Origin of the sequence: Pseudomonas fluorescens, assembly GCF_000967965.1 — a bacterium.
Classification (GTDB): domain Bacteria; phylum Pseudomonadota; class Gammaproteobacteria; order Pseudomonadales; family Pseudomonadaceae; genus Aquipseudomonas; species Aquipseudomonas grandcourensis.
Genome location: NZ_LACC01000022.1, coordinates 1 through 56,431, shown reverse-complemented (window position 1 = coordinate 56,431; position 56,431 = coordinate 1). Strand labels below are relative to the sequence as shown.

The window sequence follows — 56,431 nt, the reverse complement described above, 5'->3', positions numbered from 1 at the left end:
ACAAGGCCTGACCCCGCAGGCCCAGGGGCACCGGTTCGTCTTTTTCGCTGTAGGCCGTGGCACGGGAGCCGTCGAACACGCGATAGCTGGAAGGTTGCAGCAGGACGATGTTGTGGTGCTGGCACAGTTCCGCCAGACGCTCGATCGCGCGCTCCTGGCCGGCCAGGCGCGATTCGCTCACTGCCTCGGCCTGAAACCAGTCGAAGTAGTAGGCAAGGTTGATCAATGCATCGGGACGAGTGTCGTCGAGCAATTGTGTCAGGCTCGCGGCATCCCAGCCGTCTTGCGGCGGGCGGGGGGCGAGGAAACCGATGTCTTCCTCCGCACCGAGGCGAATCAGCGCCTGCCCAAGGGCATTTCCGCCGCCCAGTAACATAAGGCGCATTCGCATAGAGTCAGCAGGCCCAGTCTGATTGAAACAATGGCGTTATCGACACCGCGCCCTGGCGATGTCGTTGATAATTGCCGGAATCGTTGCATTTTGCGGGTTTAGTGCGCAACCGTCACCCGTAAAGTGTAGATGCCTGAGTTTTGCAGTGCTGCCACTGGCCCCTGTGGCGAGGGGGCTTGCCCCCGTACGGCTGCGCAGCAGTCGCAAAATTGTTGAAGGCGGTTTGCCTGTTACACCGCGTTTGCGGATTTTGGGGCCGCTTCGCGACCCAACGGGGGCAAGCCCCCTCGCCACAGGTTTACCGATCAACCAGTGGTACTTGCATCTTGAGCCCCCCACCCGCATAAATTGCTGCATGAACCTGCCCATCCCCGCAGACAGTGCCCTGAGCGGCTTCCACCCTGCCGTCAGCGCCTGGTTCAGCCACACATTCCCGGCGGTCACCGCCGCCCAGGCCCGGGCGTGGCCGTTGATCCGCCAGCGCCGCTCGACCCTGGTCGCCGCGCCCACCGGTTCCGGCAAGACCCTCACCGCCTTTCTCGCCGTCATCGACGACCTGGTGCACCGCGGCCTGGAAAGCCCCGAAGGCTTGCCCGACGCCACCCTGGTGGTCTACGTCTCGCCCCTCAAGGCGCTGTCCAACGACATCCAGATCAACCTGCAAAACCCGCTGGCCGGCATTACCGAGCAATTGCGCGTGATGGGCCTGCCGCAATTGCTGATCACCACCGCCGTGCGCACCGGCGATACACCGCAAAAAGACCGTTCGGCGATGCGCAAAACGGCGCCGCACATTCTGGTGACCACGCCGGAATCCCTGTATGTGCTGCTCGGTTCCGATTCCGGCCGGCAGATGCTCGGCACGGCACGAACGGTGATCGTCGACGAGATCCACGCCATGGCCGCCAGCAAACGCGGCAGCCACCTGGCACTGAGCCTTGAACGCCTGCAAGCACTCTGCCCGGAGCCGCTGCTGCGCATCGGTCTGTCGGCCACGCAAAAGCCCATCGAAGCCGTTTCGCGCTTCCTGGTCGGTCGCGACCGTCCGTGCGAGATCGTCGACATCGGCCACGCCCGCCCCCGCGACCTGGATATCGAAGTGCCGCCCGTGCCGCTGTCGGCCGTGATGGCCAACGATGTCTGGGAACTGGTCTACGACCGCCTCGCCGCCCTCGCCCGGGAGCACCGGACCACGTTGATTTTCGTCAACACCCGGCGATTGGCCGAACGTTTGAGCCGGCACCTGAGCGAGCGCCTGGGCAAGGCTGCCGTGGCGGCCCACCACGGCAGCCTGGCCAAGGAATTTCGCCTCGATGCCGAGCAGCGACTCAAGCGCGGCGACCTGCAAGTGCTGATCGCCACGGCATCGCTGGAACTGGGGATCGACATCGGCGACGTCGACCTGGTGTGCCAGATCGCCTCGCCGCGTTCGATTGCCGGGTTTCTGCAACGGGTCGGCCGCTCCGGGCACCAGGTCGGCGGCACTCCCAAAGGCCGATTGTTCGCCACCACCCGTGACGACCTTATCGAATGCGCCGCGCTGCTCGACTGCGTACGCCAGGGCGAACTCGATACCTTGCTGATCCCGCAAGCGCCGCTTGACGTGCTGGCGCAGCAGATCATCGCCGAGGTCAGTTGTCAGGAGTGGTCGGAGCAAGCGCTGCTGGAGATGCTGCGCCGCGCCTCGCCCTACGCCGCACTCGACGACAAACACTATCAGGCGCTGCTGCACATGCTCGCCGAGGGTTACAACGGCCGTCAGGGCATCCGTAGCGCCTACCTGCATCGCGATGCCGTGAGCCGCACCCTGCGCGGCCGCCGGGGCGCGAAACTGACGGCTGTGACCAGTGGCGGGACCATTCCTGACAACGCCGACTACAGCGTGCTGCTGGAGCCTCAAGGGCTGAACATCGGCACCATCAACGAAGACTTTGCGGTGGAAAGCATTGCTGGGGATGTCTTCCAGTTGGGCAATACGTCCTATCGGATCCTGCGGGTGGAAACCGGCAAAGTCCGGGTCGAGGATGCCCAGGGCCAGCCGCCGACCATTCCGTTCTGGCTCGGTGAAGCGCCGGGGCGCAGCGCCGAGTTGTCCTCGGCGGTGGCGCGCTTGCAGGCGCAACTCGACGACCTGCTGGGTACTGCGCCAGGCAACTTGCAACCAGCGCTCGACTGGCTGACCGAGACCCTGGGACTGAACCTCGCCAGCGCAGAACAATTGGTGGACTATCTGGCCCGCGCGCGACAAGCGCTGGGAGCCCTGCCATCCCAAGACACGCTGCTGATGGAACGTTTTTTCGACGAGTCCGGCGGCACCCAACTGGTCATTCACACGCCATTCGGCAGCCGCATCAACCGCGCCTGGGGCCTGGCCCTGCGCAAGCGTTTCTGTCGCACCTTCAACTTCGAATTGCAGGCCGCTGCCAGCGAAGACGCCATCGTGCTGTCGCTGTCCACCAGCCACAGTTTTGAACTGGACGACGTCTGGCGCTACCTGCACAGCAACAGCGCCGAGCACATCTTGATTCAAGCCGTGCTCGACGCGCCGCTGTTCGGCGTGCGCTGGCGCTGGAATGCCGGTGTAGCCCTGGCCCTGCCGCGCTACAGCGGCGGGCGCAAAGTGCCGCCGCAGATCCAGCGGATGAAAAGCGAAGACCTGATCGCCAGCGTGTTTCCCGATCAGATCGCCTGCGTGGAAAACCTCGCCGGCGAACGGGAGATTCCCGACCATCCGCTGGTGGAACAGACCCTCGACGATTGCCTGCACGACGCCATGGACAGCGAGGGCTGGCTGGCCTTGTTGCGGCGCATGGAACGCGGCGACATTTGCCTGATCAGCCGCGACTTGCCGGCGCCTTCGCCGCTGGCGGCGGAGATTCTCAGTGCCCGGCCCTATACCTTTCTCGACGATGCACCGCTGGAGGAACGCCGCACTCAAGCGGTGCTCAACCGCCGCTGGAGCGACCCGCAATCCACCGACGATCTCGGTGCCCTGGACGCAGAGGCGATTGCCGCCGTGCGCGACGAGGCCTGGCCGACGCCCTCCGCTGTCGATGAAATGCACGAGGCCTTGATGAGCCTGGCGTGCATCACCGACGCCGAAGCCGGAGCCAATCCGCAGTGGCTCGACTGGCTCACGACCCTGGCCGACAGCGGACGCGCGAGCCGTTTGCAGATCAACGCCAGGCAATCGCTGTGGCTGGCACTGGAACGCCTGACCTGCCTGCGGGCGATTTATCCACAGGCCGAATTGACGCCATCGCTGCAAGCGCTGCCGGACTTCGACGAGGCCTGGGAACCCGACGACGCCATCCTAGAACTGATCCGCGCACGGCTCAGCGCCTTCGGGCCGCTGGCGCTCGATCGTATTGCCGAACCACTCGGATTGCCCGCTGCGCAGGTCAACCAGGCCCTGGCGCAACTGGAACGCGAAGGCTACGTGCTGCGCGGTCGCTTCACCCCGGGCACCGCCCAGGAAGAATGGTGCGAGCGGCATTTGCTGGCGCGGATTCACCGCTATACGGTCAAGCGCCTGCGCCGGGAAATCGAACCAGTGGCGTTGCAGGATTTCATGCGATTCCTGTTCGATTGGCAGCATGTGTCGAGCGCAAGCCAGGGTCAGGGTGCGGCGGTACTGACTGTCGTCGTCGCGCAATTCGAAGGCTACCCTGCCGCCGCGTCAGCCTGGGACAGCGACATCCTGCCTGCACGGATCAAGGACTACTCGGCGACCTGGCTGGATGAGTTGTGCCGCAGTGGCAGACTGGTGTGGACGCGCCTGACTGCACACAACAAAAGCGCCAGCACCGCGCTGCGCAGCACGCCGATTGTGTTGCTGCCGCGCAACCGGGTCGGCCTCTGGAGCGGCTTGACCGAACAGACGCCGGTCAGCGAACTGTCGCCGAAAACGCAAAAGGTCCACGCCGCCCTCAGCCAGCATGGCGCGCTGTTTTTCGACGAGCTGATCCATGAGGCCCACCTGCTGCGTTCAGAGCTGGAAATCGCCCTGCAGGAACTGGTGGGCGCCGGACTGGTGAATGCCGACAGCTTCGCCGGATTGCGCGCACTGATCACCCCGGCCAGCAAGCGCCAGCCTCGCAACAGTCGGCGTGGACGCGGGGCATTCATCGGTGGCATGGACGACGCCGGGCGCTGGACCCTGTTGCGACGCGCGCCTGCCGCGCCGGTGGTGCAAAACCAGCGGACGCCTGCCGAAACCCTTGAACACATCGCCATGACCTTGCTGCGCCGTTACGGCGTGGTGTTCTGGCGCTTGCTGGAACGTGAGGCGGACTGGCTGCCGAGCTGGCGCGAACTGCTGCGCACTTTCCATCGCCTGGAGGCACGCGGCGAGATTCGCGGCGGGCGGTTTGTCAGCGGCCTGGCGGGCGAGCAATTCGCCCTGCCCGAGGCGATTCCCTTGTTGCGGGAGGTGCGGCGTCGGCCCCATGACGGCAGCCTGGTCGCAGTGTGCGGGGTCGATCCGCTGAACCTCGCCGGCACGCTATTGCCCGGCGCGAAAGTTCCGGCGCTGGCGAGCAATCGGCTGGTCTATCGCGACGGCTTGCCGGTTGCTGCCGAGATTGCCGGCAAGCAGCAGTTCTGGGGGGAGCTGGATCAGCAAGTCAGTGCCGAGGTGCGCGGCAAATTGATCCGGCATTGACGGTGTCTGGTCTGGCGCCTTCGCGAGCAGGCTCGCGAAGGCGCCAGCACGGCCAAAAAAACTATTGAGACCGCGGCCGATCCGGCATCAGCACCGCCGAATGATCCGGCTCATGCCCTGCCTCGGCTGGCGGCTCGACCGGATGCCTCGGCACCAGCGCCTGCTGTGGATAAGTCTGCGCGAAGTTCACCCACGGGCAGTTATCCACAAGCTTTTTCAAACGCTGGTTGAAAGCCCGGCTCACCGCGTATTGACCACCGGACACCGTGCGGAATTGCGCGGTCAGCACCACTCCGTTGAGGTCCATCTTGTCGACGCCAAACACATCCAGCGGTCCTTGCAGGTTGTAGCGCAGGAACGGGTCGTTGCTGATGGAATGCCCGGCCTCGCGGATCAATTCGATTGCCTTGTCGACATCGGTGTCGTAGGTGAATTGAACCGAGAAAAACGCATAGGCGAATTGCCGCGATTGGTTGGTCACGGCCTTGATCTGCCCGAACGGCACCGAGTGCACGAAGCCCTTGCCGTCGCGCAGGCGCAAGGTACGGATGGTCAGGCCTTCGACGGTGCCTGCGTGACCGGAATCGAGCACCACCCAGTCACCGATGGACAAGGTGTCTTCGATGATGATGAACAGCCCGGTGATCACGTCCTGCACCAGTTGCTGGGAACCGAAACCGATCGCCAGGCCGATGACCCCGGCACCGGCCAGGAACGGTGCGACGTTGATCCCCAGGTTGGCCATGGTGGTGATCGCGCAAATCACCACCAGGATGATTTTGATCGCGTTGCGCAACAGCGGCAGGATGGTTTTCACCCGCGTACTCGGCTGGTGCGCCGAGCGCTTGTTGGTCGGTGGTTTCAGGGCTTCCTGAATCGCCGTGTCGAGCACCACCCACACCATCCAGGTCACCAGCAGAATGAAACCGATGTGGCTAAGGGAATCACTGATCGCCCGGCCCACGGCGTTGGTCACTGCGAATTCGAACAGCGACACGCCCCAGATCCGCCCGAGGATATCGATGAACACGATGGCCATGCCGATGCGTAGCAAGGCGTGGGACAGATTGAGAAAGCGCTCCTTGTAGGCGCTGCTGCGGCGCAGGTCCGCCTCGCTGCGCGCCTTGAACAGATGATGTAGCGTGGTACTGAGAAACACCGTCGCAATCAGCAACACCGTGGTGAACAAGGCGCTGCGCAGCACTCTCTGGTTGTCGGCCCCGGCACCGATCAGATTGATGATCGAAACCAGTACCATCAACAGAATCGGCCAATACCAGAGCCCGGAAAATATCCGCAGGGTTTCACGCAACGCCGGCTGCTTGAGGCGCTGGGCCAGCGGCAAGATACGGATCACATGGGCGACCGGGCGACGCATGCGGATCACCAGCAAGCCAAAGGAAATCGACGCTGCCAACCCGGTGAACACGGCGATGCTGCTGGTGAGATTGTTGCCCAATTGATGGGCGATCTGCGGGCTGGTCAGGGCGTCGCTCAATGCCACCAGAAAGCCGATAACGAACAACGGTCGGGGACTGCTCTCGCGGATGATCTGCACCGCCCGCCGCTTGTGCCCGGCATTGAACACCACCACCAGCGACAGCACCAATGACGCGGAAAATATCCCCGCGCTAGTGGCATAAGCCAGACACAGCGCCAGCGCCCGTCCCGCCGATATCGGCAAAAACTGACTGGCATAAATCGTCAGGGGCAGGCTGACCACCGCTGGAAGGGTGTAGGGCAGCACGTAGCCGAGCAACGCCTGGCCCCGCTCACGACTGAGCAGCAGACGATGCTCGCACAGACGCCTGGCGGCCATCCGCCCAAGCAGCCAAAGACAGGCAAACACGGCCGCCCACACGCAGGTCAGCAGCAGGAAATCGCCGGCGACGCTCCAGGGCGAACGGGCCGAAGGCTGATTGACCAACTGATCCACTTCATCGGCCGCGCGGTCGGCACGCAGGCGCCAGACGTCGACGAGGTTTTCGTTGAGATCGAGTTTGGTCTGGACCTCGTCGATGCTTGAACTGATGGCCCCCAGTAATCCGCCTTGCACCAGCGGTTCGGGGTGGACCGGCGGCGTCGCGGCGGTCGCGGTGGCCGGCAGCCCCGGTATCGCGGCGGCTTCCAGTTGCTCGCTGCCCACAAACAGCAACGCTCCCAGCAGTATCGCGGTCTTGAGCCTGATCAAAACACCCGCTCCTTTGGCTGTGTCGGTAAGGAACTGATTGAGAAATGCCGGGCAAGTTCGGATATTGCCTCTGGATAGCCGGATGGCGATTGCCCATGTGGCGAGGGAGCTTGCTCCCGCTGGGGTGCGAAGCGCCCCCAAGACCTTTCAGTCAAATTCATCAGATTCACCGCGTTCGACGAGCTTGCGACTGCTACGCAGCCGAGCGGGAGCAAGCTCCCTCGCCACAGACTAACATCCGCGCTCGCGATCTTTGCGCTCAAGGCAAATATCAAATGTCCATCCCTGTATTTTTCTGAACGAGCCAAATCCCGACACTGCGCTCCATCGAATCAACCTCCGGAGTTGCAGCCATGCCCATTGCCTTGCTCGCGCTGACCCTCAGCGCCTTTGCCATCGGGACGACCGAGTTCGTCATCGTTGGCCTGTTACCCACCATCGGCGCCGACCTCGGCGTCAGCCTGCCGTCCGCCGGCCTGCTGGTCAGCCTGTATGCCCTTGGCGTTGCCGTCGGCGCCCCGGTGCTGACCGCCCTCACCGGCAAGGTTCCGCGCAAATTGCTGCTGCTGTCGCTGATGGTGCTGTTCACCCTCGGCAATTTGCTGGCGTGGCAAGCACCGAGCTACGAGTCGTTGATCCTCGCACGGATCGTCACCGGCCTGGCCCACGGGGTGTTTTTCTCGATCGGCTCGACTATCGCCACCAGTCTAGTGCCGAAGGAAAAAGCCGCCAGCGCGATTGCCATCATGTTCACCGGCCTGACCGTTGCGCTGGTCACCGGCGTGCCGCTGGGGACATTCATCGGCCAGCATTTCGGCTGGCGTGAAACCTTCCTCGCCGTTTCGGCCCTGGGCGTGATCGCCTTCATCGGCAGCCTGATCTACGTGCCGAAAAATATCGCCCACAGCAAACCCGCATCGCTGTTGCAGCAATTGCAGGTACTCAAGCAACCGCGCCTGCTGCTGGTGTATGCCATGACGGCCGTCGGCTACGGCGGCTCGTTCATTGCCTTTACCTTCCTCGCGCCGATTCTTCAGGACCTCTCCGGCTTCAGCGCCAGCACCGTCAGCCTGGTGTTGCTGGTCTACGGCATCTCCGTGGCGGTCGGCAACATCTGGGGTGGCAAACTGGCGGACAAGCGCGGCCCGATCAGCGCCCTGAAAATCATCTTTGCCCTGCTCGCCGCCGTGTTGTTCATGCTGACCTTCACCGCCGGCAATCCGTGGCTCGCGCTGGCCACCGTGCTGGTCTGGGGCGCTGTGGCGTTCGGCAACGTGCCGGGGTTGCAGGTGTATGTGGTGCGTCAGGCCGAGCATCACACCCCGCAGGCGGTGGACGTGGCGTCCGGCCTGAACATCGCAGCGTTCAACCTCGGCATTGCCGGTGGCGCCTGGGGCGGTGGCTTGATCGTGGCCCACATGGGCTTGATTCACACCGCGTGGATCGGTGGTCTGGTGGTGTTGGTGGCGCTGGCGTTGACCGCGTGGAGTGGACGCCTTGATCGCCTCGGCCCGGTGTATGCCGAACCGGCTGAGGGCTCTACCCGCATTATCACGGGCCACTGATAAACCCTGTGGGAGCGAGCAGACTCGCTCCCACATTGAGTCTGTTGTGATGTGTTAACTGTGTACCGTCCGTAGCCCCATCGAAACTTTCGCCGTCGCCCCAGAGTCATCCAATGACAGGAGCCGTCAGGCGGGAGGCGACATGGCAGCGAATCACACCGATGTTCCCGCACACTCAAACGCAACCGACATGCGGGTAAAAGATTCGTCCGTCACTTGTCGTTTCACGGTGCTGACGGTCAACACCCATAAAGGTTTCACCGCGCTCAACCGACGTTTCATCCTGCCGGAACTGCGTGAAGCGGTGCGCAGTGTGTCTGCCGATGTGGTGTTTTTGCAGGAAGTCCACGGTACCCACGAGCAGCATCCCAGGCGCTATACCAACTGGCCGGCGATGCCGCAATACGAATTCCTTGCCGACAGTCTGTGGCCGCAGTTCGCCTATGGCCGCAATGCGGTATATCCGGCGGGCGATCACGGTAATGCGCTGTTGTCGAAGTTCCAGATCATCCGCCACGACAACCTCGACGTGTCCATCAGCGGCCACGAGAACCGCGGGCTCTTGCATTGTGTGTTGCGCTTGCCCGGCGACGGCCAGGAAGTGCATGCCATTTGCGTGCACCTGGGGCTGCGCGAAACCCATCGCACCGCGCAACTGAAGCTGCTCGCCCAGCGCCTGGACGCCCTGCCCGGAGACGCCCCGGTGATTGTCGCCGGGGACTTCAACGATTGGCGCCAGCGCGCCGATGCATTGCTCAAACCCAGCGGCTTGCGCGAAGTCTTCGCCGCGCACCATGGCAAACCGGCGCGCAGTTTCCCTGCGCGCTTGCCGGCATTGCGCCTGGACCGCATCTACGTGCGCAACCTCAAGGCCAGCCATCCGCAAGTGCTGACCTCCCGGCCCTGGTCGCACCTTTCCGACCACGTCCCGCTGTCGGTGGAGATCGAGCTATGAGCAGCCAGTCGATGGAAAAAACCACCCTGGAACATATCCCTGCTCCGCCGACCCGCGAGCCGACAGCAGTCGATGTCGAATACGGCTGGCAAGGCAGCAATCGGGTCGAATTGCTGGAAAACGGCGAGGCGTATTTTCCCCGGGTGTTTGAAGCCCTGCGCCGGGCGCAAAATGAAATCCTGCTGGAAACCTTCATTCTGTTCGAGGACAAGGTCGGCAATGAGCTGCAGCAGATCCTGATCGAAGCCGCTCAACGTGGCGTGCGCACTACCGTCAGCCTCGACGGCTTTGGCTGCGGCGAACTGAGTACCGGGTTCCTCACCGCCCTGACCGCCGCCGGCGTGCACCTGCAAATGTTCGACCCGGCGCCGAAACGCCTGGGCATCCGCACCAACTGGTTCCGGCGTCTGCACCGCAAGATTGTGGTGGTCGATGGCACCGTCGCGTTCGTCGGCGGGATCAACTTTTCCGCCGATCATCTGGCCGACTTCGGCCCCGAGGCCAAACAGGATTATTCCGTAGAAGTGCAAGGCCCGGCCGTGGCCGATATCCATCACTTTGCCCTGCTGCAATGCGGTCGCCCGGTGCACGCCAAATACTGGTGGCAACGCCGTCGGCAGCGGCGTTCGGAACTGGCCTTCAGTGATCACGATGGCCAGGTGCGGCTGGTGTACCGCGACAACGGAGAGCACCAGACCGACATCGAGGAGGTTTACCGCCAGGTATTGTGCCAGGCGCAGCGCCGGGTGGTGATCGCCAACGCCTACTTCTTTCCCGGTTTCCGCTTGCTGCGCGAGATCCGCAACGCGGCCCGCCGTGGCGTGGATGTGCGGCTGATCCTGCAGGGCCAGCCAGACATGCGGGTGGCCAGGCTTGCGGCGCGCATGACCTACGAGTACTTGCTCAAGTCCGGAGTGAAGATCTACGAATATTGCGACCGCCCGCTGCACGGCAAGGTCGCGCTGGTGGATGAAGACTGGAGCACCGTAGGCTCGAGCAACCTCGACCCCTTGAGCCTGTCGATGAATCTGGAAGCCAACGTGCTGATCCGCGACCGTTGCTTCAATCGAGTTCTGTTCGATCGCCTGGAAGACCTCAGCGACAACCATTGCAAGGCCATGTCTCACGACATCGCGCCACGCGGGCGTGTCTGGCACATGACCATCGGTTTTCTGGTGTTTCACTTCCTGCGGCATTTCCCGGCGTGGGCCGGTTGGTTGCCGGCGCACAAACCTCGCCTTAAACCCTTCCCTGTTCCGACCGGGAGCGCTGACCATGAACCGCGCTGAACCCCACACGACAACTCACGCCAAAAGCCCTGGCAAGCCGCACTGGAGCCGCTGGAAACGACCGCTGACGATGCTGTTTTTCCTGATGCTGATCGTGCTGTTCACGATGCTTGCCCAGCGCCTCGAATGGAACGAGGTGTTCGATAACCTGGCGGATTTCAAGGTGCGCACGCTGATCATTGCGTCGGGGCTGACCCTGGTGAGTTTTCTGGTGTACGCCTGCTTCGACCTGATCGGCCGCACCTACATCCGTCAGAACCTGACCTGGAAGCAGATCCTGCCGGTGGGGATCATCAGCTACGCCTTCAACCTGAACCTGAGCGCCTGGGTCGGCGGCATTGCCATGCGTTACCGGCTGTATTCGCGGCTCGGGGTCAGCAAGAGCAACATCGCGAAAATCCTCGGCCTGAGCCTGGCAACCAACTGGTTTGGGTACATGGTGATTGCCGGTGCCGTGTTCAGCAGCGGGCTGGTGCGCATGCCGCCGGGCTGGAAGCTCAGCAGTAGCGCGCTGCAAGGCGTGGGGGTTTTACTGTTGCTGCTGAGCGCCGGGTACCTGGCGGCGTGCCGGTTTGCCAAGCGTCGGGAGTGGGCGATTCGAGGCATCGAGATTGACCTGCCTTCGCTGCACATGGCGGTGCTGCAACTGGCCCTCGGTGCCCTGAACTGGTCGCTGATGGCGGCGGTGATTTTCACCTTGCTGCCGAGCAAACTGGATTATCCACTGGTGCTGGGTGTGTTGCTGATCAGTGCCATCTCCGGAGTCATCACTCACATCCCGGCCGGGCTCGGCGTGCTGGAAGCTGTGTTCGTGGCGTTGCTGCAACACGAGGTTTCGCGAGGCAGCCTGGTGGCGGGGCTGCTGGCCTATCGGGCGATTTATTTCATCCTGCCGCTGTTGATTGCCCTGGTGATGTATTTGCTGGTGGAGGCCAAGGCCAAGGCGTTGCGGATCGAGAAAAAACCAAAGTGATGGGGTGGTTGTGAGGACGCCATCGCGAGCAGGACCAGCGCAAATCTCAGGATGATTGAATAATGCTCAACCGCTCCCCCACCACCATCTCGGTAATCCACCCGACGAGGATCGAGGTGTAGGCCTGCTGCGAAACCGGATCGCTCAGCGCGTGGTCGGCGCCATCGATGATGCGATGGGTCAACGAGTGAGTCTGCTGGCACGCCGCGCGGTAACTCATGATCGTCGAATGGGGCACGTAGTCGTCGGTCTCCGACTGCACCAGCAGGACATCCCCGGTGAATTGCGAGCAGGCATGCAACGCCCGGTTGCTGTCGGCACGCACCAGGGTGCTTCGGTAATCACGCAGATCCAGCTTGTCCAGGTCGCGTTTCGGCGCGTGCCATTGCTCGTCGCGATACAGCGCTGGCACTCGCAGCGCCAGCCAACGCACCGGCCTGAGCGAGGTCAGGATCGAGGCCAGATACCCCCCGTAACTGGTGCCGACTACGGCAATTGCCGAGGTATCGAGGGCCGGATGCGCGAGCAAGCGGTCATAGGCCGCCAGCAGGTCACGCAAATTGTCTTCCCGGGTTACCCGGGTCAATGGGATACCGGTACCACCGGTGTGCCCGCGCAGGTCGAAGGTCAGGCACACGCACCCCAACCCGGCGATACCTTTGGCGCGCTCCAGATCCCGCTCCTGACTGCCGCCCCAACCGTGCACGAAGAGCACGCCGGGGACTTTCGATTTGGGGCTCAGGAAGGTCCCGCTCATCTGTTCGTCGTCGATGTCGATCTGAATGGATTCGCTTCTAGCCGTCATAGGATTTAACCGTCACGTACTTGAGGAGAAAGTCACTGGTCTGGGCCGGCCCGCGGTACACCTCGATGGCGTCCGCCGGCAGCGGCTGATCGATGTAGGTTTCCACCGAAGACACACGAATCGCGCGCATCCCCGGATCGTTGATGAAACTCTGCAAGGCCGCCACCTCAGCACTGCTGGCTCCGCCCATGCGCCAGGACTGTTCGAGCACGCCACTGCGCGGCTGGCCGTTGCTGCCCAGACCCTGGGCGATGTCGTAATTGCGCCGCGAGGCATAGAACCCCGGATAGGCTTCATCCGCCGCGTTGTCGAACACCTGTGCCTGATGGATCGCCAGTTGCACGTCTTCCGGCAGATCCAGCTTCAGCAATTGGTCATAGTCACCCGGCACCACCGACAGGTTGGACCCGCCATACACCTGCTCACCCTGAGCGTCCTCGGTCAAGTATTGATCACCGCAGTAACTGAGTACCTTGCCGCTGATAAAACTCTGGCCGACGCTGTGGGTGATCACCTGGTTCAGATCCTGTTCGAGCACCACGCCTTCGCAGAACGTGGCCTCAGCCTCTGGCCTGGCCAGCACTTCATCGAACTCGTCGAGGCTTTTGATCACTTCCTGACCACGCCCGGCGCAGGCATGAATCGGCTTCAGACGGATCGGCCCGGTGGACAACAGATGCTCCGCCGCCGGGCGCGCATCCTTCAGGGAGAACACGCTGAAACCGTCGAGCACCACGCTGCGCACCCGCTCGGAAAACAACGGCGCCCAGCCTGGCGGCGCGTGGGCGTGGTGGTTGAGCAACCCGTGGCTGATGGCCTTGGTGCAGATGAAGTCGTGGTCGACATAACCGCCCCACAAGTCCTCCGGCCCTTTGACCCCCAGTTGCCGGGCAGCCGCCGCGCCCACCAGGGTCTGGGTCGGCAAAAGGTAGAGGTCTCGCCCGTCATGCAACTGCGGGTCATAGCTGCCGCCGTACTTGAGCCCCAAAATCTGCGCCAGCCAGCGGGCCAGTGCACGGTTGGTTTCAACTTCGTGCAGTGGGGCGTCGGCGAGCACCGAATGGGCGACCACCAGTTTCCTGCGGTTTGTTGGGGTCATGCATCCCCCTTCAATCGACGCTTGATGAATGTAGATGAAGGGGTGCAGAGATCAGGCCAAGGCCTGTTGAGGGAAAAGGGGGTTTAAATCAGCTCGTTGCACAGGAAGTGATGGCATGTGGCCTGTTTTATTCTGCACGACGCCCTTTGATATTCCGGCATTTTGCACGATTCAATACTGGCACAGAACCAATGTGGGATTTGTTGTTAATGGCCTACCGTGCCGCAGCAGCCGGCGTCACTCCAAACCGCGTCCGATAATCACTCGGCGCCAACCCAGTGATTTTCCTGAACGTCGCACGAAACGCCCCGGGGTCCTGATAACCCACGGTCCAGGCGATGTGGTCGATGGTGCCGTTGGTGAACTCAAGCATTTCCCGGGCCTTGCCGACTCGCAGATGCTGGCAGTATTCCGTGGGTTTGAGCCCGGTGGCCGCGCGGAAACGGCGCAGGAAGGTGCGTTCTTCCAGCCCTGCCTTTTCGGCCATTGCCGCCAGCGACACATCGGTCGCCCCGGTGCTTTGCAGCCAGTGCTGCACCTTGAGTATCGCCGCATCGCCGTGGCTGAGGATCGGCGCAAAGTTGCTGCCGCACTCACTGGCGCTGTCGCTGTGTTCCACCACCAGAAAACGTGCGGTGTTGGTGGCGATGCTCGGCCCCAGCAGCCGGTTGACCAGGCGCAGACCCAGTTCCGACCAGGCCATCAGCCCGGCAGTGGTAATCAGATCGCCGTCATCGACAATCGGCGTATCGGCCTTGAGCCTGATCGCCGGATAACGTTCGGCGAAGGCTTTGGCCGAGGTCCAGTGAGTGGTGGCGCTGCGACCATCGAGCAGACCGCTTTCGGCCAACAGGATAGAACCCACGCAAACACCGCCCAGCGTCGCGCCGCTGGCATGTTGTTCACGTAACCAGCGGATCAATCCCTGTGGCGCCTGGCCCTCGGAAAAACCGCCGATCGAAGGCGGAATCAACACGGCCACCAAGGCGGGCTCCGGGCCTGGATGGCTGTCGAAGACCCGAACCGGCGGCTGATCGCCTTCGACCTGCCAATGGCTGACCCGCAACAGTGGCAACTGCGCAGACTGATGCTCGGCAGCGATCCGATTGGCCACCCCGAACAAGTCCGTCAAGCCATGCACCGCCGCCATCTGCGCACCGGGATAGATCAGCACGCCGAGTTCAGCGATTGCCCTTTCTGCGTCCATTGTCAGTTTTCCCCCTTCTATTGTCGGTGCGGCCAATCCCCGGATCACCTGCCAGAGCCAATACTTCATTCCACACCAACACACACTTCGAGGAAACAGTCATGGCCAAGCAAGCGCTCATCGTAGTCGATATCCAGAACGACTACTTCCCCCAAGGCAAGTGGCCGCTGGTCGGTGCCGACGCCGCCGCAGACAACGCCGTCCGCCTGATCAAGGCCTTCCGCGACGCGGGGGATTCAGTGGTACACATCCGCCACGAATTCACCTCCGAAGAAGCGCCGTTTTTCACTCCGAACTCCGAGGGGGCGAAGTTGCACCCGAAAGTGCTCAACCACGCCGACGAACCGGTGGTACTCAAGCACTTCGTCAACTCGTTCCGCGAAACCGAGCTGAAATCGATCCTCGACGAGCAAGGCATCAAGGAACTGGTGGTCGTGGGCAGCATGAGCCACATGTGCGTCGACGGCATCACCCGTGCGGCGGCGGATTTTGGCTATACGGTCACCGTGATCCACGACGCCTGCGCCACCCGTGACCTGGAGTTCAATGGCGTAGCGGTTCCGGCGGCGCAGGTTCATGCGGCGTTCATGGCGTCCTTGGCGTTTGCCTATGCCAGCGTGGTGTCGACCAACGAGTTCCTCGCGGCCTGAGTCTGCAACCAAATTCCACCGCCCATAAAAAACCCGCACTTCAGACCGAAGTGCGGGTTTTGTATTTCAGCTTGCCGCTTGTAGCTTGAGGCTGGCAGCTGCTTTAGAACGGAATATCGTCATCAAAGCTGTCGAAATCCGGAGCCGGCTGAGGTGCAGCCTGCTGTGGAGCCGGGCGCGACTGTTGCGGCGCCGACTGCTGTGGACGCGGAGCCTGCTGGCGTGGCGCGGACTGCTGGTAGTTGTTACCGCCGCCCTGGCCCTGCTGGTCGCCCTGTGGACGGCCGCCCAGCAGTTGCATGGTGCCTTGCATGTCGACCACGATTTCGGTGGTGTAACGCTTGATACCGTCTTTTTCCCACTCGCGGGTCTGCAGCTTGCCTTCGATGTAGACCTGCGAACCTTTACGCAGGTATTCGCCAGCGATTTCTGCAACCTTGCCGAACATCGACACACGGTGCCATTCGGTCTTTTCGACTTTCTGACCGGTTTGCTTGTCGGTCCACTGTTCGCTGGTCGCCAGACTCAGGTTGGTCACGGCGTTACCGTTAGGCAAGTAGCGAACTTCGGGATCCTGGCCGCAAGTGCCGACCAATATGACTTTGTTAACCCCACGGGCCATAACGTTCTCCTAGGCTACGCACGCTGCCCCGGCCGGGTTGTTCACCAGGCACTCAAGGGTGGTGCGATCCAATAGTTCGGTGTCCAGTTTGATGTAAATCGCCGCCTCTTCCGCGACGATGACTGCATCTGTTACCCCTACGACCGCCTTCAGGCGCTCGACCAGACCCGCTTCGCGGATCGCCTCAGGCGACAACGGCAAGCGCAGGCTCGTGACGTAGGGAGGTTCGCGCATGGTAACAGCAAAGGCCAGCCAGAGGGCAGCCAGACCGGCGCATCCGAGGAACACAACCGACAGACCGCCATGCTGGAACAGCCAGCCACCGAGGATTCCCCCCAGTGCCGAGCCGAGGAACTGGCTGGTGGAGTAAACCCCCATCGCCGTACCCTTGCCTCCGGCCGGTGAAACCTTGCTGATCAACGACGGCAACGAAGCTTCCAGCAGATTGAACGCGGTGAAGAACACCACCGTACCGATCACCAGAGCCCGCAAGCTGTCGCCGAACTGCCAGAAGAATAGCTCAGTGAGCATCAGCGTCACGACGGAGCCGAGTAAAACTCGTTTCATTTTGCGTTTCTTCTCGCCGTAGATAATGAACGGGATCATGGCGAAGAAAGAAATCAGCAGCGCGGTCAGGTACACCCACCAGTGCTGCTCTTTGGGCAGCCCGGCTTTCTCGACCAGCGCCAGCGGCAAGGCGACGAAACTGGACATCAACATCGCGTGCAACACAAAAATGCCCAGGTCCAGGCGCAGCAGGTCCGGATGCTTGAGGGTCGGGATCAGCGCCTGGCGCGCGACACGGGACTCACGGTGCTGCAACGGGCCGGTGGAGCGCGGCACCATGAACATCACGATCACGATGCCGAACAGCGCCATGCCTCCGGTAGCAAGAAACAATCCGGACAGTCCGAAGGCGCGGGTCAGCAGCGGGCCGACCACCATGGCCACCGCAAACGACAGGCCAATGGTCATGCCGATCATGGCCATGGCCTTGGTCCGGTGCTGCTCGCGGGTCAGGTCGGACAACAGCGCCATGACCGCCGCGGAAATCGCCCCCGCGCCCTGCAGGACCCGGCCGGCGATCACGCCCCAGATCGAGTCGGCATTGGCTGCCAGCAGACTGCCGAGCGCAAAGACGATCAGGCCCAGGTAAATCACCGGGCGGCGACCGATGCGGTCGGAAATGAAACCGAAAGGAATCTGGAACACTGCCTGGGTCAGGCCATAAGCGCCAATCGCCAGACCGATCAGGGCCGGCGTGGCTCCGGCCAGATCCATCCCATAGGTCGCCAGTACCGGCAACACCATGAACATGCCAAGCATACGGAAGGCGAACACCAGGGCCAGACCGCTTGCTGCGCGGGTCTCGCTGCCACTCATGCGCTCGCTGTGGGGATCGTGCATGGAAAAACCTCATGTGAACCGGCGGCGATTCTACCAGTCCCATCGATTGGCAGGGTATATCGCGACGCTTTGACGCGCATTGCTGACACACTCTTCATGTAAGACAGTAGCCCACTCGTTCGATAGTGTGCATCCATCCAGTATTTGGCCGTATACTCCTACGTTTTCGACGCCCGCCAAGCGAGGCCACTTTGGACAAGATCCTGATTCGTGGGGCTCGAACCCACAACCTGAAGAACATCGACCTGACCCTGCCACGGGACAAGCTGATCGTCATCACCGGCCTGTCCGGCTCCGGCAAGTCGTCCCTGGCTTTCGACACCCTGTACGCCGAAGGTCAGCGTCGCTACGTCGAATCGCTGTCGGCCTACGCCCGGCAGTTCCTGTCGATGATGGAAAAGCCCGACGTCGACACCATCGAAGGCTTGTCGCCGGCGATCTCCATCGAACAGAAGTCGACCTCGCACAACCCGCGCTCGACGGTCGGCACCATCACCGAAATCTACGACTACCTGCGCCTGCTTTATGCACGCGTGGGTATTCCCCGTTGCCCGGATCACGACATCCCGCTGGAAGCGCAGACCGTCAGCCAGATGGTCGACCTGGTCCTCGCCGAACCGGAGGGCAGCAAGCTGATGCTGTTGGCGCCGGTCATTCGCGAGCGCAAAGGCGAGCACCTGTCGGTTTTCGAAGAGCTGCGCGCACAGGGCTTCGTCCGCGCCCGAATCAACGGCAAGCTCTATGAGCTGGACGAAGCGCCCAAGCTCGACAAGCAGAAAAAACACACCATCGATGTGGTGGTCGACCGCTTCAAGGTTCGCGCCGACCTGCAACAGCGCCTGGCCGAATCCTTCGAGACCGCGCTGAAACTGGCGGACGGCATCGCCCTTGTGGCGCCGATGGACGACGAGCCGGGTGAAGAGATGATCTTCTCCGCACGCTTCGCCTGCCCGATCTGCGGCCACGCGATCAGCGAACTGGAGCCCAAGCTGTTCTCCTTCAACAACCCGGCCGGCGCTTGCCCGACCTGTGATGGCTTGGGGGTGAAGCAGTTCTTCGACATCAAGCGCCTGGTCAATGGCGAACTGACCCTGGCCGAAGGGGCGATTCGTGGCTGGGATCGGCGCAACGTCTATTACTTCCAGATGCTCGGCTCGCTGGCCTCGCACTACAAGTTCAGCCTCGAAGTTCCGTTCAACGAACTGCCAGCCGATCAGCAGAAATTCATCCTGCACGGCAGCGGTTCGCAAAACGTCGACTTCAAATACCTGAACGACCGTGGCGATATCGTCAAACGCTCGCACCCGTTCGAAGGCATCGTGCCGAACCTGGAGCGCCGTTACCGCGAAACCGAATCGGCATCGGTGCGCGAAGAACTGGCCAAGTTCCTCAGCACCCAGTCGTGCCCGGATTGCCGTGGCACCCGTCTGCGGCGTGAAGCGCGGCACGTGTGGGTCGGCGAGAAAACCCTGCCGGCAGTGACCAACCTGCCGATCGGCGATGCCTCCGATTATTTTGGCGGGCTCAAGCTCACCGGACGTCGCGGCGAAATCGCCGACAAGATCCTCAAGGAAATCCGCGAGCGCCTGCAGTTCCTGGTTAACGTCGGCCTCGACTATCTGTCGCTGGATCGCAGCGCGGACACCTTGTCCGGTGGCGAGGCCCAGCGTATTCGCCTGGCCAGCCAGATTGGCGCCGGCCTGGTGGGCGTCCTGTACATCCTCGACGAACCATCCATCGGCCTGCACCAGCGCGATAACGACCGGCTGCTGGGCACCCTCAAGCACCTGCGCGACATCGGTAACACGGTGATCGTGGTCGAGCACGACGAAGACGCGATCCGCCTGGCCGACTACGTGGTGGACATCGGCCCGGGCGCTGGTGTGCATGGCGGTCATATCGTCGCCGAAGGCACACCGGCCGAGGTCATGGCGCATCCGGATTCGCTGACGGGCAAATACCTGTCGGGCCGGGTGAAGATCGAAGTCCCGGCCAAGCGTACGCCGCGCAACAAGAAGCTGACGCTTTCACTCAAGGGCGCGCGTGGCAACAACCTGCGCAGTGTCGACCTGGAGATTCCGATCGGCCTGCTGACTTGCGTGACCGGCGTGTCCGGCTCCGGCAAGTCGACACTGATCAACAACACCCTGTTCCCGCTGAGCGCCACGGCGCTGAACGGCGCAACGACGCTTGAGGCGGCCGCCCACGACAGCATCAAGGGCATGGAGCACCTGGACAAGGTCGTCGACATCGACCAGAGCCCGATCGGCCGTACACCGCGCTCCAACCCGGCGACCTACACCGGATTGTTCACACCGATCCGCGAGTTGTTCGCCGGCGTACCGGAGTCCCGCTCCCGGGGCTACGGGCCGGGGCGCTTCTCCTTCAACGTCAAGGGCGGCCGCTGCGAAGCCTGCCAGGGCGACGGCCTGATCAAGGTCGAGATGCACTTCCTGCCGGACATCTACGTGCCCTGCGACGTGTGCAAGAGCAAGCGTTACAACCGCGAGACCCTGGAGATCAAGTACAAGGGCAAGAGCATCCACGAAACCCTCGAAATGACCATCGAGGAAGCGCGAGTGTTCTTCGATGCCGTACCGGCCTTGGCGCGCAAGCTGCAAACGTTGATGGACGTCGGCCTGTCGTACATCAAGCTGGGGCAATCGGCGACCACGCTGTCCGGCGGTGAAGCCCAGCGGGTGAAACTGTCCCGTGAACTGTCCAAACGCGATACCGGCAAGACCCTGTACATCCTCGACGAACCCACCACCGGGCTGCACTTCGCGGATATCCAGCAACTGCTGGATGTGTTGCATCGCCTGCGCGACCACGGCAACACAGTGGTAGTGATCGAACACAACCTGGACGTGATCAAAACCGCTGACTGGCTGGTGGACCTGGGTCCGGAGGGTGGTTCCAAGGGCGGGCAGATCATTGCCGTCGGCACACCGGAGGAAGTGTCAGAGATGAAGCAATCCCACACTGGTTACTACCTCAAGCCGCTGCTGGAGCGCGATCGGGCTTAACCGGCCCCCATGAAAAAGCCCCTGTCACTTCATCAGTGACAGGGGCTTTTTTGTATTCGCAGCAATCAGGTGTGGGATTGCAGGTAGTTTTCAAGCCCGATCAACTTGATCAGACCCAACTGTTTCTCGAGCCAGTAGGTGTGATCTTCTTCGGTGTCATGCAATTGAACCCGCAGCATTTCGCGGCTGACATAGTCCTTGTGCTGCTCGCAGAGCTTGATGCCCTTGCACAGCGCAGCCCGCACCTTGTACTCCAGGCGCAAGTCCGCTTCGAGCATCTCGGTCACCGTGGTGCCGACATCGAGATCGTCCGGACGCATGCGCGGTGTGCCTTCGAGCATGAGAATCCGGCGCATCAAGGCATCAGCGTGCCCTGCTTCCTCTTCCATCTCGTGGTTGATTCGTTCGTAGAGCTTGGTGAAACCCCAGTCCTCATACATCCGCGAGTGGACGAAATATTGATCACGCGCGGCCAGTTCGCCGGTCAGCAACGTGTTGAGGTAATCGATCACATCTGGGTGGCCTTGCATTGCCCTACATCTCCCTGCTTGAAAGTTGTAGTTTGAACCAACATGCCCATACCGTCACTCGCAAGACGCAATAAAAGCGAAGATATTCTGAGAAAATCGGCTGAAATAACGCAAAAACCGCCCAAACAAGGGCGGTTCTGCTTCTCATTTAGACTTCGTTAAGCTGTACGTTGAGCAGTTTTGCGATTGCTTCTCCATACGCCGGGTCAGCCTTGTAGAAATGTTGCAGCTGGCGATCAACCACATCACTCGACACACCCGAGATCGCACCGGCGATGTTGCTGATCAGCAGTGATTTCTGCTCTTCAGTCATCAAGCGGAACAATGCGCCGGCGTGACTGTAGTAATCCGTGTCCTCACGGTGATCGTAACGATCGGCGGCACCACTGAGGGCCAACGCGGGCTCAGCGTAACGAGGCGCCTGCTTCGGCGACTCAACGTAGCTGTTCGGCTCGTAGTTCGGCGCCGCTCCGCCATTGCTGCCAAAAGCCATCGAACCATCGCGCTGGTAAGTGTTGACCGGACTCCGTGGAGCGTTGACGGGCAACTGCTGGTGATTGGTGCCGACACGGTAGCGATGAGCGTCCGCGTAGGCGAAGACCCGCCCTTGCAGCATACGATCGGGCGACAGACCAACACCCGGGACCATGTTGCTGGGACCGAACGCCGCTTGCTCGACTTCCGCGAAGTAGTTCTGCGGATTTCGATTGAGCTCAAGTTCTCCGACCTCAATCAGTGGAAACTCTTTCTGCGACCAGGTTTTGGTGACATCAAACGGGTTCTCGTAGTGCGCCGCGGCCTGAGCCTCGCTCATGATCTGAATGCACACGCGCCATTTCGGGAAATCACCCTGCTCGATGGCATTGAACAGATCGCGCTGGGCGTAATCCGGATCAGTACCCGCCAGGCGCGCAGCCTCGGCAGGAGCAAGGTTCTTGATCCCCTGTTTGGTCTTGTAGTGCCACTTCACCCAATGACGCTCACCTTGAGCGTTGATGAGGCTGTAGGTGTGGCTGCCAAAGCCGTGCATGTGGCGGTATCCATCAGGGATACCCCGGTCGGAGAACAGGATGGTGACTTGGTGCAGCGCCTCGGGCGAATGCGACCAGAAGTCCCACATCGCCTGGGCACTCTTCAGGTTGCTTTGCGGCAAACGCTTCTGGGTGTGGATAAAGTCCGGAAACTTCAGTGGATCACGAATGAAGAACACGGGGGTGTTGTTGCCAACGATGTCCCAGTTGCCTTCCTCGGTGTAGAACTTCAAGGCGAACCCGCGCGGATCACGCTCGGTATCGGCCGAACCACGCTCACCACCCACGGTGGAAAACCGCAGGAAAGTCGGGGTTTGCTTACCGACTGCCTCAAACAGCTTCGCGCTGGTGTATTGAGTGATATCGCGCGTCACGGTGAACGTACCGTAGGCACCCGAGCCTTTGGCGTGCACACGGCGCTCAGGGATGTTTTCACGGTTGAAGTGGGCAAGCTTCTCGATCAAGTGAAAGTCGTCGAGCAGCAGCGGGCCACGAGGGCCGGCGGAACGGGAATTCTGGTTATCGGCAACAGGAGCGCCACTGGCGGTGGTAAGCGTTTTGTTTTGGCTCATGCGATCTTCCTTCCTCTGTCGGTCTTGAACTGCCGGCTATCGGCTGAGAAGGAGTATTGATCATCAATATGACAGCTACAAATTCATTAACTTGCAGTCATCGATAGAGAAAGATAATGATCATCCCCAACACATAATGCCGGCGTGGACGAAGGAGACGCTTGTACAAACGACGCGTTTCTTACAGGCACAAAAAACCGGGCACTAGGCCCGGTTCTTTGTTTCAGACTGACGTCTTACTCGGCAGATACAGCTTCGCCAGCAGTAGCACGATCAACCAACTCGACGTACGCCATAGGCGCGTTGTCGCCAGCGCGGAAACCGCACTTGAGGATGCGCAGGTAGCCACCCTCACGGGTAGCGTAACGCTTGCCCAGGTCGTTGAAGAGCTTACCAACGATAGCTTTCGAACGAGTACGGTCGAAAGCCAGACGGCGGTTAGCAACGCTATCTATCTTGGCCAAAGTGATCAGCGGCTCGGCAACGCGGCGCAGTTCTTTAGCTTTTGGCAGAGTAGTTTTGATCAGCTCGTGCTCGAACAGCGACACCGCCATGTTTTGGAACATGGCCTTGCGGTGCGAGCTGGTGCGGCTCAGGTGACGACCACTTTTACGATGACGCATGGTTCATTCCTTACCAAACACTACGTTCGGTGATTACGACGATCAGGCAGTCGCCTTGTCGTCCTTCTTAAGACTTGCAGGCGGCCAGTTGTCGAGGCGCATGCCGAGGGACAGACCGCGGGAGGCCAGAACGTCCTTGATTTCAGTCAAGGATTTCTTGCCCAGGTTCGGAGTCTTCAACAGCTCTACTTCGGTACGCTGAATCAGGTCACCGATGTAGTAGATGTTTTCCGCCTTAAGGCAGTTAGCCGAACGTACAGTCAGTTCCAGATCGTCAACCGGGCGAAGCAGGATCGGATCGATCTCGTCTTCCTGCTCGACAACCACTGGCTCACTGTCACCCTTGAGGTCGACGAACGCAGCCAACTGCTGTTGCAGGATGGTTGCAGCGCGGCGAATTGCCTCTTCAGGATCCAGAGTACCGTTGGTTTCCAGATCAATAACCAGCTTGTCCAGGTTAGTACGCTGCTCGACACGGGCGTTTTCCACCACGTATGCGATACGGCGAACCGGGCTGAACGAAGAGTCAAGCTGCAAGCGACCGATGCTGCGGCTTTCGTCTTCATCGCTCTGACGCGAATCTGCCGGTTCATAACCACGACCACGAGCTACTACGAGCTTCATGTTCAGGGCGCCGTTAGACGCCAGGTTAGCGATTACGTGATCGGGATTAACGATCTCGACATCATGATCCAGCTGAATATCGGCAGCGGTAACCACCCCCGAACCCTTCTTCGACAAGGTCAGCGTAACTTCGTCACGACCGTGCAGCTTGATAGCCAGACCTTTAAGGTTCAACAGGATTTCAATTACGTCTTCCTGTACACCTTCGATGGCGCTGTACTCGTGGAGCACACCGTCAATCTCGGCCTCGACTACTGCACAGCCGGGCATTGAGGACAACAGGATGCGGCGCAGCGCGTTGCCCAGGGTATGGCCAAAGCCACGCTCGAGAGGCTCGAGAGTGATCTTGGCGCGGGTTGGACTGACAACCTGCACATCAATGTGGCGGGGTGTCAGGAACTCATTTACCGAAATCTGCATGGATGCACCTATTTTCTAGCCCTTACTTGGAGTAGAGCTCGACAATCAGGCTTTCGTTGATGTCGGCGGACAGATCACTGCGAGCTGGAACGTTCTTGAAAACGCCCGACTTCTTCTCAGTGTCTACTTCTACCCATTCTACGCGGCCACGTTGGGCACACAGATCGAGAGCTTGGACAATGCGAAGTTGATTTTTTGCTTTCTCGCGAACAGCGACCACGTCACCAGCACGAACCTGGTAGGACGGAACGTTAACGGTCTGACCGTTTACGCTGATCGACTTGTGCGATACCAGCTGACGGGATTCGGCACGAGTCGAACCAAAGCCCATACGGTATACAACGTTGTCCAGACGGCATTCGAGCAGTTGCAGCAGGTTTTCACCGGTTGCACCTTTCTTGCCAGCAGCTTCTTTGTAGTAGCCGCTGAATTGACGCTCGAGAACGCCGTAGATACGACGGACCTTCTGCTTTTCACGCAGTTGGGTGCCGTAATCGGACTGGCGACCGCGGCGTTGGCCGTGGATACCAGGTGCTGCTTCAATGTTGCACTTCGATTCGATCGCGCGCACGCCGCTCTTCAGGAAGAGATCGGTGCCTTCGCGACGAGCGAGTTTGCATTTTGGACCAATGTAACGAGCCATTCTTTACAATCTCCTGGATTACACGCGGCGCTTCTTCGGCGGACGGCACCCGTTGTGCGGGATTGGCGTCACGTCGGTGATGCTGGCGATCTTGTAGCCACAGCCGTTCAAAGCGCGGACTGCGGATTCACGACCTGGACCTGGACCTTTGACATTGACGTCGAGGTTTTTCAGGCCGTATTCCAGCGCAGCTTGACCAGCACGTTCAGCAGCTACTTGAGCAGCAAACGGGGTGGACTTGCGGGAACCGCGGAAACCCGAACCACCGGAGGTAGCCCAGGAAAGAGCGTTACCTTGACGGTCGGTGATGGTCACGATGGTGTTGTTAAAAGATGCATGGATGTGGGCGATGCCATCAACCACTGTCTTTTTAACTTTTTTACGAGGACGAGCAGCAGGTTTTGCCATGATTAATTTCCTGTCGATTCGCTGGGGCGATTACTTGCGGATCGGCTTACGCGGACCTTTACGGGTACGCGCGTTGGTCTTGGTACGCTGACCGCGCACTGGAAGACCGCGACGATGACGCAGACCGCGATAGCAACCGAGGTCCATCAAGCGCTTGATTTTCATGTTGATTTCGCGACGCAGGTCACCTTCAGTGGTGAACTTCGCCACTTCGCCACGCAGCTGTTCAATTTGCTCGTCGCTCAGATCTTTGATCTTTGCTGCTGGGTTTACCCCAGTCTCTGCACAAATTTTCTGTGCAGTAGTGCGACCAACACCATAGATGTAGGTCAGCGAGATAACAGTATGCTTGTTATCTGGAATGTTAACGCCTGCAATACGGGCCATTCAGTGGGACTCCAATTGACAGCTACCTACGCCCCGGAAGCCAAGAAATAGGGCGCGAGATAATATCGCTGTAATAACAAATAATCAACCCGGCAGCGCACTAGCTGCCGGGCTTGAAGCACAATCACACTCAGCCTTGGCGCTGTTTGTGACGCGGTTCCGCGCTGCAAATTACTCGAACAACACCTTCGCGGCGAATAATCTTGCAGTTACGGCACAGCTTTTTCACCGATGCACGAACTTTCATCACCAACTCCTCGAACCTTATGGGTCAGCGCAGCATGCCGCTGCCGTAACCCTTCAGGTTGGCTTTCTTCATCAGGGATTCGTACTGGTGCGAAACGAGGTGCGATTGTACTTGGGACATGAAGTCCATCACAACCACGACGACGATCAGCAACGAGGTCCCGCCAAGGTAGAACGGTACGTTGGCTGCAACCACCAGGAACTGGGGCAACAGGCAGACGGCCGTCATGTAAAGAGCACCGAACATGGTCAAGCGAGTCAGAACGCCATCAATGTAGCGCGCAGACTGCTCACCTGGACGGATGCCCGGAATAAAGGCACCGGACTTCTTCAGGTTTTCCGCTACGTCTTTCGGATTGAACATCAACGCCGTATAGAAGAAGCAGAAGAAAATAATCCCTGCACTAAACAGCAGAATATTCAACGGCTGACCAGGAGCGATCGACTGCGAGATGTCCTGCAACCAGCCCATACCTTCAGACTGACCGAACCAGGCACCCAACGAAGCCGGGAACAGCAAAATGCTGCTCGCGAAAATAGCCGGAATAACACCGGCCATGTTCACCTTCAGCGGCAAGTGGCTAGTCTGCGCAGCGAAGACCTTGCGGCCCTGCTGACGCTTGGCGTAGTGAACAGCAATACGACGCTGACCACGCTCAATGAACACCACGAAACCGATAATCGCTACTGCCAGCAAACCGATGGCAACCAGGGCGAAGATGTTGATATCACCCTGACGTGCAGACTCGAAAGACTGCCCGATCGCTCTCGGAAGACCGGCGACGATACCCGAAAAAATCAACATCGAGATACCGTTGCCAACACCACGCTCAGTAATCTGCTCACCCAGCCACATCATGAACATCGCACCAGCCACAAAAGTGGATACCGCGACGAAATGGAAGCCAAAGTCACCAGTGAACGCAACGCCCTGCCCCGCCAGACCAATGGACATGCCAATGGCCTGGACGAGAGCGAGGACGACAGTGCCGTAGCGGGTGTACTGGCTGATCTTGCGACGGCCAGCTTCACCTTCCTTCTTCAACTGCTCCAGCTGCGGGCTGACGGCTGTCATCAGTTGCATGATGATCGATGCCGAGATGTACGGCATGATCCCCAGTGCAAAGATGCTCATCCGCTCCAGCGCGCCGCCGGAAAACATGTTGAACAAGCTAAGAATGGTCCCCTCATTCTGTCGAAACAGGTCCGCGAGTCGGTCCGGGTTGATACCTGGAACCGGGATGTGTGCGCCTATTCGGTAGACGATAATCGCCAGGAACAGAAAACGCAGACGAGCCCAGAGTTCAGACATACCGCCTTTGCCGAGCGCAGAGAGAGCACCTTGCTTAGCCATTTATTCCTCGAACTTGCCGCCAGCTGCTTCGATAGCCGCACGCGCACCTTTGGTGGCGCCGATTCCCTTGCCGATAGTGACAGCGCGAGTCACTTCACCGGACAGCATGATTTTCACACGCTGTACGTTGACGTTGATCACGTTGGCATCTTTCAGGGACTGCACGGTGACGATGTCGCCTTCCACTTTAGCCAGCTCGGACAGACGCACTTCTGCGCGGTCCATGGCCTTCAGGGAAACGAAACCGAACTTCGGCAGGCGACGATGCAGCGGCTGTTGACCGCCTTCAAAGCCTGGAGCAATGGTGCCACCGGAGCGGGAGGACTGACCTTTGTGGCCACGGCCACCGGTCTTGCCCAAACCACTACCGATACCACGGCCCGGACGATGCTTTTCGCGACGGGAACCCGGCGCTGGACTCAGATCATTGAGTTTCATCGATTAACCCTCGACACGCAGCATGTAGTAAGCCTTGTTGATCATCCCGCGATTCTCGGGAGTATCAAGTACTTCTACAGTGTGACCGATGCGACGCAGACCCAGACCCTTAACGCACAATTTGTGGTTAGGGATGCGGCCGGTCATGCTTTTGATCAGCGTAACTTTTACGGTAGCCATGATCAGAAGATCTCCTTGACGCTTTTGCCACGCTTGGCGGCAATGGATTCAGGAGACTGCATAGCTTTCAAACCTTTGAAAGTGGCGTGAACCACGTTTACCGGGTTAGTCGAGCCGTAGCACTTGGCCAGAACGTTCTGAACACCAGCAACTTCGAGGACAGCACGCATAGCGCCGCCAGCGATGATACCGGTACCTTCAGAAGCAGGCTGCATGTACACCTTCGAAGCGCCGTGACCGGACTTCATTGCGTACTGCAGAGTGGTGCCGTTCAGATCAACTTGGATCATGTTGCGGCGAGCAGCTTCCATTGCCTTCTGGATCGCAGCAGGCACTTCACGCGACTTGCCACGGCCGAAGCCAACACGCCCTTTACCATCACCCACCACGGTCAACGCGGTGAAAGTGAAGATACGGCCGCCTTTAACGGTTTTGGCTACGCGGTTAACTTGAACCAGCTTCTCGATGTAGCCTTCGTCGCGCTTTTGGTCGTTATTTGACATAACTTAGAACTCCAGCCCAGCTTCACGAGCAGCATCAGCCAGCGCCTTGACGCGGCCGTGATACTTGAAGCCAGAGCGGTCGAAAGCCACCTGCGAGACGCCAGCGGCTTTAGCACGCGTAGCGACCAGCTGGCCAACCTTAGTGGCCGCGTCGATGTTGCCAGTGGCGCCATCACGCAGTTCTTTATCCAAAGTCGAGGCAGATGCCAGGACTTTGTTGCCGTCGGCCGAAATGACCTGGGCGTAGATGTGCTGCGACGAGCGGAACACGCAGAGACGCACGACTTCGAGTTCGTGCATTTTCAGGCGTGCTTTGCGAGCGCGACGCAGTCGAGTAACTTTTTTGTCGGTCATTTGCTATGCCCTACTTCTTCTTGGCTTCTTTACGACGGACGACTTCGTCCGCGTAGCGCACACCTTTGCCTTTGTACGGCTCTGGTGGACGGAAGTCGCGGATCTCGGCGGCCACTTGACCTACCAGCTGCTTATCGATGCCCTTGATCAGGATATCGGTCTGGCTAGGAGTCTCAGCGGTGATGCCTTCCGGCAGTTCATAATCCACTGGGTGCGAGAAGCCAAGAGCCAGGTTCAGCACTGTGCCTTTTGCTTGCGCTTTGTAACCAACACCGACCAGCTGGAGCTTGCGCTCGAAGCCTTGGCTTACGCCTTGGACCATGTTGTTTACCAACGCACGAGTGGTACCAGCCATTGCGCGAGTTTGTTGATCGCCATTGCGAGCAGCGAAACGCAGCTCACCAGCTTCTTCAACGATCTCAACGGACGAATGGATGTTCAGTTCGAGAGTGCCCTTGGCACCCTTCACCGAAAGCTGTTGGCCTGCGAATTTTACTTCGACACCGGCTGGCAGCTTAACGGGGTTCTTAGCGACGCGTGACATGCTTATCCCCCCTTAGAACACAGTGCAAAGAACTTCGCCGCCGACACCGGCAGCGCGCGCAGCACGATCCGTCATCACACCTTTGTTGGTGGAGACGATAGACACACCGAGACCGCCACGAACTTTTGGCAGATCATCGACGGACTTGTACTGACGCAGGCCTGGACGGCTAACGCGCTTCACTTCTTCGATGACCGGACGGCCTTCGAAGTACTTCAGCTCGATGGACAGCAGTGGTTTGATTTCGCTGCTGATCTGATAACCCGCAATGTAACCTTCGTCCTTCAGGACTTTGGCAACAGCTACCTTCAAAGTAGAAGATGGCATGCTTACGACGGACTTTTCAGCCATCTGGGCATTACGGATTCGAGTTAGCATGTCCGCTAACGGGTCCTGCATACTCATGGGCTAGACGCTCCTAATACAAAAAAATTAGCCTTGCGGCTACTACTTGTCGCCGAGCTCATCCATGCGGAAAAAGCACGGGCTCAGGCGAGCCGGGTATTCTAGACACACCCCACAAATGAATCAAGCCCCAAAAGGGGCTTGATTCAAGTTCAAGGTCACCGGTGGTCAGGATCTTGCGATCCGGACCACCGAGACTTTGACAGTGCTTACCAGCTGGCTTTAACCAGACCAGGTACGTCACCACGCATTGCAGCTTCACGCAGCTTGTTACGGCCGAGGCCGAACTTGCGGTAAACGCCGTGTGGACGACCGGTCAGGCGGCAGCGGTTACGCATGCGCGAAGCGCTTGCGTCACGTGGCTGCTTCTGCAGAGCTACTGTAGCTTCCCAACGTGCTTCTGGACTTGCGTTCAGATCAACGATGATAGCTTTCAGTGCTGCACGCTTCTTGGCGTACTTGGCAACCGTGAGCTGACGCTTCAGCTCGCGGTTTTTCATGCTCATCTTGGCCATTTTCCTACTCCAATCAGTTGCGGAACGGGAATTTGAAAGCACGCAGCAGCGCGCGACCTTCATCATCGTTCTTGGCAGTGGTGGTCAGGGTAATGTCCAGACCGCGGAGAGCATCGATCTTGTCGTAGTCGATTTCCGGGAAGATGATCTGCTCTTTAACGCCCATGCTGTAGTTACCACGACCATCGAAGGACTTGGCATTCAGGCCGCGGAAGTCGCGGACCCGAGGCAGGGAGATCGACAGCAGACGATCCAGGAATTCGTACATACGCTCACGGCGCAGGGTCACTTTGACGCCGATCGGCCAACCTTCACGGACTTTAAAGCCAGCGATGGATTTGCGAGCGTAGGTCACAACGACTTTCTGGCCGGTGATCTTTTCCAGGTCAGCAACAGCGTGCTCGATGACTTTTTTGTCACCGACCGCTTCGCCCAGACCCATGTTCAGGGTGATTTTGGTAACGCGTGGAACTTCCATCACGTTCGAAAGCTTAAGTTCTTCCTTAAGCTTCGGTGCGATTTCCTTCCAGTAAATCTCTTTTAGTCGTGCCATGGTCTCATCTACCTAGCAGTGTTCAAGCATCAACCGCTTTTTGGGTCGACTTGAAGACACGAATTTTCTTGCCGTCTTCTACTTTGAAACCAACGCGGTCAGCCTTGTTGGTTTCGCCGTTGAAAATGGCGACGTTAGAAGCATCCAGTGGAGCTTCTTTTTCGACGATACCGCCCTGCACGCCCGACATCGGGTTAGGCTTGGTATGACGCTTGACCAGGTTCAGACCACCAATAACCAAACGGTTGTTAGCGAGAACCTTAAGCACCTTACCGCGCTTACCTTTGTCTTTGCCGGCGATCACGATGATCTCGTCGTCACGACGAATCTTTTGCATGTCGGATCTCCTTACAGCACTTCTGGGGCGAGCGAGACGATCTTCATGAACTTCTCAGTACGAAGTTCACGGGTCACTGGCCCAAAGATACGGGTGCCGATCGGCTCTTGCTTGTTGTTCAGAAGAACAGCAGCGTTGCCATCAAAGCGGATAATGGAGCCATCAGCACGACGTACGCCGTGACGAGTGCGGACTACAACAGCAGTCATCACTTGGCCTTTTTTCACTTTACCGCGAGGAATTGCTTCCTTCACGGTAACTTTGATGATGTCACCGATACCAGCGTAACGACGATGGGAGCCACCCAGCACCTTGATGCACATAACACGGCGAGCGCCGCTGTTATCGGCCACATCGAGCATGGATTGAGTCTGAATCATATAATTTCTCCGACCCCTAGTCCTTAGACTTCCACAGCGCGTTCGAGAACATCAACCAATGCCCAAGACTTGGTCTTGGCCAGCGGACGAGTTTCACGAATAGTGACTTTGTCGCCGATGTGGCACTGATTGGTTTCGTCGTGTGCGTGCAGCTTAGTCGAACGCTTAACGTATTTACCGTAGATCGGGTGCTTAACGCGACGCTCGATCAGAACGGTGATGGTTTTGTCCATCTTGTCGCTGACAACACGGCCAGTCAGCGTACGGACAGTTTTTTCGGCTTCAGCCATGATTACTTACCTGCCTGCTGGTTAAGCACAGTCTTCACGCGAGCGATGTCACGTTTAACTTGCGAGAGCAGATGAGACTGCCCCAACTGGCCAGTTGCTTTCTGCATACGCAGATTGAACTGGTCGCGCAGCAGGCCGAGCAGTTGCTCGTTCAGCTGCTGTGCGGATTTTTCACGAAGTTCATTCGCTTTCATCACATCACCGTCCGTTTAACAAAGGCGGTGGCGAGCGGCAGCTTTGCAGCAGCCAGGGCAAAAGCCTCACGCGCCAGCTCTTCAGTAACACCCTCGATTTCATACAGGACTTTGCCTGGCTGAATCTGGGCAACCCAGTACTCCACACTACCCTTACCTTTACCCATCCGAACTTCGAGTGGTTTTTTGGAAATAGGCTTGTCCGGGAATACACGGATCCAGATCTTGCCGCCACGTTTAACGTGACGGGTCAGAGCACGACGCGCTGACTCGATCTGACGAGCGGTGAGACGACCACGAGCTACAGACTTCAGCGCGAACTCGCCGAAGCTGACTTTGCTACCGCGCTGTGCCAGACCACGGTTGTGGCCTGTCATCTGCTTGCGGAACTTCGTACGCTTTGGTTGCAACATTTGGCGTACCCCTTACTTAGCAGCTTTTTTACGAGGCGCTGGTGCTTGTGGTTTCAGTTCTTCTTGGCGACCACCAATTACTTCGCCTTTGAAGATCCAAACCTTTACACCGATCACACCGTAAGTGGTGTGAGCTTCGTAGTTGGCATAGTCGATGTCGGCACGCAGGGTGTGCAATGGCACACGACCTTCGCGATACCATTCAGTACGTGCGATTTCAGCACCGCCGAGACGACCGCTCACTTGGATTTTGATGCCTTTGGCACCAATGCGCATGGCGTTCTGTACGGCGCGCTTCATAGCGCGACGGAACATTACACGACGCTCCAGCTGCTGAGCTACGCTCTGCGCAACCAGCATACCGTCGAGCTCCGGCTTGCGGATCTCTTCGATATTGATGTGCACAGGCACACCCATTTGCTTGGTCAGGTCCTGACGCAGTTTCTCAACATCTTCACCTTTCTTCCCGATAACGATACCTGGACGAGCGGTGTGGATGGTGATACGTGCAGTTTGGGCCGGACGATGGATATCGATACGGCTTACGGACGCGCTTTTTAGTTTGTCTTGGAGATACTCACGCACCTTCAGATCTGCGAGCAAATAGTCCGCATAAGTCCGACCGTCTGCGTACCAGACGGAGGTGTGCTCCTTGACGATTCCCAGGCGAATGCCAATGGGATGTACTTTCTGACCCATCTCTTCGACTCCGTTACTTGTCAGCAACCTTGACAGTGATATGGCAAGACCGCTTGACGATGCGATCAGCACGGCCTTTGGCACGTGGCATGATGCGCTTCAGCGAACGCCCTTCGTTGACGAAAACGGTGCTGACCTTCAGGTCATCAACGTCCGCGCCTTCGTTATGCTCGGCGTTGGCTACGGCCGACTCCAGCACTTTCTTCATGATCTCGGCGGCTTTCTTACTGCTGAAAGCCAACAGGTTGAGCGCTTCGCCCACCTTCTTCCCGCGGATCTGGTCGGCGACCAAGCGGGCTTTCTGGGCGGAGATTCGAGCGCCCGACAACTTAGCGGCTACTTCCATTTCCTAACCCCTTAACGCTTGGCTTTCTTGTCTGCCACGTGCCCGCGATAAGTGCGGGTACCGGCGAACTCGCCCAGTTTGTGGCCGACCATGTCTTCGTTCACGAGAACTGGGACGTGCTGACGACCGTTGTGTACTGCGATGGTCAAACCGACCATTTGTGGCAGGATCATCGAACGACGCGACCAGGTTTTCACCGGTTTGCGATCGTTCTTTTCCGCCGCCACTTCGATCTTCTTCAGTAGGTGAAGATCGATAAAAGGACCTTTTTTCAGAGAACGTGGCACTGTCGTATCCCTCTATTTACTTGCGACGACGGACGATCATTTTGTCGGTACGCTTATTACCACGAGTCTTCGCGCCCTTAGTCGGGAAGCCCCATGGCGATACCGGATGACGACCACCAGAGGTACGACCTTCACCACCACCATGTGGGTGGTCAACCGGGTTCATGGCAACACCACGAACGGTTGGGCGAACGCCACGCCAGCGTTTGGCACCAGCTTTACCCAGCGAACGCAGGCTGTGCTCGGAGTTCGAGACTTCGCCCAGGGTCGCACGGCATTCAGCCAGGACTTTACGCATTTCACCGGAACGCAGACGCAGGGTAACGTACACGCCTTCACGAGCGATCAGCTGAGCCGAAGCACCAGCGGAACGAGCGATCTGAGCGCCTTTACCTGGCTTCAATTCGATGCCGTGTACGGTGCTACCAACTGGAATGTTGCGCAGTTGCAGAGCGTTGCCCGGCTTGATCGGTGCCAGGGCACCTGCGATCAGCTGGTCGCCAGCGCTCACGCCTTTAGGGGCGATGATGTAGCGACGCTCGCCATCTGCGTACAGCAGCAAAGCGATGTGAGCAGTACGGTTTGGATCGTATTCGATACGCTCGACAGTGGCAGAGATGCCATCTTTGTCGTTGCGACGGAAGTCGACCAGACGATAATGCTGCTTATGACCACCACCGATGTGACGAGTGGTAATACGGCCATTGTTGTTACGACCACCAGTCTTCGATTTCTTCTCGAGCAGCGGTGCGTGAGGAGCGCCTTTATGCAGCTCCTGGTTGACCACCTTGACCACAAAACGGCGGCCAGGGGAAGTCGGTTTGCATTTAACGATTGCCATGATGCACCCCTTCCTTACTCAGCACTGCTGCTGAAATCGAGATCTTGGCCTGGCTGAAGGGAGATAACTGCCTTCTTCCAGTCATTACGCTTGCCCAGACCGCGAGCAGTGCGCTTGCTCTTACCCAGAACATTCAGGGTAGTAACACGCTCTACTTTCACGCTGAACAGGCTTTCGACGGCCTTCTTGATTTCCAGCTTGGTTGCGTCGGTAGCAACCTTGAAAACGAACTGGCCTTTCTTGTCTGCCAGAACCGTAGCCTTCTCGGAAACGTGCGGGCCAAGCAGAACTTTAAATACGCGTTCCTGGTTCATCCCAGCAGCTCCTCGAATTTCTTCACGGCCGACACGGTGATCAACACCTTGTCGTATGCGATCAGACTAACTGGATCGGAACCTTGCACGTCACGTACATCTACGTGTGGCAGGTTACGAGCAGCCAGGTACAGGTTCTGATCAACAGCGTCGGACACGATCAGAACGTCGGTCAGGCTCATGTTGTTCAGTTTGCCCAGCAGGTCTTTGGTTTTCGGCGTTTCAACGGCGAAATCCTGAACCACGACCAGACGATCAGTACGCACCAGCTCAGCAAGGATGGAACGCATTGCTGCGCGATACATCTTCTTGTTCAGCTTCTGGGAGTGATCCTGAGGACGAGCTGCGAAAGTGGTACCGCCGCCACGCCAGATTGGGCTACGGATAGTACCGGCACGAGCACGGCCAGTACCTTTCTGACGCCATGGGCGCTTGCCGCCACCACGAACGTCGGAACGGGTCTTTTGCTGCTTGGAACCCTGACGGCCGCCGGCCATGTAGGCCACGACTGCTTGGTGAACCAGCGTCTCGTTGAATTCGCCGCCAAATGTCAGTTCGGAAACTTCGATCGCTTGAGCGTCATTTACATTTAATTGCATGTCAGCTTCCCCTTAACCGCGAGCCTTGGCTGCTGGACGTACAACCAAGTTGCCGCCAGTAGCGCCAGGAACAGCGCCCTTGACCAACAACAGATTGCGTTCAGCGTCCACGCGCACTACTTCGAGGGACTGCACGGTCACGCGCTCAGCGCCCATATGACCGGACATTTTTTTGCCCTTGAATACACGACCAGGAGTCTGGCACTGGCCGATAGAGCCTGGAACGCGGTGGGATACGGAGTTACCGTGGGTGTTATCTTGCCCGCGGAAATTCCAACGCTTGATCGTACCCTGGAAGCCTTTACCCTTGGACTGACCGGTTACATCAACCAGTTGACCAGCGGCGAAGATTTCAGCGTTGATCAGATCGCCGGCCTGGTACTCGCCTTCTTCAAGGCGGAATTCCATTACGGTACGACCAGCGGCAACGTTCGCTTTAGCGAAGTGGCCAGCCTGAGCTGCTGTTACACGCGAAGCACGACGCTCGCCGACAGTGACTTGCACTGCACGATAGCCATCGGTCTCTTCAGTTTTGAACTGGGTGACGCGATTCGGTTCGATCTCAATGACCGTGACCGGAATGGAGACACCTTCTTCGGTGAAAATACGGGTCATACCGCATTTACGACCGACTACACCAATAGTCATGTTGTAAACCTCATGAGTGTACGGGGCTTTCACCCGCTATGGCCGCCCATTTCAGAGCGTTACACGACTAAGACCGAGTCTTAGCCGAGGCTGATCTGCACTTCCACACCGGCCGCAAGATCAAGCTTCATAAGAGCATCAACGGTTTTATCCGTTGGCTGGACGATGTCCAGAACGCGCTTATGAGTACGGATCTCGTACTGGTCACGCGCGTCTTTGTTGACGTGCGGGGAGACCAGAACGGTGAACCGCTCTTTACGGGTAGGCAGTGGAATTGGACCACGCACTTGAGCACCAGTACGTTTCGCGGTTTCCACGATTTCCTGGGTTGATTGGTCGATCAGGCGATGGTCGAAAGCCTTCAACCTGATACGGATTTGCTGATTTTGCATTGGATTTCAGACTCCGGCTGCTATTCCCACCGGGCGCAATACGCCCGTTAAAAGGAGGCGCAATTCTATAGACGCCCCAGATGGGTGTCAACCCAATAAAAAAGCCCCCGCTGAGCGGGGGCCTTTCAAAGCATCGAAGCTATCTCAAAAGAGATGCTTACTCGATGATTTTGGCTACGACGCCAGCGCCGACGGTACGACCGCCTTCACGGATAGCGAAACGCAGGCCGTCTTCCATTGCGATGGTCTTGATCAGGGTAACTTCCATTTGGATGTTATCACCTGGCATTACCATTTCAACGCCTTCTGGCAGCTGGCAGTTACCAGTCACGTCAGTAGTACGGAAGTAGAACTGTGGACGGTAGCCTTTGAAGAACGGAGTGTGACGACCGCCTTCTTCCTTGCTCAGAACGTAAACTTCTGCGGTGAACTTGGTGTGCGGCTTAACCGAACCTGGCTTAACCAGAACCTGGCCACGCTCAACGTCGTCACGCTTGGTACCACGCAGCAGAACGCCGCAGTTCTCGCCAGCACGACCTTCGTCGAGCAGCTTGCGGAACATTTCAACACCGGTGCAGGTGGTGGTGGTGGTGTCACGCAGACCAACGATTTCCAGTGCATCTTGAACGCGAACGATACCGCGCTCGATACGACCAGTCACAACAGTACCACGACCCGAGATCGAGAATACGTCTTCGATTGGCATCAGGAATGGCTTGTCGATAGCGCGCTCTGGTTCTGGGATGTAGCTGTCCAGAGTTTCAACCAGTTTACGAACGGCAGTGGTGCCCATTTCGTTGTCGTCTTTGCCTTCCAGCGCCATACGAGCCGAACCGATGATGATTGGAGTGTCATCGCCCGGGAAGTCGTAGGTGGACAGCAGGTCGCGAACTTCCATCTCGACCAGTTCCAGCAGCTCAGCGTCGTCTACCAGGTCAGCCTTGTTCAGGAAAACCACGATGTACGGAACGCCTACCTGACGGGACAGCAGGATGTGCTCACGGGTTTGCGGCATCGGACCATCAGCGGCCGAGCAAACCAGGATCGCGCCGTCCATCTGGGCAGCACCAGTGATCATGTTCTTCACATAGTCAGCGTGACCTGGGCAGTCAACGTGAGCGTAGTGACGGATCTTCGAGTTGTACTCGACGTGCGCGGTGTTGATGGTGATACCACGAGCTTTTTCTTCTGGAGCGCTGTCGATTTTATCGAAATCAACGATTGCGGAACCGAAAACTTCGGAGCAAACGCGAGTCAGAGCTGCGGTCAGAGTGGTTTTACCGTGGTCAACGTGACCGATAGTGCCAACGTTGACGTGCGGTAGGGAACGATCAAATTTTTCTTTAGCCACGACAATTAACTCCTTGCCTAAAGGACTGAATCAGCCTTGTTTTTTGGTTACAGTTTCGACGATGTGCGACGGAGCTGTATTGTATTTTTTGAATTCCATAGAGTAGCTTGCGCGACCCTGAGACATCGAACGAACGTCGGTCGCATAACCGAACATCTCGCCCAACGGAACTTCAGCACGGATCACCTTACCGGAGACCGTGTCTTCCATACCCAGAATCATGCCGCGACGACGGTTAAGGTCGCCCATCACGTCACCCATATAGTCTTCAGGCGTAACAACCTCTACCGCCATGATTGGCTCGAGCAACTCACCACCGCCCTTCTGGGCCAGTTGCTTGGTCGCCATGGAAGCAGCCACCTTAAACGCCATCTCGTTCGAGTCGACGTCGTGGTAAGAACCATCAAACACGGTAGCCTTCAGGCCGATCAGCGGATAGCCGGCAACTACGCCGTTCTTCATCTGCTCTTCGATACCCTTCTGGATAGCCGGGATGTATTCCTTAGGAACCACACCACCCACTACTTCGTTCACGAATTGCAGACCTTCCTGACCTTCGTCAGCAGGAGCAAAACGGATCCAGCAGTGGCCGAACTGGCCACGACCGCCGGACTGACGAACGAACTTGCCTTCGATTTCGCAATTCTTCGTGATGCGCTCACGATACGAAACCTGAGGCTTACCGATGTTGGCTTCGACGTTGAACTCACGGCGCATCCGGTCAACCAGGATGTCCAGGTGCAACTCGCCCATGCCAGAGATGATCGTTTGACCAGTCTCTTCATCAGTCTTGACGCGGAAAGACGGGTCTTCCTGAGCAAGTTTGCCCAGAGCGATACCCATTTTTTCCTGGTCATCCTTGGTCTTAGGCTCAACGGCAACCGAAATAACCGGCTCCGGGAAGTCCATGCGAACCAGGATGATTGGCTTGTCAGCGTTGCACAAGGTTTCACCAGTGGTGACGTCCTTCATGCCGATCAGGGCCGCGATGTCACCAGCGCGTACTTCCTTGATCTCTTCACGGGCGTTTGCGTGCATTTGCACCATACGACCCACGCGCTCTTTCTTGCCTTTGACCGAGTTGATCACGCCGTCGCCGGAGGCCAACACGCCCGAGTAAACACGGACGAAAGTCAAGGTACCCACGAATGGGTCGGTAGCGATCTTGAACGCCAGAGCCGAGAACGGCTCGTTGTCGTCTGCATGACGCTCCATTTGCTTTTCCTCGTCATCCGGGTCAGTACCCTTGATGGCAGGAATGTCGCTTGGAGCCGGCAGGTAGTCGATAACGGCGTCGAGAACCAGGGGAACACCCTTGTTCTTGAAGGAAGAACCGCAAACAGCCAGGACGATCTCACCAGCGATAGTACGCTGACGCAGAGCACCCTTGATTTCCTCGATGGTGAGCTCTTCACCTTCAAGGTACTTGTTCATCAGCTCTTCGCTGGCTTCGGCCGCAGCCTCAACCATGTTGTTGCGCCACTCTTCAGCCAGTTCCTGCAGTTCAGCAGGGATGGCTTCACGACGAGGAGTCATACCCTTGTCGGCATCGTTCCAGTAAACCGCTTCCATGGTCATCAGATCGATCTGACCCTGGAAGTTGTCTTCGGAACCGATAGCCAACTGGATAGGCACCGGAGTGTGACCCAGACGCTGCTTGATCTGAGCGATCACGCGCAGGAAGTTAGCACCGGCACGGTCCATCTTGTTCACGTAAACGATACGTGGAACACCGTACTTGTTGGCTTGACGCCATACGGTTTCGGACTGAGGCTCAACGCCGGAAGTACCGCAGAACACAACGACCGCGCCGTCGAGTACACGCAGGGAACGCTCAACTTCAATAGTGAAGTCTACGTGGCCCGGGGTATCGATGACGTTGAAACGGTACTGGTCTTTGTGCTGCTTGGCGGAACCCTGCCAGAAGGCGGTAATGGCAGCAGAAGTAATGGTAATACCACGCTCCTGCTCCTGCACCATCCAGTCTGTGGTCGCGGCGCCGTCATGCACCTCGCCCATCTTGTGACTTTTGCCAGTGTAAAAAAGGACGCGCTCAGTGGTGGTGGTTTTACCAGCATCCACGTGTGCAACGATACCAATGTTACGGTAGCGATTAATCGGTGTTGTACGAGCCATAAAGCCCTCGCAAAATTAGTGACGCTAAAATTAGAAGCGGTAGTGCGAGAAAGCCTTGTTGGCTTCAGCCATACGGTGAACGTCTTCACGCTTCTTAACTGCAGCACCTTTGCCTTCGGCAGCGTCCAACAGTTCGCCAGCCAAACGCAGAGCCATAGACTTCTCGCCGCGCTTGCGGGCGTAGTCTACCAACCAGCGCATTGCCAGAGCGTTACGACGGGAAGGACGAACTTCGACCGGAACCTGGTAAGTAGCACCACCAACGCGGCGCGACTTCACTTCGACCAGCGGAGCGATGGCGTCGAGTGCTTTTTCGAAGAGTTCCAGGGGATCGGTGCCGGCCTTACGAGCCTTCACGGTATCCAGGGCACCATAAACGATACGTTCGGCAACGGCTTTCTTGCCGCTTTCCATTACGTGGTTCATGAATTTGGCGAGGATTTGGCTTCCGTATTTCGGATCGTCCAGAATCTCACGCTTGGCTGCTACGCGACGTCTTGGCATTGATAAGCCCTCAAACGGTCTTCAGGTTAGCCCGGGACAGCTCCTATGGATGCGTGCCCGACCTTACTCTTATCGACTCAATAAAATGAAAAACTGCAAAACGGCCGATTACTTCGGACGCTTGGTACCGTACTTCGAACGACCCTGGTTACGACCTTTAACACCGGAAGTATCCAACGAACCGCGAACGGTGTGGTAACGAACACCTGGCAAGTCTTTTACACGACCGCCGCGGATCAGTACCACGCTGTGCTCTTGCAGGTTGTGGCCTTCACCGCCGATGTACGAGGAAACCTCGAAACCGTTGGTCAGACGCACACGGCATACTTTACGCAGTGCCGAGTTAGGTTTTTTCGGCGTGGTGGTGTACACACGGGTGCACACGCCACGGCGTTGCGGGCAGTTCTGCAGCGCAGGCACGTCGGATTTCTCGACGATACGCTTACGCGGCTGACGTACCAGCTGGTTGATAGTTGCCATCTACTAGCTCCACTGTTGTCTTGCGACGCTATTGTCTTGCAAGAAAAGCAAAATGGCAGGAACGAGTTCCCGCCAAATTTAGGGGTACAAGAGTCTAAAGAGGATCTTGTCCCCAGTCAAGGCAAGGCCCCGCCCTCCCCGCTCATCCAATCTCGACAAATTGTCTCGATTCGATGAACGGAGTGACCAGGGCCTCACACTCATTTACCGCAGAACTCAGTTACCGCTCGAGTTCAGCGCTTCGGTCAGTGCAGCTTCCACTTCACTGGCGCTTACGCGCAACGGCTTGTCTGCTTCACGGCGGCGCTTACGCTCGCTGTGATAAGCCAGGCCGGTACCAGCCGGGATCAGACGACCCACGACCACGTTTTCCTTCAGGCCGCGCAGGTAATCGCGCTTGCCGGTTACCGCCGCTTCGGTCAGTACGCGAGTGGTTTCCTGGAAGGAAGCCGCCGAGATGAACGATTCGGTGGACAACGATGCCTTGGTGATACCCAGCAGAACGCGAGTGAACTTGGAGACAAACTTGTCTTCGCCGCTCAGACGCTCGTTCTCTACCAGTACGTGAGTCAATTCCATCTGGTCGCCCTTGATGAAACTGGAATCGCCGGATTCAGCGATCTCAACTTTACGCAGCATCTGACGCAGGATGGTCTCGATGTGCTTGTCGTTGATCTTCACGCCTTGCAGACGGTAAACGTCCTGGATCTCGTTGACGATGTACTTGGCCAGCGCACTCACACCCAGCAGACGCAGGATGTCGTGTGGATCGCTTGGACCGTCGGAGATAACTTCGCCGCGGTTTACCTGCTCGCCTTCGAACACGTTCAGGTGACGCCACTTCGGAATCAGCTCTTCGTACGGATCGGTACCGTCGTTCGGGGTGATAACCAGACGGCGCTTGCCCTTGGTCTCTTTACCGAACGCGATGGTGCCGCTGACTTCAGCCAGAATCGATGCTTCTTTCGGACGACGGGCTTCGAACAAGTCGGCAACACGCGGCAGACCACCGGTGATGTCGCGAGTTTTCGAAGTCTCTTGCGGGATACGAGCGATAACATCACCGATCGCGATCTTCGCACCATCCGCTACACCGACCAGGGCGTTGGCTGGCAGGAAGTACTGAGCGATAACGTCAGTGCCTGGCAGCAACAGATCCTTGCCGTTGTCGTCGACCATCTTCACGGCAGGACGGATGTCCTTACCGGCAGCTGGACGATCCTTGGCGTCGAGTACTTCAATGTTGGTCATACCGGTCAATTCGTCAGTCTGACGCTTGATCGTGATGCCTTCTTCCATGCCCACGTAGGTCACGGTACCTTTCATTTCGGTAACGATCGGGTGAGTGTGCGGATCCCACTTGGCCACGATGGCGCCAGCTTCGACCTTGTCACCTTCTTTAACCGAAATCACGGCACCATACGGCAGCTTGTAACGCTCACGCTCACGACCGAAGTCATCAGCGATGGCCAGCTCACCGGAACGGGACACAGCAACCAGGCAACCATCCACTCGCTCAACGTGCTTCAGGTTATGCAGACGGACGGTACCGCCATTCTTCACCTGAACGCTGTCGGCTGCGGAGGTCCGGCTTGCCGCACCACCGATGTGGAACGTACGCATCGTCAGCTGGGTACCCGGTTCACCGATGGACTGGGCAGCGATAACGCCGACCGCTTCACCGATGTTCACCTGGTGACCACGAGCCAGATCGCGGCCGTAGCACTTGGCGCAAATACCGAAGCGGGTTTCGCAGCTGATCGGCGAACGCACGATCACTTCGTCGATGCTGTTGAGCTCGATGAACTCGACCCACTTTTCGTCTACCAGGGTGCCGGCAGGAACGATGACGTCCTCGGTACCTGGCTTGAATACGTCACGGGCGATAACACGACCCAATACGCGCTCACCCAGCGGCTCTACAACGTCACCGCCTTCAATGTGCGGAGTCATCAGTAGACCGTGTTCGGTGCCGCAATCGATCTCGGTTACAACCAGATCTTGTGCAACGTCTACCAGACGACGAGTCAGATAACCGGAGTTAGCCGTTTTCAACGCGGTATCCGCAAGACCCTTACGAGCACCGTGAGTGGAGATGAAGTACTGAAGTACGCTCAAACCTTCACGGAAGTTCGCAGTAATCGGCGTTTCAATGATGGAACCGTCCGGCTTGGCCATCAGGCCACGCATACCGGCCAGCTGACGAATCTGTGCTGCGGAACCCCGCGCACCCGAGTCGGCCATCATGTACATCGAGTTGAAGGATTCCTGGTCGACTTCGACGCCATGACGGTCGATGACTTTCTCTTTCGAGAGGTTGGCCATCATCGCCTTGGAAACTTCGTCGTTCGCCTTGGACCAAAGGTCGATCACTTTGTTGTACTTCTCGCCCTGGGTTACCAGGCCGGAGGCGTACTGGCTTTCGATCTCTTTCACTTCATCAGTAGCAGCATTGATGATGCGGGCTTTTTCATCCGGGATAACGAAGTCGTTAACACCGATGGAAACGCCGGAAATGGTCGAATAAGCAAAACCGGTGTACATCAACTGGTCAGCGAAGATCACAGTCTCTTTCAAACCAACCACGCGATAGCACTGGTTGATCAGCTTGGAGATCGCCTTTTTCTTCATCGGCAGGTTGACGACGTCGTACGACAGACCCTTTGGCACAACCTGGAACAACAGAGCACGGCCGACAGTGGTGTCGACGATACGGGTGTTGCTCACGCTGCCGCCATCACGGTCGTTGACGGTTTCGTTGATCCGGACTTTAACCTTGGCGTGCAGTGCGGCTTCGCCGGCACGGAATACACGGTCAACTTCCTGCAGATCCGCGAACACACGACCTTCGCCCTTGGCGTTGATCGCTTCACGAGTCATGTAGTACAGACCCAATACAACGTCCTGCGACGGAACGATGATTGGCTCACCGTTGGCTGGCGACAGAATGTTGTTGGTCGACATCATCAACGCACGCGCTTCGAGCTGGGCTTCCAGCGTCAGCGGTACGTGCACGGCCATTTGGTCGCCGTCGAAGTCGGCGTTGTACGCGGCGCAGACCAGAGGGTGCAGCTGGATAGCCTTACCTTCGATCAGTACCGGTTCAAACGCCTGGATACCCAGACGGTGAAGGGTCGGTGCACGGTTGAGAAGTACCGGGTGTTCGCGAATCACTTCAGCGAGAACGTCCCAGACCTCTGGCAGCTCGCGCTCGACCATCTTCTTGGCAGCCTTGATGGTGGTAGCAAGACCACGCATTTCCAGCTTGCCGAAAATGAACGGCTTGAACAGCTCGAGAGCCATTTTCTTCGGCAGACCGCACTGGTGCAGACGCAGGGTCGGACCTACGGTAATTACCGAACGGCCGGAGTAGTCAACACGCTTACCGAGCAAGTTCTGACGGAAACGACCCTGCTTACCCTTGATCATGTCAGCCAGGGATTTCAGAGGACGCTTGTTCGAACCGGTGATAGCGCGGCCACGGCGACCGTTGTCGAGCAGTGCGTCGACAGCTTCCTGCAACATACGCTTTTCGTTGCGCACGATGATGTCCGGAGCGGACAGATCCAGCAGGCGCTTCAAACGGTTGTTACGGTTGATCACTCGACGATACAGATCGTTGAGGTCGGAAGTCGCGAAGCGACCGCCATCGAGCGGGACCAGTGGACGCAGATCTGGCGGCAGAACCGGCAGAACGGTCAGCACCATCCACTCTGGCAGGTTGCCGGAACCCTGGAAGGCTTCCATCAACTTCAGACGCTTGGACAGCTTCTTGATCTTGGTTTCGGAGTTGGTTTGCGGAATCTCTTCACGCAGGCGACCAATCTCGTGCTCCAGGTCGATAGCGTGCAGCAGTTCGCGGACAGCTTCGGCACCCATGCGGGCATCGAAATCGTCGCCGAACTCTTCAAGCGCTTCGAAGTACTGCTCATCGTTCAGCAGCTGACCTTTTTCAAGGGTGGTCATGCCTGGATCGATAACGACGTAGCTCTCGAAGTAGAGAACGCGTTCGATATCACGCAGGGTCATGTCCATCAGCAAGCCGATACGGGACGGCAGTGATTTCAGGAACCAGATGTGGGCAACTGGCGAGGCCAGTTCGATGTGCGCCATGCGCTCACGACGAACTTTTGCCAGCGCGACTTCAACGCCGCACTTCTCGCAGATCACACCACGGTGCTTCAAGCGCTTGTACTTACCGCACAGGCACTCGTAATCCTTTACCGGGCCAAAGATCTTGGCGCAGAACAGGCCGTCACGCTCAGGTTTGAACGTACGGTAGTTAATGGTTTCCGGCTTTTTAACTTCACCGAACGACCACGAACGGATCATCTCAGGCGATGCCAATCCGATACGGATGGCGTCGAACTCTTCGACTTGACCCTGGTTTTTCAGCAAATTCAGTAGGTCTTTCAAGGCCTTTCCTCCTGGCGGAGCAGAGAGCGGGCAATCCTGCCCCGCTCTCGATTCGCGTCACGTGTTATTCGGTTTCCAGATCGATATCGATGCCGAGGGAACGAATTTCCTTGATCAACACGTTGAAGGACTCGGGCATGCCCGGCTCCATACGGTGATCGCCATCCACGATGTTTTTGTACATCTTGGTACGGCCGTTCACATCGTCCGACTTCACTGTGAGCATTTCTTGCAGAGTGTAAGCGGCACCGTATGCTTCCAGTGCCCAGACCTCCATCTCCCCGAAACGCTGACCACCGAACTGCGCCTTACCACCCAGCGGCTGCTGGGTAACCAGGCTGTACGAACCGGTAGAACGAGCGTGCATCTTGTCGTCTACCAAGTGGTTCAGCTTCAGCATGTACATGTAGCCAACGGTAACCGGGCGCTCGAACTTATTGCCGGTACGGCCGTCGGTCAGCTGCATCTGGCCGCTTTCTGGCAGGTCCGCCAGTTTCAGCATGGCCTTGATTTCGCTTTCCTTGGCGCCGTCGAACACTGGAGTGGCCATTGGAACGCCGCCACGCAGGTTTTGAGCCAGATCCAGGATTTCCTGGTCCGAGAAGTCATCGAGGCTTTCCTGACGACCGCCGATCTCGTTATAGATCTCGTGCAGGAACTTGCGCAGCTCGGCAACTTTGCGCTGCTCTTCAATCATGCGATTGATCTTCTCGCCCAGACCCTTGGCCGCGAGGCCCAGGTGGGTTTCAAGGATCTGACCGACGTTCATACGCGAAGGTACGCCCAACGGGTTGAGGACGACGTCGACCGGGGTGCCATTGGCATCGTGCGGCATGTCTTCAACCGGCATGATCACGGAGACCACACCTTTGTTACCGTGACGACCGGCCATCTTGTCGCCCGGCTGGATGCGACGACGGATTGCCAGGTAGACCTTGACGATTTTCAGCACGCCTGGAGCCAGGTCATCGCCCTGCTGCAGTTTGCGCTTCTTGTCTTCGAACTTGTCGTCCAGCAGACGGCGACGATCAACGATGTAAGCCTGAGCCTTCTCGAGCTGCTCGTTCAGAGCATCTTCAGCCATGCGCAGTTTGAACCACTGGCCGTGCTCAAGACCGTCGAGAACTTCGTCGGTGATGTCCTGGCCTTTCTTCAGACCGGCGCCGCCTTCGGCTTTGTGGCCGACCAGAGCGGAACGCAGACGTTCGAAAGTAGCACCTTCAACGATACGGAACTCTTCGTTCAGGTCCTTGCGGATCTCGTCCAGCTGGGACTTCTCGATCGACAGTGCACGAGCATCACGCTCAACGCCGTCGCGGGTGAAGACCTGTACGTCGATGACAGTACCTTTGGTACCGGTAGGTACACGCAGGGAGGTGTCTTTAACGTCGCTGGCTTTTTCACCGAAGATCGCACGCAGCAGTTTTTCTTCCGGAGTCAGCTGGGTCTCGCCTTTCGGAGTGACCTTACCGACCAGGATGTCGCCTGCGCCAACTTCAGCACCTACGTAAACGATACCGGCTTCGTCCAACTTGTTCAGTGCAGCTTCACCCACGTTCGGGATGTCTGCAGTGATTTCCTCTGGCCCAAGCTTGGTGTCACGTGCCACACAGGTCAGTTCCTGAATGTGGATCGTGGTAAAGCGGTCTTCTTGAACAACTCGTTCCGACAGGCAGATGGAGTCTTCGAAGTTGTAACCGTTCCAGGCCATGAACGCGATGCGCATATTCTGACCCAGCGCCAGTTCACCCATGTCGGTGGACGGGCCGTCAGCCATGATGTCGCTACGCTGAACCCGATCACCTTTACGCACCAGCGGACGCTGGTTGATGCAGGTGTTCTGGTTGGAGCGGGTGTATTTGGTCAGGTTGTAGATGTCGACACCAGCTTCACCGGTTTCAACTTCATCATCAGCAACACGAACCACGATACGGCTGGCGTCGACGGAATCGATAACGCCACCACGACGAGCCACGACGCAAACGCCGGAGTCACGAGCTACGTTACGCTCCATGCCAGTACCGACCAGCGGCTTGTCAGCGCGCAGGGTTGGTACAGCTTGACGCTGCATGTTCGAACCCATCAACGCACGGTTGGCGTCATCGTGCTCGAGGAACGGGATCAGCGACGCTGCAACGGAAACTACCTGCTTCGGAGAAACGTCCATCAAGGTGACGTCTTCCGGCGCCTTGACGGTGAACTCGTTCAAGTGACGAACAGCTACCAGCTCGTCGATCAGCATTTTCTTGTCGTTCATCGTGGCCGAAGCCTGAGCGATCACGTGATCGGCTTCTTCGATGGCGGACAGGAACACGATCTCGTCGGTGACCAGAGCGTCTTTCACCACACGGTACGGGCTTTCCAGGAAGCCGTACTGGTTGGTGCGCGCATAAGCGGCCAGGGAGTTGATCAGACCGATGTTCGGACCTTCCGGCGTTTCAATCGGGCATACACGACCGTAGTGAGTCGGGTGTACGTCACGAACTTCGAAGCCGGCGCGCTCACGAGTCAAACCGCCAGGGCCGAGTGCAGAGACACGACGCTTGTGGGTGATCTCGGACAGCGGGTTGTTCTGGTCCATGAACTGGGACAGCTGGCTGGAACCGAAGAACTCTTTCACCGCCGCAGCCACTGGCTTGGCGTTGATCAGGTCTTGCGGCATCAGGCCTTCGCTTTCAGCCATCGACAGACGCTCTTTGACCGCACGCTCAACACGTACCAGGCCAACGCGGAACTGGTTCTCGGCCATTTCGCCTACGCAGCGAACACGACGGTTACCCAGGTGGTCGATGTCATCGACGATGCCTTTACCGTTACGGATGTCGACCAGGGTCTTCAGTACCGCGACGATGTCTTCCTTGCACAGCACGCCCGAACCTTCGATCTCGGTACGACCGATACGACGGTTGAACTTCATCCGGCCGACCGCAGACAGGTCATAGCGCTCAGGGCTGAAGAACAGGTTGTTGAACAGGGTCTCGGCAGCGTCTTTGGTTGGCGGCTCGCCAGGACGCATCATGCGATAGATCTCGACCAGCGCTTCCAGTTGGTTGCTGGTGGAGTCGATCTTCAGGGTGTCGGAGACGAACGGACCGCAGTCGATATCGTTGGTGTACAGAGTTTCGATGCGAACAACCTGAGCCTTGGCGATTTTGGCCAGGATCTCGGTGTTCAGCTCGGTGTTGCACTCTGCCAGGATTTCGCCGGTTGCCGGGTGCACGATGACCTTGGCGGTTGTGCGACCCAGGACGTAGTCCAGAGGCACATCCAGCTCTTTGATCCCGGCTTTTTCCAGCTGGTTGACGTGGCGAGCGGTGATACGACGACCCTGCTCGACAATAACCTTGCCTTTGTCATCCAGAATATCGAGGACAGCGATTTCACCGCGCAGGCGCTGAGGCACCAGCTCCAGGCTCAGGGTCTCGCCCTTCACGTGGAATACGTTGGTGGTATAGAACGCGTCCAGCACTTCTTCAGTGGTATAGCCCAGCGCGCGCAGCAGTACCGATGCAGGCAGCTTGCGACGACGGTCGATACGCACGAATACGCAGTCTTTCGGGTCGAACTCGAAGTCCAGCCACGAACCGCGGTAAGGAATGATGCGCGCGGAGTACAGCAGTTTACCGGAGCTGTGCGTCTTGCCACGGTCGTGGTCGAAGAACACGCCCGGGGAACGGTGCAGCTGGGAAACGATTACACGCTCGGTACCGTTGATTACGAAGGTACCGTTTTCAGTCATCAGGGGGATTTCACCCATGTAGACTTCTTGCTCTTTGATGTCCTTGATCGCTTTGTTCGACGATTCTTTGTCGAAAATGATCAGGCGCACTTTTACCCGCAAAGGTACGGCGTAAGTTACACCGCGCAATACGCATTCTTTGACATCAAATGCCGGTTCGCCCAGACGATATCCGACGTACTCCAGCGCAGCATTGCCGGAGTAGCTGATGATCGGGAAAACGGATTTGAAGGCCGCATGCAGGCCCACGTCGCGGAACTGATCTTTAGTCGCTCCCGCTTGCAAGAATTCACGATACGAATCCAGCTGGATGGCCAGGAGGTACGGCACATCCATGACGTCCGGCAACTTGCTAAAGTCCTTGCGGATACGTTTTTTCTCAGTATATGAGTAAGCCATCAGCGTTCCCCAGCTTGGTCACCTGCTTGTTTGGCCCCTCCCGACGGGAGCAGCCAGAAAATCGTGCAAACCCCATGGTTTGCGCCACCGCATCGGGTGGTTACAGCACGTTATCGGCACCGACCCAGTCGGCTGCCAATAACGGAAAAAGGCCGGTGGCAAGAGCCACCAGCCATCAGCCTGTCGCTTAACGCTCGGGCTGGAGACGCAAAGTCGATGCTTACTTCAGCTCGACTTTAGCGCCTGCTTCTTCCAGAGTTGCTTTGGCTTTGTCGCCTGCATCTTTGGTCACTGCTTCCAGAACCATGGCAGGAGCGCCGTCAACTACAGCCTTGGCTTCTTTCAGGCCCAGACCGGTCAGTTCACGTACTGCCTTGATCACGTTAACTTTCTTCTCGCCAGCTTCCAGCAGCATGACGTTGAATTCAGTTTGCTCTTCAACAACAGCGGCAGCAGCGGCAGGACCTGCCGATGCAGCAGCAGCGGTAACACCGAATTTTTCTTCGAAAGCTTTGATCAGCTCAACAACTTCCATTACGGACATGCTGCCAACTGCTTCAAGGATATCGTTCTGAGAGATAGACATGAATCTAATTCCTGATATTGGGGACGGCCTACGCGACCATCGAAAAAAACAAAAAACGCGAGAAGTTGACGAGCCTTAGGCTGCAGCAGCTTCTTTCTGGTCGCGAATTGCCGCCAGAGTACGAGCCAACTTGCTGGTAGCGCCTTGAATCACGCTCATCAGCTGAGAAATTGCTTCGTCACGGGTCGGCAGAGTTGCCAGTACGTCGATTTGGTTAGCTGCGAGGAACTTGCCCTCGAACGCAGCTGCCTTGATCTCGAACTTGTCCTGACCCTTTGCGAATTCCTTGAAGATCCGGGCAGCAGCGCCTGGATGTTCTTTGGAGAACGCAATCAGGGTAGGGCCAGTGAACACGTCGTTGAGGACACTGAATTCAGTGTCAGCAACAGCGCGCTTGAGCAGGGTGTTACGTACAACACGTACGTAAACGCCAGCTTCACGAGCCTCTTTACGGAGTCCGGTCATCGCGCCTACTGTTACGCCACGGGCATCAGCCACGACAGCGGACAGAGCGACTTTGGCAGCCTCGTTGACTTCAGCGACGATGGCCTTCTTGTCTTCGAGTTTAATTGCCACGGGTTTAACTCCTGCTTGTTACCGTTTCATCTGGTCGAAACCGGATGTCGTTTTGGTGTCTGATTCGGTAAGGAACCGGGAGCACCATCTGCGTAGGCTTGAGGTTTAAGACTTGCGTCGCCTACGGTCTTGGATAGCCCCCGCCAGGCAGGGACCCCAATTTTTCAATTGGCGCAATCGCTTGCGCCAATCTGTGTCTTACGCGTCGAGCGAGCTTTGGTCGATGACCAGACCTGGGCCCATAGTGGTGCTCAGGGTAACGCGCTTGACGTAAATGCCTTTCGAGGCAGCTGGCTTGATACGCTTCAGATCAGCGATCAGGGCTTCAACGTTTTCCTTCAGCTTGACGGCGTCGAAGCCGATCTTGCCAACGGAAGTGTGGATGATGCCGTTTTTGTCGGTGCGATAACGAACCTGACCAGCCTTGGCGTTTTTAACCGCGGTAGCTACGTCTGGAGTTACGGTGCCGACTTTAGGGTTAGGCATCAGGCCACGTGGACCGAGGATCTGACCCAACTGACCTACAACGCGCATTGCATCCGGGGATGCGATCACTACGTCATAGTTCAGGTCGCCGCCTTTCATTTCGGCGGCCAGGTCGTCCATGCCTACACGGTCAGCGCCGGCAGCCAAAGCGGCTTCAGCAGCTGGACCCTGGGTGAACACAGCAACGCGAACGGTCTTGCCAGTGCCGTGTGGCAGCACAGTAGCGCTACGAACGACCTGGTCGGATTTACGCGGGTCAACACCCAGGTTTACAGCTACGTCGAACGACTCGCTGAACTTGACAGTCGACAGCTCAGCCAGCAGGGCAGCAGCGTCTACAAAGTTGTAGGCCTTGCCTGCTTCGATTTTGCCGGCGATAGCCTTTTGACGCTTGGTCAGCTTAGCCATTACACACCCTCCACGTTAAGGCCCATGCTACGAGCAGAACCGGCGATAGTACGCACGGCTGCTTCCATATCAGCTGCAGTCAGATCCGCGTTTTTGGTTTTCGCGATTTCTTCCAGCTGTGCACGAGTCACGGTGCCAACCTTAACGGTGTTCGGACGAGCGGAACCGCTGGTCAGACCGGCCGCCTTCTTCAGCAGAACCGAAGCAGGGGTGGATTTGGTTTCGAAAGTGAAGCTACGGTCGCTGTAGACAGTGATGATCACTGGAGTCGGCAGACCTGGCTCAAGACCCTGAGTACGGGCGTTGAAAGCCTTGCAGAATTCCATGATGTTCACGCCGTGCTGACCCAGAGCAGGACCAACAGGTGGGCTTGGGTTAGCCTGAGCGGCCTTCACTTGCAGCTTGATGTAAGCGGTAATCTTCTTGGCCATGAGGCACTCCAATTACGGGTTCGAACGCCTCGAGAGGCTCCCCGGTTACTTGCGCGTTTATCCCAGTGACGACAAAACCCCACAGCCTACGGCTGCGGGGTTGGGATTTTTGCTCAACTAGACCTTTTCGACCTGGCTGAACTCGAGCTCCACCGGAGTAGAGCGACCGAAAATGAGCACTGCGACCTGAATCCGGCTCTTTTCGTAGTTAACTTCTTCAACAACACCGGTAAAGTCTGCGAACGGACCATCATTGACGCGCACCGACTCACCCGGCTCGAACAACGTCTTCGGCTTCGGCTTGTCGCTACCATCGGCAACGCGGCGCAGAATCGCTTCTGCTTCTTTATCGGTGATTGGCGCAGGCTTATCGGCAGTACCGCCAATGAAACCCATCACCCGAGGAGTGTCCTTGACCAAGTGCCAAGTACCCTCGTTCATATCCATCTGCACCAGCACATAGCCAGGGAAGAATTTGCGTTCGCTCTTGCGCTTCTGGCCATTGCGCATTTCAACCACTTCTTCAGTGGGAACCAGAATCTCGCCGAAGCCATCTTCCATACCGGCCAGCTTTACGCGCTCGACCAGCGAGCGCATTACATGCTTCTCGTAACCGGAGTAAGCATGCACAACATACCAACGCTTAGCCACGGGACACCCTTAGCCGACGATCAAGGAAACAAGCCAGCCGAGCAGGGAATCAAGCCCCCACAACAGCAACGCCATAACCAGGACAACAGCCACAACGATCAACGTGGTCTGCGTGGTTTCTTGGCGAGTTGGCCAAACGACTTTACGAATTTCGGTACGCGCCTCCTTAACCAGTACAAAGAAAGACTTGCCCTTGACCGTCTGCAGGCCTACAAAGGCAGCTACGGCAGCAATAGCAAGCAATGCGAGTACACGGTACAGGATCGGCGAAGCAGAAAAGTACTGATTGCCAACAACGCCAACAACCACCAGAACAACTACTACAAGCCACTTGAGGAGGTCGAAACGAGAGCCTTGAGCTTCAGCTTTAGGAGTCATCTATGAAGATCCTGTGAAAAGAAAGCCAGACACACCGAGTGAATCTGGCAGGTCAGGAGGGAATCGAACCCCCAACCTACGGTTTTGGAGACCGTCGCTCTGCCAATTGAGCTACTGACCTAAAACAAAATCAGGCCGACCATTATGCCGACCCGAAAAAGACTTTACAACACTTACTAGGCAACCCTGGCTGCAACACCGGCATTCACGACACCGGCAACCTTCAGAAACACAATCAGGCGCAACCACTACCACCTAAAACAAAGGCAGATATTTTCATATCTGCCTTGTTATATGGAGCTCTTGAGCGGATTTGAACCGCTGACCTCACCCTTACCAAGGGTGTGCTCTACCAACTGAGCTACAAGAGCGTAACACTGTGCAAAACCTGTAAACTTGGAGCGGGTAGCGGGAATCGAACCCGCATCATCAGCTTGGAAGGCTGAGGTTCTACCACTAAACTATACCCGCGAGGCTTACAGCTCTCGCTAAAAATGGTGGAGGGGGAAGGATTCGAACCTTCGAAGTCGTAGACGTCAGATTTACAGTCTGATCCCTTTGGCCGCTCGGGAACCCCTCCTAAGCGAGCCGGCATTCTACATCATGCCAGCCTTCTGTCAAGCATTTTTCTCATTAAAAACCTGAGCTTAGCTGCGTTGACCTCGCCTCACACCGTTAACCGTTTCCGGTGTTCGCTGTGGAGCGGGCGCCATTCTATGCAAACTATTCGGTGGGTGCAACCCCCTCGCACGGCATTATTTTATGTTTTAACTCATTGAATTCTTTAGAAAGGTTTTGCAGCTGCAAATCGTCCAGCCAACGCCGGCTTTCCGGTGCGATACGCACCCAATACCCTGCCCCTTCAGCCGCAGCTTTCGGCAGAGACTGAAACTTGACCTCCATCCCGCTCAAACGACGCTCAACCGCCTGCGCGGCCTCCTGGCGCGTATAGCCGCCCAGATAAAGGCAGCCATTGTCTGTCGAGACAGCTTTCCCCTTATCCTTGGATACGTCACTTGCTTCGCTCAACAAGCGAATATCTTGTTGAGATCCGCGATACAGACTCAAAGGCGTGACATCCTTCGCGCGCAAAGGAGCCTCTTGTTGATTCCAGATGTAGTAGAAGCCATTGAGGACAAGCAGCAGCAGAAACAACCAACGCATAAAAACCTCAGGACAAGGGACAGGCCATGGCCAATCCGACAAACACCAAGTCCGGAACAACCCTGGCCTGAGGCACGACCTCAGCAACCAGGCTCGCATCCCCCCCGGTGAGGAACACGACAAAGTCCTCACCCCAGTAACTGCGCGCCAATTCGAGCTGGGTCAGCACGAAGCCGCGCAACATCAACAGACAACCACGCTCTACTGCCTCGACAGTCGCGCGACCAGGAACAAGACTTTCCTGAGCCTGCTCGGCCGCCAGATCCCCATAACGAATTTTGCGGGTGTGGGTGCGCAACTGGTTGCGCATCAACGGCATCCCCGGACAGATGAAACCACCCAGGTGCTCTCCATCCGCCGCGATAAAGTCAGCGGTCACGGCCGTACCGAAATCGAGTACCAGGCACGCACCTGAAGCCAGATGAAAGCCTCCGAGCATTGCAAGCCACCGATCCAGACCCAGCCGCTCAAACTCTTCATACCCATTGCGCACGCCTGACATTTCTCGCGCAGGCGTTGCGCATACAACCGGCAAATCAAAGGTATCGCCGAGCAAAGACGTCAGCGCAGCGGTTTCCTCTGCGGTCCTGACGCTCACCAACCGGCAAAACGTGAGGGCAAGCCCTTTGAGCGCCCCCACCCCCTCCAGCAACGCGAGATTGGAATCGACGACCCCTTCACCCAGCACCTGCCCGGCATTAGCGGCAAGCACACGCCACTTGATGAAACTATTCCCACAATCGAGCTCAAGAATCATCACGCAACCTCAGGCTCAACTCACCACCACTGAAGACTTTCTCCACACCATCCACCTTCAGGCGCAAAGCGCCCTGGCCATCAATACCAAGCACTTCACCATCAATCTGATTGACGCCGGCAATCAACGACACGCTTCGCCCCTGCCACAGGTGATTTTGCTCCCACTCTGACTGGATGGCCAAAAAACCACCCGCCTGGTGACGAGCCAGGTATCGCTGCAGCATCTCCCCCAGCATCGCGACCAATTGGTTGCGATCAAACAATTTGCCCGACTCGAGCCGCAGGGATGTCCACTGCTGGTCCACCTCATCAGCGGACTGCATGTTCACATTGATCCCCACCCCCAGGACCACGTGGCACACGTCAGCAGGATCACCAACCAACTCGAGCAGTATTCCCGCGATCTTTTTCTGACCTACAAGAACATCGTTAGGCCATTTCAATCCAGCGGCTGCAATACCGAGCTCGCGCAACGTCTGCAAGACAGCGAGTCCAACGACGAGACTCAAACCCTCCAGCTGACGCATCCCGCCATCAATGCGTAGCACCAGGCTGTAATAGACGTTTTCTGCGAATGGACTCACCCACTTGCGACCACGTCGCCCGCGTCCGGCTGTCTGCCGCTCCGAAAGCACCACAAACGGTGCCGCCTGCCCCCGCTCGATAGCGCGCAGTGCCTCGGCATTCGTGGAGTCGATTGAGTCGTAAACCTGGACGGGCCAGGCGCAAGAATGCGCCTGAGCGCTTATCTCGGCAGGATCGAGCAGCGCTAATGGCGCGGACAATTGATAGCCGCGCCCACGAACTTTATGAATAGACAAACCCAGCTCAGCTTCCAAATGCTGAAGCTGCTTCCACACAGCACTACGACTGACGCCCAGGGCGGCGCCCAATGCTTGACCCGAATGGAATCGGCCATCTTTAAGAAGCTTTAACAACGTCAGCATGCAGGTCTCGCCTCACAATGAGGCCCGCATGATAGCCACGCATCGAGCGATTGCATAGAAATCCAGCAGCCGTGGCTTTCCTGCGGACAAAAACAAAACCCCAACTG

Annotated in this window: 59 protein-coding genes and 4 tRNA genes (1 of these 63 cut by a window edge); 7 read left to right on the top strand and 56 right to left on the bottom strand. The window is 57.9% G+C overall.

Annotated elements, in window-relative coordinates; all coding sequences use genetic code 11:
* A protein-coding gene (locus tag VC35_RS17155; RefSeq protein WP_046041630.1) for a sugar nucleotide-binding protein crosses the window boundary here: on the bottom strand, nt 1-391 show its 5' portion. Its footprint begins 494 nt before the window's first position; the window shows 391 of its 885 coding nt (coding positions 1-391); its start codon is at nt 389-391; its stop codon lies off the left edge, out of view.
* 355 nt (nt 392-746) lie between these two features.
* Here VC35_RS17155 and VC35_RS17150 point away from each other — a divergent pair, with 355 nt between their 5' ends.
* On the top strand, nt 747-5,054 hold the full coding sequence (locus VC35_RS17150; protein ID WP_046041629.1) for a DNA glycosylase AlkZ-like family protein: 4,308 nt from the start codon (nt 747-749) through the stop codon (nt 5,052-5,054).
* A gap of 61 nt (nt 5,055-5,115) precedes the next feature.
* On the opposite strand, the gene VC35_RS17145 is transcribed toward VC35_RS17150, so the two are convergent.
* Complete coding sequence (locus VC35_RS17145) at nt 5,116-7,245, bottom strand: mechanosensitive ion channel family protein (protein ID WP_046041628.1); 2,130 nt, start codon at nt 7,243-7,245, stop codon at nt 5,116-5,118.
* A gap of 353 nt (nt 7,246-7,598) precedes the next feature.
* On the opposite strand from VC35_RS17145, the gene VC35_RS17140 reads away from it, so the two are divergent.
* From VC35_RS17140 to VC35_RS17125, 4 genes are all read left to right on the top strand, one after another.
* Nucleotides 7,599-8,810, top strand: coding sequence for an MFS transporter (locus VC35_RS17140; RefSeq protein ID WP_046041627.1), 1,212 nt, complete (start codon nt 7,599-7,601; stop codon nt 8,808-8,810).
* Nucleotides 8,811-9,000: 190 nt separating this feature from the next.
* Complete coding sequence (locus VC35_RS17135) at nt 9,001-9,765, top strand: endonuclease/exonuclease/phosphatase family protein (RefSeq protein WP_046041831.1); 765 nt, start codon at nt 9,001-9,003, stop codon at nt 9,763-9,765.
* On the top strand, nt 9,762-11,054 hold the full coding sequence (clsB, locus tag VC35_RS17130) for a cardiolipin synthase ClsB (RefSeq protein ID WP_046041626.1): 1,293 nt from the start codon (nt 9,762-9,764) through the stop codon (nt 11,052-11,054). The genes VC35_RS17135 and clsB overlap by 4 nt, the downstream gene beginning before the upstream one ends.
* Nucleotides 11,041-12,027, top strand: a complete 987-nt coding sequence (locus VC35_RS17125; RefSeq protein WP_046041625.1) for a lysylphosphatidylglycerol synthase domain-containing protein — start codon at nt 11,041-11,043, stop codon at nt 12,025-12,027. Before clsB ends, VC35_RS17125 begins: the two co-directional genes overlap by 14 nt.
* Before the next feature lie 46 nt (nt 12,028-12,073).
* Here VC35_RS17125 and VC35_RS17120 read toward each other — a convergent pair whose 3' ends face one another.
* From VC35_RS17120 to VC35_RS17110, 3 genes are all read right to left on the bottom strand, one after another.
* Complete coding sequence (locus VC35_RS17120; protein WP_046041624.1) at nt 12,074-12,832, bottom strand: alpha/beta hydrolase family protein; 759 nt, start codon at nt 12,830-12,832, stop codon at nt 12,074-12,076.
* Nucleotides 12,822-13,931: a DUF3182 family protein gene (locus VC35_RS17115; protein WP_046041623.1), complete on the bottom strand. Its 1,110-nt coding sequence runs from the start codon at nt 13,929-13,931 to the stop codon at nt 12,822-12,824. The genes VC35_RS17120 and VC35_RS17115 overlap by 11 nt, the downstream gene beginning before the upstream one ends.
* A gap of 214 nt (nt 13,932-14,145) precedes the next feature.
* Entirely contained in the window at nt 14,146-15,138 is a 993-nt protein-coding gene (locus VC35_RS17110; protein WP_046041622.1) for a GlxA family transcriptional regulator, read from the bottom strand.
* A 101-nt stretch (nt 15,139-15,239) separates the two neighbouring features.
* On the opposite strand from VC35_RS17110, the gene VC35_RS17105 reads away from it, so the two are divergent.
* Nucleotides 15,240-15,788 (top strand): cysteine hydrolase family protein, encoded by a 549-nt coding sequence (locus VC35_RS17105; RefSeq protein WP_046041621.1) that lies wholly within the window; start codon nt 15,240-15,242, stop codon nt 15,786-15,788.
* Between the two features lie 103 nt (nt 15,789-15,891).
* Here VC35_RS17105 and VC35_RS17100 read toward each other — a convergent pair whose 3' ends face one another.
* On the bottom strand, nt 15,892-16,410 hold the full coding sequence (locus VC35_RS17100; RefSeq protein WP_007984430.1) for a single-stranded DNA-binding protein: 519 nt from the start codon (nt 16,408-16,410) through the stop codon (nt 15,892-15,894).
* 9 nt (nt 16,411-16,419) lie between these two features.
* Nucleotides 16,420-17,817 (bottom strand): MFS transporter, encoded by a 1,398-nt coding sequence (locus tag VC35_RS17095; RefSeq protein WP_046041620.1) that lies wholly within the window; start codon nt 17,815-17,817, stop codon nt 16,420-16,422.
* Between the two features lie 191 nt (nt 17,818-18,008).
* Between VC35_RS17095 and uvrA the strand changes: the two genes are divergently transcribed.
* Nucleotides 18,009-20,843, top strand: a complete 2,835-nt coding sequence (gene uvrA, locus VC35_RS17090) for an excinuclease ABC subunit UvrA (RefSeq protein ID WP_046041619.1) — start codon at nt 18,009-18,011, stop codon at nt 20,841-20,843.
* Nucleotides 20,844-20,908: 65 nt separating this feature from the next.
* Here uvrA and bfr read toward each other — a convergent pair whose 3' ends face one another.
* From bfr to birA, 49 genes are all read right to left on the bottom strand, one after another.
* Entirely contained in the window at nt 20,909-21,373 is a 465-nt protein-coding gene (gene bfr, locus VC35_RS17085) for a bacterioferritin (protein WP_008053867.1), read from the bottom strand.
* A gap of 148 nt (nt 21,374-21,521) precedes the next feature.
* Entirely contained in the window at nt 21,522-22,976 is a 1,455-nt protein-coding gene (locus VC35_RS17080; RefSeq protein ID WP_046041618.1) for a catalase, read from the bottom strand.
* Nucleotides 22,977-23,212: 236 nt separating this feature from the next.
* A complete protein-coding gene (gene rplQ / locus VC35_RS17075; protein ID WP_046041617.1) occupies nt 23,213-23,599 on the bottom strand; it encodes a 50S ribosomal protein L17 in 387 nt (128 codons plus the stop codon).
* Between the two features lie 42 nt (nt 23,600-23,641).
* Nucleotides 23,642-24,643, bottom strand: a complete 1,002-nt coding sequence (locus tag VC35_RS17070) for a DNA-directed RNA polymerase subunit alpha (RefSeq protein ID WP_007970428.1) — start codon at nt 24,641-24,643, stop codon at nt 23,642-23,644.
* A gap of 22 nt (nt 24,644-24,665) precedes the next feature.
* On the bottom strand, nt 24,666-25,286 hold the full coding sequence (gene rpsD / locus VC35_RS17065) for a 30S ribosomal protein S4 (RefSeq protein ID WP_003176404.1): 621 nt from the start codon (nt 25,284-25,286) through the stop codon (nt 24,666-24,668).
* 18 nt (nt 25,287-25,304) lie between these two features.
* Complete coding sequence (gene rpsK, locus VC35_RS17060) at nt 25,305-25,694, bottom strand: 30S ribosomal protein S11 (protein WP_002555466.1); 390 nt, start codon at nt 25,692-25,694, stop codon at nt 25,305-25,307.
* Between the two features lie 30 nt (nt 25,695-25,724).
* Nucleotides 25,725-26,081 carry a 30S ribosomal protein S13 gene (gene rpsM, locus VC35_RS17055; protein WP_009045849.1) on the bottom strand — a complete coding sequence of 119 codons (357 nt, stop codon included), beginning with the start codon at nt 26,079-26,081 and terminating at the stop codon, nt 25,725-25,727.
* Between the two features lie 130 nt (nt 26,082-26,211).
* Nucleotides 26,212-26,328, bottom strand: coding sequence for a 50S ribosomal protein L36 (gene rpmJ, locus VC35_RS29005; RefSeq protein ID WP_002555468.1), 117 nt, complete (start codon nt 26,326-26,328; stop codon nt 26,212-26,214).
* Nucleotides 26,329-26,352: 24 nt separating this feature from the next.
* Entirely contained in the window at nt 26,353-27,681 is a 1,329-nt protein-coding gene (gene secY, locus VC35_RS17050; protein ID WP_003228718.1) for a preprotein translocase subunit SecY, read from the bottom strand.
* Entirely contained in the window at nt 27,682-28,119 is a 438-nt protein-coding gene (rplO, locus tag VC35_RS17045) for a 50S ribosomal protein L15 (RefSeq protein ID WP_007896782.1), read from the bottom strand.
* 3 nt (nt 28,120-28,122) lie between these two features.
* Nucleotides 28,123-28,299, bottom strand: coding sequence for a 50S ribosomal protein L30 (gene rpmD, locus VC35_RS17040; protein ID WP_003186033.1), 177 nt, complete (start codon nt 28,297-28,299; stop codon nt 28,123-28,125).
* Between the two features lie 2 nt (nt 28,300-28,301).
* Nucleotides 28,302-28,802 carry a 30S ribosomal protein S5 gene (rpsE, locus tag VC35_RS17035; protein ID WP_007943782.1) on the bottom strand — a complete coding sequence of 167 codons (501 nt, stop codon included), beginning with the start codon at nt 28,800-28,802 and terminating at the stop codon, nt 28,302-28,304.
* 3 nt (nt 28,803-28,805) lie between these two features.
* Complete coding sequence (rplR, locus tag VC35_RS17030; protein ID WP_003186037.1) at nt 28,806-29,156, bottom strand: 50S ribosomal protein L18; 351 nt, start codon at nt 29,154-29,156, stop codon at nt 28,806-28,808.
* 10 nt (nt 29,157-29,166) lie between these two features.
* Entirely contained in the window at nt 29,167-29,700 is a 534-nt protein-coding gene (gene rplF, locus VC35_RS17025; RefSeq protein WP_003176412.1) for a 50S ribosomal protein L6, read from the bottom strand.
* A 12-nt stretch (nt 29,701-29,712) separates the two neighbouring features.
* The gene (gene rpsH / locus VC35_RS17020) at nt 29,713-30,105 is read right to left on the bottom strand and encodes a 30S ribosomal protein S8 (protein WP_003186040.1); all 393 of its coding nucleotides are present in this window, start codon (nt 30,103-30,105) and stop codon (nt 29,713-29,715) included.
* A 209-nt stretch (nt 30,106-30,314) separates the two neighbouring features.
* On the bottom strand, nt 30,315-30,620 hold the full coding sequence (gene rpsN / locus VC35_RS17015) for a 30S ribosomal protein S14 (protein ID WP_003176414.1): 306 nt from the start codon (nt 30,618-30,620) through the stop codon (nt 30,315-30,317).
* 13 nt (nt 30,621-30,633) lie between these two features.
* Nucleotides 30,634-31,173, bottom strand: a complete 540-nt coding sequence (gene rplE / locus VC35_RS17010; protein WP_003176415.1) for a 50S ribosomal protein L5 — start codon at nt 31,171-31,173, stop codon at nt 30,634-30,636.
* Between the two features lie 22 nt (nt 31,174-31,195).
* Nucleotides 31,196-31,510 (bottom strand): 50S ribosomal protein L24, encoded by a 315-nt coding sequence (gene rplX / locus VC35_RS17005; protein WP_003176416.1) that lies wholly within the window; start codon nt 31,508-31,510, stop codon nt 31,196-31,198.
* Nucleotides 31,511-31,521: 11 nt separating this feature from the next.
* Nucleotides 31,522-31,890, bottom strand: a complete 369-nt coding sequence (gene rplN / locus VC35_RS17000) for a 50S ribosomal protein L14 (protein WP_002555479.1) — start codon at nt 31,888-31,890, stop codon at nt 31,522-31,524.
* 23 nt (nt 31,891-31,913) lie between these two features.
* Entirely contained in the window at nt 31,914-32,180 is a 267-nt protein-coding gene (rpsQ, locus tag VC35_RS16995) for a 30S ribosomal protein S17 (RefSeq protein WP_003176419.1), read from the bottom strand.
* A gap of 2 nt (nt 32,181-32,182) precedes the next feature.
* Nucleotides 32,183-32,374, bottom strand: coding sequence for a 50S ribosomal protein L29 (gene rpmC / locus VC35_RS16990; RefSeq protein WP_002555481.1), 192 nt, complete (start codon nt 32,372-32,374; stop codon nt 32,183-32,185).
* A complete protein-coding gene (gene rplP / locus VC35_RS16985) occupies nt 32,374-32,787 on the bottom strand; it encodes a 50S ribosomal protein L16 (protein ID WP_008145497.1) in 414 nt (137 codons plus the stop codon). The genes rpmC and rplP overlap by 1 nt, the downstream gene beginning before the upstream one ends.
* A 12-nt stretch (nt 32,788-32,799) precedes the next feature.
* On the bottom strand, nt 32,800-33,486 hold the full coding sequence (gene rpsC, locus VC35_RS16980) for a 30S ribosomal protein S3 (protein ID WP_008065719.1): 687 nt from the start codon (nt 33,484-33,486) through the stop codon (nt 32,800-32,802).
* A 13-nt stretch (nt 33,487-33,499) separates the two neighbouring features.
* Nucleotides 33,500-33,832, bottom strand: coding sequence for a 50S ribosomal protein L22 (gene rplV, locus VC35_RS16975; protein WP_003103908.1), 333 nt, complete (start codon nt 33,830-33,832; stop codon nt 33,500-33,502).
* An 11-nt stretch (nt 33,833-33,843) separates the two neighbouring features.
* Complete coding sequence (gene rpsS / locus VC35_RS16970) at nt 33,844-34,119, bottom strand: 30S ribosomal protein S19 (protein ID WP_002555486.1); 276 nt, start codon at nt 34,117-34,119, stop codon at nt 33,844-33,846.
* 16 nt (nt 34,120-34,135) lie between these two features.
* Nucleotides 34,136-34,960, bottom strand: coding sequence for a 50S ribosomal protein L2 (rplB, locus tag VC35_RS16965; RefSeq protein WP_003176423.1), 825 nt, complete (start codon nt 34,958-34,960; stop codon nt 34,136-34,138).
* Nucleotides 34,961-34,974: 14 nt separating this feature from the next.
* Nucleotides 34,975-35,274: a 50S ribosomal protein L23 gene (gene rplW / locus VC35_RS16960; protein ID WP_002555488.1), complete on the bottom strand. Its 300-nt coding sequence runs from the start codon at nt 35,272-35,274 to the stop codon at nt 34,975-34,977.
* Nucleotides 35,271-35,873 carry a 50S ribosomal protein L4 gene (gene rplD / locus VC35_RS16955; RefSeq protein WP_003228735.1) on the bottom strand — a complete coding sequence of 201 codons (603 nt, stop codon included), beginning with the start codon at nt 35,871-35,873 and terminating at the stop codon, nt 35,271-35,273. Before rplD ends, rplW begins: the two co-directional genes overlap by 4 nt.
* A 12-nt stretch (nt 35,874-35,885) precedes the next feature.
* Nucleotides 35,886-36,521, bottom strand: coding sequence for a 50S ribosomal protein L3 (gene rplC / locus VC35_RS16950; protein ID WP_003186059.1), 636 nt, complete (start codon nt 36,519-36,521; stop codon nt 35,886-35,888).
* Between the two features lie 80 nt (nt 36,522-36,601).
* A complete protein-coding gene (gene rpsJ, locus VC35_RS16945) occupies nt 36,602-36,913 on the bottom strand; it encodes a 30S ribosomal protein S10 (RefSeq protein ID WP_003186070.1) in 312 nt (103 codons plus the stop codon).
* A gap of 157 nt (nt 36,914-37,070) precedes the next feature.
* The gene (gene tuf / locus VC35_RS16940; RefSeq protein WP_008053875.1) at nt 37,071-38,264 is read right to left on the bottom strand and encodes an elongation factor Tu; all 1,194 of its coding nucleotides are present in this window, start codon (nt 38,262-38,264) and stop codon (nt 37,071-37,073) included.
* Between the two features lie 30 nt (nt 38,265-38,294).
* Nucleotides 38,295-40,400 (bottom strand): elongation factor G, encoded by a 2,106-nt coding sequence (fusA, locus tag VC35_RS16935; RefSeq protein ID WP_046041616.1) that lies wholly within the window; start codon nt 40,398-40,400, stop codon nt 38,295-38,297.
* A 30-nt stretch (nt 40,401-40,430) separates the two neighbouring features.
* Nucleotides 40,431-40,904: a 30S ribosomal protein S7 gene (gene rpsG, locus VC35_RS16930; protein WP_007994653.1), complete on the bottom strand. Its 474-nt coding sequence runs from the start codon at nt 40,902-40,904 to the stop codon at nt 40,431-40,433.
* 108 nt (nt 40,905-41,012) lie between these two features.
* Nucleotides 41,013-41,384: a 30S ribosomal protein S12 gene (rpsL, locus tag VC35_RS16925; protein ID WP_003186084.1), complete on the bottom strand. Its 372-nt coding sequence runs from the start codon at nt 41,382-41,384 to the stop codon at nt 41,013-41,015.
* A gap of 216 nt (nt 41,385-41,600) precedes the next feature.
* Nucleotides 41,601-45,800, bottom strand: coding sequence for a DNA-directed RNA polymerase subunit beta' (gene rpoC, locus VC35_RS16920; RefSeq protein ID WP_046041615.1), 4,200 nt, complete (start codon nt 45,798-45,800; stop codon nt 41,601-41,603).
* Nucleotides 45,801-45,864: 64 nt separating this feature from the next.
* Nucleotides 45,865-49,938 (bottom strand): DNA-directed RNA polymerase subunit beta, encoded by a 4,074-nt coding sequence (rpoB, locus tag VC35_RS16915; protein WP_046041614.1) that lies wholly within the window; start codon nt 49,936-49,938, stop codon nt 45,865-45,867.
* Between the two features lie 220 nt (nt 49,939-50,158).
* Complete coding sequence (gene rplL, locus VC35_RS16910) at nt 50,159-50,524, bottom strand: 50S ribosomal protein L7/L12 (protein WP_046041613.1); 366 nt, start codon at nt 50,522-50,524, stop codon at nt 50,159-50,161.
* 75 nt (nt 50,525-50,599) lie between these two features.
* The gene (gene rplJ, locus VC35_RS16905) at nt 50,600-51,100 is read right to left on the bottom strand and encodes a 50S ribosomal protein L10 (protein ID WP_007970413.1); all 501 of its coding nucleotides are present in this window, start codon (nt 51,098-51,100) and stop codon (nt 50,600-50,602) included.
* Nucleotides 51,101-51,298: 198 nt separating this feature from the next.
* Nucleotides 51,299-51,994, bottom strand: a complete 696-nt coding sequence (rplA, locus tag VC35_RS16900; RefSeq protein WP_046041612.1) for a 50S ribosomal protein L1 — start codon at nt 51,992-51,994, stop codon at nt 51,299-51,301.
* Complete coding sequence (rplK, locus tag VC35_RS16895) at nt 51,994-52,425, bottom strand: 50S ribosomal protein L11 (RefSeq protein ID WP_007933726.1); 432 nt, start codon at nt 52,423-52,425, stop codon at nt 51,994-51,996. Before rplK ends, rplA begins: the two co-directional genes overlap by 1 nt.
* Nucleotides 52,426-52,542: 117 nt before the next feature.
* Nucleotides 52,543-53,076 (bottom strand): transcription termination/antitermination protein NusG, encoded by a 534-nt coding sequence (nusG, locus tag VC35_RS16890; RefSeq protein ID WP_046041611.1) that lies wholly within the window; start codon nt 53,074-53,076, stop codon nt 52,543-52,545.
* Nucleotides 53,077-53,085: 9 nt separating this feature from the next.
* On the bottom strand, nt 53,086-53,454 hold the full coding sequence (gene secE, locus VC35_RS16885; RefSeq protein WP_046041610.1) for a preprotein translocase subunit SecE: 369 nt from the start codon (nt 53,452-53,454) through the stop codon (nt 53,086-53,088).
* Between the two features lie 45 nt (nt 53,455-53,499).
* Nucleotides 53,500-53,575, bottom strand: a tRNA-Trp gene (locus VC35_RS16880).
* 174 nt (nt 53,576-53,749) lie between these two features.
* Nucleotides 53,750-53,825 (bottom strand) — tRNA-Thr (locus VC35_RS16875).
* A 26-nt stretch (nt 53,826-53,851) separates the two neighbouring features.
* Nucleotides 53,852-53,925: transfer RNA gene (locus VC35_RS16870), tRNA-Gly, on the bottom strand.
* A 24-nt stretch (nt 53,926-53,949) separates the two neighbouring features.
* A tRNA-Tyr gene (locus VC35_RS16865) sits at nt 53,950-54,034 on the bottom strand.
* A gap of 143 nt (nt 54,035-54,177) precedes the next feature.
* Entirely contained in the window at nt 54,178-54,618 is a 441-nt protein-coding gene (locus tag VC35_RS16860) for a hypothetical protein (RefSeq protein WP_046041609.1), read from the bottom strand.
* Nucleotides 54,619-54,625: 7 nt separating this feature from the next.
* Nucleotides 54,626-55,375: a pantothenate kinase gene (locus VC35_RS16855; protein ID WP_046041608.1), complete on the bottom strand. Its 750-nt coding sequence runs from the start codon at nt 55,373-55,375 to the stop codon at nt 54,626-54,628.
* A complete protein-coding gene (gene birA / locus VC35_RS16850; protein WP_046041607.1) occupies nt 55,365-56,324 on the bottom strand; it encodes a bifunctional biotin--[acetyl-CoA-carboxylase] ligase/biotin operon repressor BirA in 960 nt (319 codons plus the stop codon). Before birA ends, VC35_RS16855 begins: the two co-directional genes overlap by 11 nt.
* Nucleotides 56,325-56,431 lie beyond the last annotated feature (107 nt).

What these genes read in the sequence shown, in the direction of transcription:
- VC35_RS17150 (WP_046041629.1), top strand. Translation starts at nt 747, where the DNA reads ATGAACCTGCCCATCCCCGCAGACAGTGCCCTGAGCGGCTTCCACCCT.
- VC35_RS17140 (WP_046041627.1), top strand. Translation starts at nt 7,599, where the DNA reads ATGCCCATTGCCTTGCTCGCGCTGACCCTCAGCGCCTTTGCCATCGGG.
- VC35_RS17135 (WP_046041831.1), top strand. Translation starts at nt 9,001, where the DNA reads ATGCGGGTAAAAGATTCGTCCGTCACTTGTCGTTTCACGGTGCTGACG.
- clsB (WP_046041626.1), top strand. Translation starts at nt 9,762, where the DNA reads ATGAGCAGCCAGTCGATGGAAAAAACCACCCTGGAACATATCCCTGCT.
- VC35_RS17125 (WP_046041625.1), top strand. Translation starts at nt 11,041, where the DNA reads ATGAACCGCGCTGAACCCCACACGACAACTCACGCCAAAAGCCCTGGC.
- VC35_RS17120 (WP_046041624.1), bottom strand. Translation starts at nt 12,832, where the DNA reads ATGACGGCTAGAAGCGAATCCATTCAGATCGACATCGACGACGAACAG.
- VC35_RS17115 (WP_046041623.1), bottom strand. Translation starts at nt 13,931, where the DNA reads ATGACCCCAACAAACCGCAGGAAACTGGTGGTCGCCCATTCGGTGCTC.
- VC35_RS17110 (WP_046041622.1), bottom strand. Translation starts at nt 15,138, where the DNA reads ATGGACGCAGAAAGGGCAATCGCTGAACTCGGCGTGCTGATCTATCCC.
- VC35_RS17105 (WP_046041621.1), top strand. Translation starts at nt 15,240, where the DNA reads ATGGCCAAGCAAGCGCTCATCGTAGTCGATATCCAGAACGACTACTTC.
- VC35_RS17100 (WP_007984430.1), bottom strand. Translation starts at nt 16,410, where the DNA reads ATGGCCCGTGGGGTTAACAAAGTCATATTGGTCGGCACTTGCGGCCAG.
- VC35_RS17095 (WP_046041620.1), bottom strand. Translation starts at nt 17,817, where the DNA reads ATGCACGATCCCCACAGCGAGCGCATGAGTGGCAGCGAGACCCGCGCA.
- bfr (WP_008053867.1), bottom strand. Translation starts at nt 21,373, where the DNA reads ATGCAAGGCCACCCAGATGTGATCGATTACCTCAACACGTTGCTGACC.
- VC35_RS17080 (WP_046041618.1), bottom strand. Translation starts at nt 22,976, where the DNA reads ATGAGCCAAAACAAAACGCTTACCACCGCCAGTGGCGCTCCTGTTGCC.
- rplQ (WP_046041617.1), bottom strand. Translation starts at nt 23,599, where the DNA reads ATGCGTCATCGTAAAAGTGGTCGTCACCTGAGCCGCACCAGCTCGCAC.
- VC35_RS17070 (WP_007970428.1), bottom strand. Translation starts at nt 24,643, where the DNA reads ATGCAGATTTCGGTAAATGAGTTCCTGACACCCCGCCACATTGATGTG.
- rpsD (WP_003176404.1), bottom strand. Translation starts at nt 25,286, where the DNA reads ATGGCTCGTTACATTGGTCCAAAATGCAAACTCGCTCGTCGCGAAGGC.
- rpsK (WP_002555466.1), bottom strand. Translation starts at nt 25,694, where the DNA reads ATGGCAAAACCTGCTGCTCGTCCTCGTAAAAAAGTTAAAAAGACAGTG.
- rpsM (WP_009045849.1), bottom strand. Translation starts at nt 26,081, where the DNA reads ATGGCCCGTATTGCAGGCGTTAACATTCCAGATAACAAGCATACTGTT.
- rpmJ (WP_002555468.1), bottom strand. Translation starts at nt 26,328, where the DNA reads ATGAAAGTTCGTGCATCGGTGAAAAAGCTGTGCCGTAACTGCAAGATT.
- secY (WP_003228718.1), bottom strand. Translation starts at nt 27,681, where the DNA reads ATGGCTAAGCAAGGTGCTCTCTCTGCGCTCGGCAAAGGCGGTATGTCT.
- rplO (WP_007896782.1), bottom strand. Translation starts at nt 28,119, where the DNA reads ATGAAACTCAATGATCTGAGTCCAGCGCCGGGTTCCCGTCGCGAAAAG.
- rpmD (WP_003186033.1), bottom strand. Translation starts at nt 28,299, where the DNA reads ATGGCTACCGTAAAAGTTACGCTGATCAAAAGCATGACCGGCCGCATC.
- rpsE (WP_007943782.1), bottom strand. Translation starts at nt 28,802, where the DNA reads ATGTCAAATAACGACCAAAAGCGCGACGAAGGCTACATCGAGAAGCTG.
- rplR (WP_003186037.1), bottom strand. Translation starts at nt 29,156, where the DNA reads ATGACCGACAAAAAAGTTACTCGACTGCGTCGCGCTCGCAAAGCACGC.
- rplF (WP_003176412.1), bottom strand. Translation starts at nt 29,700, where the DNA reads ATGTCACGCGTCGCTAAGAACCCCGTTAAGCTGCCAGCCGGTGTCGAA.
- rpsH (WP_003186040.1), bottom strand. Translation starts at nt 30,105, where the DNA reads ATGAGTATGCAGGACCCGTTAGCGGACATGCTAACTCGAATCCGTAAT.
- rpsN (WP_003176414.1), bottom strand. Translation starts at nt 30,620, where the DNA reads ATGGCCAAGATGAGCATGAAAAACCGCGAGCTGAAGCGTCAGCTCACG.
- rplE (WP_003176415.1), bottom strand. Translation starts at nt 31,173, where the DNA reads ATGGCACGACTAAAAGAGATTTACTGGAAGGAAATCGCACCGAAGCTT.
- rplX (WP_003176416.1), bottom strand. Translation starts at nt 31,510, where the DNA reads ATGCAAAAGATTCGTCGTGACGACGAGATCATCGTGATCGCCGGCAAA.
- rplN (WP_002555479.1), bottom strand. Translation starts at nt 31,890, where the DNA reads ATGATTCAGACTCAATCCATGCTCGATGTGGCCGATAACAGCGGCGCT.
- rpsQ (WP_003176419.1), bottom strand. Translation starts at nt 32,180, where the DNA reads ATGGCTGAAGCCGAAAAAACTGTCCGTACGCTGACTGGCCGTGTTGTC.
- rpmC (WP_002555481.1), bottom strand. Translation starts at nt 32,374, where the DNA reads ATGAAAGCGAATGAACTTCGTGAAAAATCCGCACAGCAGCTGAACGAG.
- rplP (WP_008145497.1), bottom strand. Translation starts at nt 32,787, where the DNA reads ATGTTGCAACCAAAGCGTACGAAGTTCCGCAAGCAGATGACAGGCCAC.
- rpsC (WP_008065719.1), bottom strand. Translation starts at nt 33,486, where the DNA reads ATGGGTCAGAAAGTACATCCCATTGGCATTCGCCTGGGAATCGTCAAG.
- rplV (WP_003103908.1), bottom strand. Translation starts at nt 33,832, where the DNA reads ATGGAAGTAGCCGCTAAGTTGTCGGGCGCTCGAATCTCCGCCCAGAAA.
- rplB (WP_003176423.1), bottom strand. Translation starts at nt 34,960, where the DNA reads ATGGCAATCGTTAAATGCAAACCGACTTCCCCTGGCCGCCGTTTTGTG.
- rplW (WP_002555488.1), bottom strand. Translation starts at nt 35,274, where the DNA reads ATGAACCAGGAACGCGTATTTAAAGTTCTGCTTGGCCCGCACGTTTCC.
- rplD (WP_003228735.1), bottom strand. Translation starts at nt 35,873, where the DNA reads ATGCAATTAAATGTAAATGACGCTCAAGCGATCGAAGTTTCCGAACTG.
- rplC (WP_003186059.1), bottom strand. Translation starts at nt 36,521, where the DNA reads ATGACTATTGGTGTAGTCGGTCGTAAATGCGGTATGACCCGTATTTTC.
- rpsJ (WP_003186070.1), bottom strand. Translation starts at nt 36,913, where the DNA reads ATGCAAAATCAGCAAATCCGTATCAGGTTGAAGGCTTTCGACCATCGC.
- fusA (WP_046041616.1), bottom strand. Translation starts at nt 40,400, where the DNA reads ATGGCTCGTACAACACCGATTAATCGCTACCGTAACATTGGTATCGTT.
- rpsG (WP_007994653.1), bottom strand. Translation starts at nt 40,904, where the DNA reads ATGCCAAGACGTCGCGTAGCAGCCAAGCGTGAGATTCTGGACGATCCG.
- rpsL (WP_003186084.1), bottom strand. Translation starts at nt 41,384, where the DNA reads ATGGCAACTATCAACCAGCTGGTACGTCAGCCGCGTAAGCGTATCGTC.
- rpoB (WP_046041614.1), bottom strand. Translation starts at nt 49,938, where the DNA reads ATGGCTTACTCATATACTGAGAAAAAACGTATCCGCAAGGACTTTAGC.
- rplL (WP_046041613.1), bottom strand. Translation starts at nt 50,524, where the DNA reads ATGTCTATCTCTCAGAACGATATCCTTGAAGCAGTTGGCAGCATGTCC.
- rplA (WP_046041612.1), bottom strand. Translation starts at nt 51,994, where the DNA reads ATGGCTAAGCTGACCAAGCGTCAAAAGGCTATCGCCGGCAAAATCGAA.
- rplK (WP_007933726.1), bottom strand. Translation starts at nt 52,425, where the DNA reads ATGGCCAAGAAGATTACCGCTTACATCAAGCTGCAAGTGAAGGCCGCT.
- secE (WP_046041610.1), bottom strand. Translation starts at nt 53,454, where the DNA reads ATGACTCCTAAAGCTGAAGCTCAAGGCTCTCGTTTCGACCTCCTCAAG.
- VC35_RS16860 (WP_046041609.1), bottom strand. Translation starts at nt 54,618, where the DNA reads ATGCGTTGGTTGTTTCTGCTGCTGCTTGTCCTCAATGGCTTCTACTAC.
- VC35_RS16855 (WP_046041608.1), bottom strand. Translation starts at nt 55,375, where the DNA reads ATGATTCTTGAGCTCGATTGTGGGAATAGTTTCATCAAGTGGCGTGTG.
- birA (WP_046041607.1), bottom strand. Translation starts at nt 56,324, where the DNA reads ATGCTGACGTTGTTAAAGCTTCTTAAAGATGGCCGATTCCATTCGGGT.